Annotated in this window: 51 protein-coding genes, 1 pseudogene and 1 riboswitch; of the genes and pseudogenes, 27 read left to right on the forward strand and 25 right to left on the reverse strand. The window is 49.5% G+C overall.

The window, feature by feature from the left end; translation table 11 throughout:
- Positions 1-260 precede the first annotated feature (260 nt).
- The gene (locus EKM87_RS06490) at positions 261-455 is read right to left on the reverse strand and encodes an LBP_cg2779 family protein (RefSeq protein WP_125683059.1); all 195 of its coding nucleotides are present in this window, start codon (positions 453-455) and stop codon (positions 261-263) included.
- 287 nt (positions 456-742) lie between these two features.
- On the opposite strand from EKM87_RS06490, the gene EKM87_RS12390 reads away from it, so the two are divergent.
- Positions 743-913 carry a hypothetical protein gene (locus EKM87_RS12390; RefSeq protein ID WP_164506450.1) on the forward strand — a complete coding sequence of 57 codons (171 nt, stop codon included), beginning with the start codon at positions 743-745 and terminating at the stop codon, positions 911-913.
- A gap of 736 nt (positions 914-1,649) precedes the next feature.
- Here EKM87_RS12390 and EKM87_RS06495 read toward each other — a convergent pair.
- The 5 genes from EKM87_RS06495 to EKM87_RS06515 are packed head-to-tail and all read right to left on the reverse strand — an operon-like array spanning position 1,650 to position 5,417.
- On the reverse strand, positions 1,650-2,012 hold the full coding sequence (locus EKM87_RS06495) for a hypothetical protein (RefSeq protein WP_125683061.1): 363 nt from the start codon (positions 2,010-2,012) through the stop codon (positions 1,650-1,652).
- A gap of 53 nt (positions 2,013-2,065) precedes the next feature.
- A complete protein-coding gene (gene tenA, locus EKM87_RS06500; RefSeq protein WP_125683063.1) occupies positions 2,066-2,746 on the reverse strand; it encodes a thiaminase II in 681 nt (226 codons plus the stop codon).
- Positions 2,747-2,770: 24 nt separating this feature from the next.
- Entirely contained in the window at positions 2,771-3,424 is a 654-nt protein-coding gene (locus EKM87_RS06505; protein WP_125683065.1) for an energy-coupling factor transporter transmembrane component T family protein, read from the reverse strand.
- Complete coding sequence (locus EKM87_RS06510; RefSeq protein ID WP_125683067.1) at positions 3,421-4,833, reverse strand: ABC transporter ATP-binding protein; 1,413 nt, start codon at positions 4,831-4,833, stop codon at positions 3,421-3,423. Before EKM87_RS06510 ends, EKM87_RS06505 begins: the two co-directional genes overlap by 4 nt.
- 20 nt (positions 4,834-4,853) lie before the next feature.
- Positions 4,854-5,417 carry an ECF transporter S component gene (locus tag EKM87_RS06515; RefSeq protein WP_125683069.1) on the reverse strand — a complete coding sequence of 188 codons (564 nt, stop codon included), beginning with the start codon at positions 5,415-5,417 and terminating at the stop codon, positions 4,854-4,856.
- Between the two features lie 85 nt (positions 5,418-5,502).
- Positions 5,503-5,594, reverse strand: a riboswitch (TPP riboswitch).
- 222 nt (positions 5,595-5,816) lie between these two features.
- Between EKM87_RS06515 and EKM87_RS06520 the strand changes: the two genes are divergently transcribed.
- Positions 5,817-6,986: a D-alanyl-D-alanine carboxypeptidase family protein gene (locus EKM87_RS06520; RefSeq protein WP_125683071.1), complete on the forward strand. Its 1,170-nt coding sequence runs from the start codon at positions 5,817-5,819 to the stop codon at positions 6,984-6,986.
- Positions 6,987-7,315: 329 nt separating this feature from the next.
- Positions 7,316-8,485 (forward strand): serine hydrolase, encoded by a 1,170-nt coding sequence (locus EKM87_RS06525; RefSeq protein WP_125683073.1) that lies wholly within the window; start codon positions 7,316-7,318, stop codon positions 8,483-8,485.
- Between the two features lie 705 nt (positions 8,486-9,190).
- On the opposite strand, the gene EKM87_RS06530 is transcribed toward EKM87_RS06525, so the two are convergent.
- Genes EKM87_RS06530 through EKM87_RS06540 form a run of 3 tightly spaced genes read right to left on the reverse strand, consistent with a single transcriptional unit; the run spans position 9,191 to position 10,947 of the window.
- Complete coding sequence (locus tag EKM87_RS06530) at positions 9,191-9,862, reverse strand: chloramphenicol acetyltransferase (RefSeq protein ID WP_125683075.1); 672 nt, start codon at positions 9,860-9,862, stop codon at positions 9,191-9,193.
- A gap of 9 nt (positions 9,863-9,871) precedes the next feature.
- Positions 9,872-10,201, reverse strand: coding sequence for a GIY-YIG nuclease family protein (locus EKM87_RS06535; protein WP_125683077.1), 330 nt, complete (start codon positions 10,199-10,201; stop codon positions 9,872-9,874).
- A 2-nt stretch (positions 10,202-10,203) separates the two neighbouring features.
- Complete coding sequence (locus EKM87_RS06540; protein ID WP_125683079.1) at positions 10,204-10,947, reverse strand: DUF2087 domain-containing protein; 744 nt, start codon at positions 10,945-10,947, stop codon at positions 10,204-10,206.
- A 223-nt stretch (positions 10,948-11,170) separates the two neighbouring features.
- On the opposite strand from EKM87_RS06540, the gene EKM87_RS06545 reads away from it, so the two are divergent.
- From EKM87_RS06545 to EKM87_RS06565, 5 genes are all read left to right on the forward strand, one after another.
- The gene (locus tag EKM87_RS06545) at positions 11,171-11,980 is read left to right on the forward strand and encodes an HAD-IIB family hydrolase (RefSeq protein ID WP_125683081.1); all 810 of its coding nucleotides are present in this window, start codon (positions 11,171-11,173) and stop codon (positions 11,978-11,980) included.
- Positions 11,981-12,065: 85 nt separating this feature from the next.
- The gene (locus tag EKM87_RS06550) at positions 12,066-13,352 is read left to right on the forward strand and encodes a PTS transporter subunit EIIC (RefSeq protein ID WP_125683083.1); all 1,287 of its coding nucleotides are present in this window, start codon (positions 12,066-12,068) and stop codon (positions 13,350-13,352) included.
- 1 nt (position 13,353) lies between these two features.
- A complete protein-coding gene (locus tag EKM87_RS06555; RefSeq protein WP_125683085.1) occupies positions 13,354-14,166 on the forward strand; it encodes an alpha/beta hydrolase in 813 nt (270 codons plus the stop codon).
- A gap of 61 nt (positions 14,167-14,227) precedes the next feature.
- A complete protein-coding gene (locus tag EKM87_RS06560; protein WP_125683087.1) occupies positions 14,228-15,043 on the forward strand; it encodes a Cof-type HAD-IIB family hydrolase in 816 nt (271 codons plus the stop codon).
- A gap of 77 nt (positions 15,044-15,120) precedes the next feature.
- Positions 15,121-15,768, forward strand: coding sequence for a hypothetical protein (locus EKM87_RS06565; RefSeq protein ID WP_125683089.1), 648 nt, complete (start codon positions 15,121-15,123; stop codon positions 15,766-15,768).
- 424 nt (positions 15,769-16,192) lie between these two features.
- On the opposite strand, the gene EKM87_RS06570 is transcribed toward EKM87_RS06565, so the two are convergent.
- Positions 16,193-17,149 (reverse strand): nucleoside hydrolase, encoded by a 957-nt coding sequence (locus tag EKM87_RS06570; protein ID WP_125683091.1) that lies wholly within the window; start codon positions 17,147-17,149, stop codon positions 16,193-16,195.
- A gap of 166 nt (positions 17,150-17,315) precedes the next feature.
- On the opposite strand from EKM87_RS06570, the gene EKM87_RS06575 reads away from it, so the two are divergent.
- A complete protein-coding gene (locus EKM87_RS06575; RefSeq protein ID WP_125683093.1) occupies positions 17,316-18,359 on the forward strand; it encodes a PrsW family intramembrane metalloprotease in 1,044 nt (347 codons plus the stop codon).
- Here the strand turns inward: EKM87_RS06575 and EKM87_RS06580 are convergent.
- Complete coding sequence (locus tag EKM87_RS06580; protein ID WP_125683097.1) at positions 18,344-19,102, reverse strand: alpha/beta hydrolase; 759 nt, start codon at positions 19,100-19,102, stop codon at positions 18,344-18,346. The genes EKM87_RS06575 and EKM87_RS06580 overlap by 16 nt on opposite strands.
- A 52-nt stretch (positions 19,103-19,154) precedes the next feature.
- Between EKM87_RS06580 and EKM87_RS06585 the strand changes: the two genes are divergently transcribed.
- Entirely contained in the window at positions 19,155-20,150 is a 996-nt protein-coding gene (locus EKM87_RS06585) for an NAD(P)/FAD-dependent oxidoreductase (RefSeq protein WP_125683099.1), read from the forward strand.
- 84 nt (positions 20,151-20,234) lie between these two features.
- On the opposite strand, the gene EKM87_RS06590 is transcribed toward EKM87_RS06585, so the two are convergent.
- Positions 20,235-22,325, reverse strand: coding sequence for an LTA synthase family protein (locus EKM87_RS06590; protein WP_125683208.1), 2,091 nt, complete (start codon positions 22,323-22,325; stop codon positions 20,235-20,237).
- Between the two features lie 274 nt (positions 22,326-22,599).
- Between EKM87_RS06590 and EKM87_RS06595 the strand changes: the two genes are divergently transcribed.
- Complete coding sequence (locus EKM87_RS06595) at positions 22,600-23,265, forward strand: histidine phosphatase family protein (protein WP_125683101.1); 666 nt, start codon at positions 22,600-22,602, stop codon at positions 23,263-23,265.
- Positions 23,266-23,281: 16 nt separating this feature from the next.
- Positions 23,282-23,716 (forward strand): GNAT family N-acetyltransferase, encoded by a 435-nt coding sequence (locus EKM87_RS06600; RefSeq protein WP_125683210.1) that lies wholly within the window; start codon positions 23,282-23,284, stop codon positions 23,714-23,716.
- 841 nt (positions 23,717-24,557) lie between these two features.
- Here EKM87_RS06600 and EKM87_RS06605 read toward each other — a convergent pair.
- The gene (locus tag EKM87_RS06605; RefSeq protein ID WP_125683103.1) at positions 24,558-25,049 is read right to left on the reverse strand and encodes a C40 family peptidase; all 492 of its coding nucleotides are present in this window, start codon (positions 25,047-25,049) and stop codon (positions 24,558-24,560) included.
- Positions 25,050-25,250: 201 nt separating this feature from the next.
- On the opposite strand from EKM87_RS06605, the gene EKM87_RS06610 reads away from it, so the two are divergent.
- From EKM87_RS06610 to EKM87_RS06620, 3 genes are all read left to right on the forward strand, one after another.
- Positions 25,251-25,727: a MerR family transcriptional regulator gene (locus EKM87_RS06610; RefSeq protein WP_125683105.1), complete on the forward strand. Its 477-nt coding sequence runs from the start codon at positions 25,251-25,253 to the stop codon at positions 25,725-25,727.
- A 179-nt stretch (positions 25,728-25,906) separates the two neighbouring features.
- Entirely contained in the window at positions 25,907-26,443 is a 537-nt protein-coding gene (locus EKM87_RS06615; protein WP_125683107.1) for a PadR family transcriptional regulator, read from the forward strand.
- Positions 26,444-26,445: 2 nt separating this feature from the next.
- Positions 26,446-27,891: an MFS transporter gene (locus EKM87_RS06620; RefSeq protein ID WP_125683109.1), complete on the forward strand. Its 1,446-nt coding sequence runs from the start codon at positions 26,446-26,448 to the stop codon at positions 27,889-27,891.
- A 119-nt stretch (positions 27,892-28,010) separates the two neighbouring features.
- Here the strand turns inward: EKM87_RS06620 and EKM87_RS06625 are convergent, their stop codons facing one another.
- Positions 28,011-30,764, reverse strand: coding sequence for an MMPL family transporter (locus EKM87_RS06625; RefSeq protein ID WP_125683111.1), 2,754 nt, complete (start codon positions 30,762-30,764; stop codon positions 28,011-28,013).
- A gap of 200 nt (positions 30,765-30,964) precedes the next feature.
- On the opposite strand from EKM87_RS06625, the gene EKM87_RS06630 reads away from it, so the two are divergent.
- Entirely contained in the window at positions 30,965-31,207 is a 243-nt protein-coding gene (locus EKM87_RS06630) for a hypothetical protein (protein WP_125683113.1), read from the forward strand.
- Positions 31,208-31,349: 142 nt separating this feature from the next.
- Entirely contained in the window at positions 31,350-32,327 is a 978-nt protein-coding gene (locus EKM87_RS06635) for a linear amide C-N hydrolase (RefSeq protein WP_125683115.1), read from the forward strand.
- On the opposite strand, the gene EKM87_RS06640 is transcribed toward EKM87_RS06635, so the two are convergent.
- Positions 32,320-33,312 (reverse strand): YdcF family protein, encoded by a 993-nt coding sequence (locus EKM87_RS06640; RefSeq protein WP_125683117.1) that lies wholly within the window; start codon positions 33,310-33,312, stop codon positions 32,320-32,322. The two genes, EKM87_RS06635 and EKM87_RS06640, sit on opposite strands and share 8 nt — an antisense overlap.
- 265 nt (positions 33,313-33,577) lie before the next feature.
- Here EKM87_RS06640 and EKM87_RS06645 point away from each other — a divergent pair, with 265 nt between their 5' ends.
- Entirely contained in the window at positions 33,578-34,102 is a 525-nt protein-coding gene (locus EKM87_RS06645) for a glycoside hydrolase family 73 protein (protein WP_225428409.1), read from the forward strand.
- 382 nt (positions 34,103-34,484) lie between these two features.
- Here EKM87_RS06645 and EKM87_RS06650 read toward each other — a convergent pair whose 3' ends face one another.
- Entirely contained in the window at positions 34,485-35,798 is a 1,314-nt protein-coding gene (locus EKM87_RS06650) for a serine hydrolase (RefSeq protein ID WP_125683121.1), read from the reverse strand.
- Positions 35,799-36,012: 214 nt separating this feature from the next.
- On the opposite strand from EKM87_RS06650, the gene EKM87_RS06655 reads away from it, so the two are divergent.
- The 3 genes and pseudogenes from EKM87_RS06655 (at position 36,013) to EKM87_RS06665 (ending at position 38,629) form a co-directional block, all read left to right on the forward strand.
- Positions 36,013-36,831 carry a TerC family protein gene (locus tag EKM87_RS06655; RefSeq protein WP_125683123.1) on the forward strand — a complete coding sequence of 273 codons (819 nt, stop codon included), beginning with the start codon at positions 36,013-36,015 and terminating at the stop codon, positions 36,829-36,831.
- 98 nt (positions 36,832-36,929) lie between these two features.
- Entirely contained in the window at positions 36,930-37,553 is a 624-nt protein-coding gene (locus EKM87_RS06660; protein ID WP_125683125.1) for a MucBP domain-containing protein, read from the forward strand.
- A 202-nt stretch (positions 37,554-37,755) separates the two neighbouring features.
- Positions 37,756-38,629: pseudogene (locus EKM87_RS06665) on the forward strand (NAD(P)-dependent oxidoreductase).
- 110 nt (positions 38,630-38,739) lie between these two features.
- Here EKM87_RS06665 and EKM87_RS06670 read toward each other — a convergent pair.
- The 4 genes from EKM87_RS06670 to trpX are packed head-to-tail and all read right to left on the reverse strand — an operon-like array spanning position 38,740 to position 41,832.
- Positions 38,740-39,171: a GNAT family N-acetyltransferase gene (locus EKM87_RS06670; RefSeq protein ID WP_125683127.1), complete on the reverse strand. Its 432-nt coding sequence runs from the start codon at positions 39,169-39,171 to the stop codon at positions 38,740-38,742.
- 9 nt (positions 39,172-39,180) lie between these two features.
- Entirely contained in the window at positions 39,181-39,951 is a 771-nt protein-coding gene (locus EKM87_RS06675; protein ID WP_125683129.1) for an ABC transporter ATP-binding protein, read from the reverse strand.
- Positions 39,944-40,843, reverse strand: a complete 900-nt coding sequence (locus EKM87_RS06680; RefSeq protein WP_125683131.1) for an ABC transporter permease — start codon at positions 40,841-40,843, stop codon at positions 39,944-39,946. The genes EKM87_RS06675 and EKM87_RS06680 overlap by 8 nt, the downstream gene beginning before the upstream one ends.
- Complete coding sequence (gene trpX, locus EKM87_RS06685) at positions 40,840-41,832, reverse strand: tryptophan ABC transporter substrate-binding protein (RefSeq protein ID WP_125683133.1); 993 nt, start codon at positions 41,830-41,832, stop codon at positions 40,840-40,842. The genes EKM87_RS06680 and trpX overlap by 4 nt, the downstream gene beginning before the upstream one ends.
- Positions 41,833-42,846: 1,014 nt before the next feature.
- Here trpX and EKM87_RS06690 point away from each other — a divergent pair.
- The 4 genes from EKM87_RS06690 (at position 42,847) to EKM87_RS06705 (ending at position 46,851) form a co-directional block, all read left to right on the forward strand.
- Positions 42,847-43,740 (forward strand): DegV family protein, encoded by an 894-nt coding sequence (locus tag EKM87_RS06690; protein ID WP_125683135.1) that lies wholly within the window; start codon positions 42,847-42,849, stop codon positions 43,738-43,740.
- Between the two features lie 455 nt (positions 43,741-44,195).
- On the forward strand, positions 44,196-45,164 hold the full coding sequence (locus tag EKM87_RS06695) for an ABC transporter substrate-binding protein (RefSeq protein ID WP_125683137.1): 969 nt from the start codon (positions 44,196-44,198) through the stop codon (positions 45,162-45,164).
- A 15-nt stretch (positions 45,165-45,179) separates the two neighbouring features.
- Complete coding sequence (locus EKM87_RS06700; protein WP_125683139.1) at positions 45,180-46,151, forward strand: ABC transporter permease; 972 nt, start codon at positions 45,180-45,182, stop codon at positions 46,149-46,151.
- Positions 46,078-46,851, forward strand: coding sequence for an ABC transporter ATP-binding protein (locus EKM87_RS06705; protein WP_125683141.1), 774 nt, complete (start codon positions 46,078-46,080; stop codon positions 46,849-46,851). The genes EKM87_RS06700 and EKM87_RS06705 overlap by 74 nt, the downstream gene beginning before the upstream one ends.
- Positions 46,852-47,554: 703 nt before the next feature.
- Here the strand turns inward: EKM87_RS06705 and EKM87_RS06710 are convergent.
- Positions 47,555-48,247 (reverse strand): CPBP family intramembrane glutamic endopeptidase, encoded by a 693-nt coding sequence (locus EKM87_RS06710; protein ID WP_225426665.1) that lies wholly within the window; start codon positions 48,245-48,247, stop codon positions 47,555-47,557.
- Between the two features lie 25 nt (positions 48,248-48,272).
- Positions 48,273-48,656: a VOC family protein gene (locus EKM87_RS06715; RefSeq protein WP_125683143.1), complete on the reverse strand. Its 384-nt coding sequence runs from the start codon at positions 48,654-48,656 to the stop codon at positions 48,273-48,275.
- A gap of 184 nt (positions 48,657-48,840) precedes the next feature.
- Between EKM87_RS06715 and EKM87_RS06720 the strand changes: the two genes are divergently transcribed.
- Positions 48,841-50,397 (forward strand): ABC-F family ATP-binding cassette domain-containing protein, encoded by a 1,557-nt coding sequence (locus EKM87_RS06720; RefSeq protein ID WP_125683214.1) that lies wholly within the window; start codon positions 48,841-48,843, stop codon positions 50,395-50,397.
- Positions 50,398-50,500: 103 nt separating this feature from the next.
- Entirely contained in the window at positions 50,501-51,091 is a 591-nt protein-coding gene (locus EKM87_RS06725; RefSeq protein ID WP_125683145.1) for a L,D-transpeptidase, read from the forward strand.
- A 740-nt stretch (positions 51,092-51,831) separates the two neighbouring features.
- On the opposite strand, the gene EKM87_RS06730 is transcribed toward EKM87_RS06725, so the two are convergent.
- The 3 genes from EKM87_RS06730 to EKM87_RS06740 form a co-directional block, all read right to left on the reverse strand.
- Positions 51,832-52,743, reverse strand: a complete 912-nt coding sequence (locus tag EKM87_RS06730; RefSeq protein WP_125683147.1) for a proline-specific peptidase family protein — start codon at positions 52,741-52,743, stop codon at positions 51,832-51,834.
- A 723-nt stretch (positions 52,744-53,466) separates the two neighbouring features.
- Positions 53,467-55,899, reverse strand: coding sequence for a Xaa-Pro dipeptidyl-peptidase (locus EKM87_RS06735; protein ID WP_125683149.1), 2,433 nt, complete (start codon positions 55,897-55,899; stop codon positions 53,467-53,469).
- A 37-nt stretch (positions 55,900-55,936) separates the two neighbouring features.
- Positions 55,937-57,334, reverse strand: coding sequence for an APC family permease (locus tag EKM87_RS06740; RefSeq protein WP_125683151.1), 1,398 nt, complete (start codon positions 57,332-57,334; stop codon positions 55,937-55,939).
- Positions 57,335-57,350 lie beyond the last annotated feature (16 nt).

Genomic DNA, 57,350 nt, shown 5'->3' on the forward strand with positions numbered 1-57,350 from the left:
TTCCTCAGTGAGATACTGTTTAGTGTACACAAAATTTCGAAACATTTTTATTTACAGAGCTTGACTAAACGTAGGAAAAGGGTTTGAGACAAAAATCTCAGACCCTTTTTGCGCTCCGAACGTAGATAGTCGAAACGTGTGACAACAGGCAGTCAACTCCGCTTAACCCCGATAGACAAACAATCCAAGACCGGGATTATTTGTCTATCGACGTTAATGCTCATTGACTAACCGCCCTTTGTCTCACTCTTTTTTGGTAATTAACGTGGTTTTGCTGTGATGAAACTCTTTAGCGATTTTTGTTCATCACTAGTGGGTTGCAGTTCGCCGGATTTGATTGCGTGGAACTTCTCAACAGAAATTCGTGACCCAAAGGCCATCTCGCCGTCCGTTTTATCGTATTTCTTTTGGTAGGCAATGATTGCTTCGGCCAGATCGTTCAATTCTTGACTCATAGAATCCCTCCAAATGATAATCGTAATGACTGCACACATTCATTATACTAAAGTTTTCAAAAAGCGGCGAAATAAGTCCCAGTTTCTGGAAGTTTTTTTGTAATTCACTTGATGAACTGTCCAAAGTTGCGTAAACTAATACACAATATGATAATTGGTGAAGTAGCGCTTAAAGGAGCCTTCATCGAATTGTTAACAGAACTTTGTCAACCTGTCATGGGTTTGTGACATTGAGTCGTTAAGCTAGTTGATAGATTTAAACAGATAACAACTGGCGAGGTGACGGAATGAATCTAAAACGCGTGATTTCAGGTTTAATCCTGGCAGTGGTGCTCTTAGCAATCACCATCGGTCTATCTTGGGCCACAATGGGGAAGCGAACGGTTACGCAGGTAAACGGGCATTCCGCCATTGAACAGCCAGTGCGGCCACGCATTCCTAAAGTGGTTAGCGATTAATGCGGTAGGATACCGCCCCGGGGCCGGAATTATTCCGGCTGTTTCATCTTAATCTATGGTAATCATAATGATTACATGACTACAGTCACTTGTAGTTTATCAAGCAGGGAACCAGGTCAACCTTCGGGTTGGCCTGGTTCTTTTTTAAAGAGATTTTTGGTGAAACAAATTGGTATTTCTAAATTAGTCGCACTCCGGAGGCCAGAGATGTCCCCTGCTGTGGGGACGCTTCAGCCAAAGGGCGACGAAGGCCCTGTGTCTTCAAAGTCGCCCGTGCTGTAAGCTGGAAAACCACCAGCAAACACCACTTTCACGGCTGACTACATCTCTGGCCTCCTCCGGGTATGACTGTAGTTGTAACCATGATTATCATCAAAAGGGGGATAGCGGAGCCACTCATGACGGTTTATCTGATAGCGGACAGCTTTGACAGTGAAAATGCTGTGTAAGCCGAGAGGTCGCCAGATATGGGCTCAGGCGCGTCGTTCTGCTTAGTCAGTAGGTGTTTTGCCTACTGGCTTAGCGGAAGACCAAGCTTGAAGACTCGGGTCTTTCGAGGCTTCAAGTTGCGTCCGCCCCGTTCCAGCCCATATCTGGCGGCCGGTAAGGCGGAAGAGACACACTAAGTTGCATTTAAAATCTGTCGACCATCAGGTGAAAACAAAAAAGGACCGAGACGTTTGTCTCAATCCTAGTGATGATTTGTGGCAATCGGATTATACAGTCAGTTACCAATCTAAAAATGAAACCACTCGCTTTGCTGTCGGCGAACGTCGTTGCGGATACCAAAAAAGTAAATCAAGAACGCTGCCACGGCAATTGCCAGGATAATTGTCCAGAGCCAGCTGTGAGTGTGGATAAACGTGAAGTCAGCAAAACCAAGGGTACTGAGGGTAATTAAGATTAGGTTGAAGGGTAGGTGTGGACTGTGGATGAAGGCGACCGCGATTCCTAAAACCACGGCCCCTCCAAACATATCATCGCCACTAACGCGACTACCGGGATTATCGAATAAGGCGTATAACTCAATCAATAGGCCTAGCACCAATGCTAGGTAGCCAAAAAATTGCAGGAACGTTAACTCTCGTACGCGTTTCATAGACGACACCTCTTTCTCTGTTGCGGTGTCTACATTATAGCCTATGAAGACGTTTATGAAAATGGGGCGGCTTGCGATGGCGTCGTTAGTGACCAATCTTCATGATCTAACGCCATTTGCCAGAATTGGAGTTCGTACCAACTACTCTTGGTGAAAATATTGAGCAATTGATCCGTGTTAGTTGGCGTGGCGACCGCATTGGCCAGGGCCAACTGGTCAGTCATTGAATTGGTGTAGTCGTCAGCATTGTAGGTATCAATCCAAGCCTGAAAAATTGGAACGGGCGAACCGGTTCCAGCAAGGCTGGCGCCAATCTCTGCGTAGAGCCAGTAGCAGGGGAGTAAACCCGCCACGGCACCCGCAGTCCCGGCGGTTGCTAACGCGCGGTAGAGATGGCTGGTGTACGCATAGCTGGTTGGTGCGACCGGAGTGGCGGCAATGTCTGCCGTGGTGATGTTTAACCGGTCAAAGAAGGTTTGGCGAATGGCGATTTCTCCCTGACGGAGGTGTTCTGCGCCTGCCCGCAGTTGTTGGGCAACCTGGGTGTCTGAGCTTTGGTCAGCGGCGAGGTCGTGAATCTTACCGAATTCGTGGAGGTAGTAGTGGTCTTGAATAAGATAGTAACGGAAGGTGTCCATTGGCAGAGTTCCAGCCTGTAGCTGTTGGATGAAGGGGTGGCGTTTGGATGCGGCCCAACTGGCCAATGTTTGTTCATGTGCTTGATCAGTAAACATCAAAAAACTCCTTTGTTAAGTTGGTTAAGGTAGTCCCCAGAAAAGGCCAAGTTGGACGGCTACCAAGCTCATACCGCAGACCCACCAGTTCCACTTGGGTAAGGGGACGGTAACGGCATGAGTTCGCGGAGCGCCTTCAACAAAGCCGTGAGAGGCCATGGCTGATGCAAGTTGGTCGGACCAGTTCATAGCCACCAGGATAACTTTAAAGTATAGCTGGGGCGACCACACGTGGAGGACTTGCCCCCGCATCAACGCTGCCGCACGGATAGTGGCCACTTCCGTCCGAATTTTAGGCAGCAGATTGAAGGCCGCCAAAAAACCGTAGGCAAATTTGCTGGGAAGTTTGGCGTTTTGTTCTAGTGAACGCGTTAGCATTAAGGGTTCCGTTGTTTGGGTGAAGACGCCACCCATATAGACGTAGACAAACATCCGGGTGAAAATCACAATGAGAAAATGGCTGCTAGCCGACCCCTGAAGGCTTAGCGACCAGACTAAGGCCGTTGCAAAAAACAGGGGGACTAAGGTTAGCCATAGCAGGCGCTTTAGCTTAACTCGGTAGGCAATCATCAGGATAAAGCAAACCACCAATAGGGCGACGTTGACGGTCCAAACCTGGGTGAAGGAAATTTCTAGCGCGATGATCAAGACCAGTGCTAATTTTAATGTCGGGTTCATTCAGTCGCCCCCTCATAAAGTAAATGGTGATCCATCAGTCGTAGGTGATGGGTCACGAGGCCGTCCAAACCACTTAGCTGGTGGCTGATCAGAATCAGGGTGAGGCCCAGGTCTTGTTGGACCGATGTCAGGATTTGCATCGTCGTTTGAATAGAAGCTAAATCTAGGCCCTTGAGGGGTTCGTCTAACAATAGAACTTGCGGCGCCATGATCAACATGCAGAGTAACTGGGCCTTCTTTTGTTGACCACTACTCAGCGAATAGATGACTTGGTCTCGGTGCTGTGTCAGGCCTAACTGGTCTAAGAGCTGCGTTACGCGCTCTGGTGTGAAGTACGCGTGATTGCCGTTCTTTTGTGAGAGTGTCAGCTCTTCATCCAAGGTCACATTGAGAAATTGGGCCATGGATGATTGAAACATGAGTCCCACTTGGCGAGCGTATGATTTGCGCGCAATTTTTTGAATGTCGCGTCCCTGGTAGGTCAGCGTTCCTTGGTAGTGGCCCAAGCGAACTAGCGCCCGAAAGAGGGTTGACTTACCACTCCCATTTGGTCCGGTGATCAGCGTGGTTTGCCCCGCAAAGAAAGCGAGGTCTTGGGGATGAATGAGTTCTCGGTCGCCACTGAAGAGTCCCAGTTGTGTACCTTGAAGGCACGCGGTTTCGGTAGCTTGCGGTGCGGTCACCCGTGTTAGTCGGAGGCGGTCCGGTGTGAACGCTGCGAATCGTTCTTGTGTTTCTTCCGCTGAGAGTAAGGCGAGGTGACCGCTATCTAAAACGGCCAGGTGGTCGACCCAGGGGGCATAACCACTCAGGTCGTGGTCTGCCAGAATGACGGTTTTATGTTGTTGGGTGCAGAGCGTCATCAATTTTTGCAGAAGCGTCAGCCGAGTGGGTGGGTCGATACTGGCAAAGGGTTCATCCAGCAAAATCACGTCACTGTTCATGGCAACGATGATTGCTAGGGCGACCTTCTGCTGTTCGCCTCCAGAAAGTTGCATCAGGATTCGGTGTTTCAGCTGAGCGATGCCCACAAAATTGAGGGCATCATCAATGGCGGCGGGGATGTCAGTGGCCGTCATTCGCTGATTTTCTAAGGCAAACCGGAGCTCATTTTCCACGGTATCCATCGTGAACTGCGTGCTGGGTTCTTGAAACATCATTGCCACGGTATTGGCGTGCTTGGCTGCAGGAATCTCAGCTAGAGGGTGACCGTCAAACCGGATGGCCCCGGGAGTTGGTAACGGTGTTAGGCCCGCAATTAAATTTAAAAGAGTTGACTTGCCACCACCCGAGACCCCAGTCAGCAGTGAGAATTTTCCTGCTGGAAAGGTAACGGCCAGATTATCCAATACTGGATGTGTCCGCTTGGGATAGGTAAAAGTCAGTGAATCAATCGTGACAGTAGCCAAACAAATTCCTCCAATAACAATTAGTGCGCGGCACTAGGTAAAACGTGGGCACGAACTAACAGGTTTGCAATCAACTTGGTGAGGACGCCACCAAAGAAGAAAATCGAGAGTAGCCGGACAACGAAGAGAAGGGCCATGAAGCCTAGATGATAGGATGCGTAGCCGTTCTTGATCATGTCCCAGCCAAAGGTGACGATGGCGGTTGTGAGTGAACTGAGAGCAAGCGTGAACCAGCCGTAATGTTTGTAACCAGTGAGGGCAAAGCCTAGTTCGGAACCAATTCCCTGGAGAGCACCGGAGATTAACGTGCTAGCTCCCCAGATGCCGCCGAAAAACATTTCGACGACGGCCCCCAGAAATTCCCCTAACGTGGCTGACCCGGGGATTCGGATGATAAATCCAGCCAGTGGACCGGCCATGACCCAGATGCCAAGGAGTAGTTCATTGGCTAAGGGTTGTAATCCGGCAGGAGCTAAGGCTGCCGCCAGAACGGTATAGAGTGGGCCGGTGACGAAGAAGATGGTCCCCATAAAGATTGCTAAGATAGTGACGAAAATAATGTCGCGAACGTGCCAGCCTTTCATGATATGTAGCCTCCTAAAAAGTGTACGCCGGAGTACCTTTAGCTAAAAAAATCCCCACTAAAACTCGTTAGTGGGGGTCATTGAATAGCTTTATGGTACGCGTTCCCTTCGCTGGTACTAACCAGATCAGGTTCAATGGGTTTGTTCTCAGCCGCGATGGCACCCCAGTCGTATTTGAATGACTTAAGCGTAACCAATTTATCTGTGAATTGCAACCATTCGTCGTAACAACCTGGTCTAGGCCATTAGTGGTTCAAAGCTAAAAAGGTTCTTTACAAGAACATTACGGGCTAAACAAGGCGGTTACAAAGCGGTAGCGCCCCTGTTCCTTCACCTAAAATAGTGCTAATGTAATAGTTAGTTGCATTAATTATTTAAAGAACGGAAAGGACCAATGACATGACAAGTTTACATATTCGGCGGGGCATGGTTGTGCTCCTGGCCGCCGTCACAGTTGGCGGAGTCGTCAGTCAGGAAGTACCTGCTGACGCTGCCAGTTACAAGACGGTTTCGACCAAAAATATTAAGAAGACGGCTTACCATAAGAAGAGTAGTAAGGGGGCCATCTTTAACAAGAAGCACACCAAGAAGGTCAGCAACCTGAAGGCGCATCCCAACACGACTTGGTACGCCACCAAGCAAGCAACGTTGAAGCATGGCAAGACCAAGGGAATTTACCTGTACGTGAACAACAGTAAGAAGAGCGTCAAAGGTTGGGTTTGGCATAGCTATTTGAAGAAGGGGAAGGCCCCATTTGTCTTAAATAAGGCGAAGGCTGCGGTGGCTATGGATGCCAAGACAGGGAAAGTTGTTTGGTCCAAGCATGCCAATACGGCTCGGCCAATTGCGTCGGTTTCCAAAATTATGACCTTGTACCTGACCTTGAAGAAGGTTGATGGCAAGAGCAGCAATTGGAACAAGAAGATTAAGATCAAGAGTAAGGGCCTGGTTCGGATGAGTCGGACCTCTGCCTACGGTGGCTTTCACTTTAAGCTGAATCACAGCTACACGGTCAAGCAACTCTACGACGCAGCCTTTCTAGATTCTTCGAATAACTCCGCGATTGCTTTAGGCCAATGGGTGGCCGGTAGTAACGGCAAGTTCATTAAGAAGATGAACACTCAGGCTAAAGCTTGGAAGCTGGGTCACGCTCATTTTGTGTCCGCCTCCGGCTTGGAAAATAGTGATCTTCGTCAGTTTGGGTATAAGTATGGTTCCGCCAACGCCAACAAGGTCTCTGCTAAGGATGTTGCCTTGATGGCCCGCCACTTGATGACGGATTTCCCTCGCGTTTTGAAGGACGGCAAGGTTGGTTCTAAGCGGGTCAATGGTCAACTCTGCTATAACTACAACAACATGTTGAAGGGTCGGAAGTACTACCAAGCTTCGCTGAAAGTTGATGGCCTGAAGACCGGGTACACGCCGTTGGCAGGTTACTGCTTTGTTGGGACTGGTCAGAAATCTGGTAAGCACCGGGTCATTACGGTGGTCTTACATGATGAAAACGAGTTCTCTGAAACACGTTCACTGATGAATCACGTGTACGGTTTCAGTAGCATGGCTAACTAAACGGCAAGTAAGCCAGTTGTTTAGCACCTGTTTCAACTGAATCGATTTATAAATGGAATAAGGCTTTGAAATTTGGCATACAAGTTAAAAACGCATCAATCACGGTGGTGGTTGGTGCGTTTTTTTGATTGAATTAACTGACGATTAAGTGGGCAATTTGAGTTGCTAAGCGAATTAATTAGTTCAGCCCCTGACCGGTGGATTACGAAAAAGTTACGACCCCAACAAGCAGATTACAAAATGGCTCAAGCGCTTGTTCGGCGAACCTTCCGCGTGATAAGCTGACCCTTGGATAATTGACACGATTATAATCGGAAAGAGGAATAGTTATGGGAATATCTAAGTTTAAAGGGGCCATTTTGGCTGTGTTGTTCACGGTGACCCTGGGTGGGGCCGTAGCCACGGGGACAACGGCGCATGCCGCTACATATACCACGGTTTCCACGACCAACGTGACGAAAGCCGCTTATCACAAGAAGAGTACTGCGGGGGCCATTTATAATAAGGCACACAACCGCCGAATCGCCACGATGAAGGGCTATCCGAACACGACTTGGTACGTGACGCAACACGCGACACTGAAGCACGCGAACTCCAAGGGGATTTACTACTACGTTCAAAACAAGGCTGGCTCCGTTAAGGGTTGGATCTGGCACGGTTACCTGACCAAGGGGAAAGCGCCCTTTGGTTTGAAGTACGCTAAGAATGCCATCGCCATGGACTATACGACCGGGAAGGCGGTTTGGTCAAAGAGTGCGAACACCGCGCGGCCAATTGCTTCCGTCTCAAAGTTAATGACGCTGTACTTAGTTCTGCAAAAAGTCGATGGTAGTTCCAGCAAGTGGAATGAAGTTGTGGACACTAGTAGTAAGGGCCTGATCTCCATGGGTCAAAGTTCATCATGTGGGGGCTTTCTATTCAAGACCGGTCATAAGTACACGGTTAAGGACCTTTATGACGCAGCGTTGTTAGATTCCTCAAACAATGCCGCTATCGCCCTGGGCCAATGGGTGGCTGGTTCTAACGCGAAGTTCATTCAACAAATGAACGCCCAAGCTAAGACTTGGAATTTGGATAAGGCCAGCTTTGTCTCCGCCTCGGGTCTGGAAAACAGTGATTTAAAGGTCTTTGGCTACGCGTATGGTAGTGCGAACGCCAACATGGTTTCGGCCAAGGACGTGGCCTTGATTGCGCGCCACTTGATTCAGGATTATCCACGAATTTTGACCGACGGTTCCGTTGGGTCCAAAACGGTGGACGGTCAATTGACCTACAACTACAACAACCTGTTAAAGGGGCGGAAGTACTACCAAGCTGCCCTCAAGGTTGATGGCTTGAAAACCGGATACACGCCATTAGCTGGTTACTGTTTCGTTGGGACTGGTCAAAAGGCCGGTAAGCACCGGGTCATCACGGTCGTTCTGCACGATGAGAACGAGTTCACGGAGACTCGCTCATTGATGAATCAGGCGTACAGTTACAGCAGCATGTCAGACTAACCGTCTTTTGGCACACGTTTCGACTATATACTAAAGGTTGAAAGCACTGAAACACCCACTATGCCTGATACAACAAGGATTGGGTATTGGTGTTTAGTCAGACATACTGGAAAATTTCCGCCTTACCGTTCGCCAAATTTGGACTGGAACGCGGTGGGGAGGACGGGACAAGCCAAAGGGCGGTCTTGCCCCTCGCTTGAAGCCGCAAAGCACGTCTTCAAGTCGCCATTTTTAAGAAAATCACTTAAAAATCCCACGGTTGAGTCCAAATTTGACTCACTCTCGGCTACCTAGTGGTGCGCCAATAATATTACGTAAGTGCTGTCATCCAAGTATTTAAACTAGCTTAGTTTCCAAGCACCCGTTTAACCGGAGGGGGTCAGAGGTGGAGCTTGCTGTGTCGACGGTGTTAGCCGATTTTCGGCTTACAGCGTGGGACGTGTTTGGAGACTGGTGGTTTTTCCAGGCTTCAAACCGAGCCGCAGGACCGCTTTTCAGGCCGGAGGAGTTCCCCACAGCAGGCGGAATCTCTGACAGCCGCAGGTGGCCGGGTGAGACTAATTTTAAGTCTATAACGCCTTGCTATTCTTGGATTGATAACGGTTTTCGAACTTTAAATCTTTAGCTATATATTTTCAGAACGCAAAGAGGAGTTGAGACAAAAGTCTCAACTCCTCTTTTATGTTCTAGTTAAGTTTGAAGTAATTAGTCAGTCGTTAACCAAGCCTCAGGTTGCGCCATGGCAGCCCGTAAATCTTGATAGAACTGGCTGACATGATAGCCATCGGCAACGGCATGGTGAATGGTAAATGAGAGCGGCATGGTGGTCTTGCCGTCTTGAGTCGTGTATTGCCCAGCCTGGATGACCGGGAAATACGTATTGAGTGGCGTGAATGGTAGCGGCGTGTAACTGGTGAAATCCAGCCAGGGGATACTACCAATCATGTAGAGGTTAGCGCTTTGTGGTGCCTTTGGCATGGGTGTGTGTTGGGACCCAAAATGCTTAAGATCCTGCAAGTAGTCTTGATAGAATTGGGAAAAGTCTGGGCTGTATGCCGTCCAGAGGTTAGAAATACTGTGGTCATCTTCATGCAGGACACTGTATGAGGGATGGACGACGTCGAATTCAACCAGTTGATCGTCGACCATGCCCAAGCGAAATTCTGGATGGCGCGTCAGCACCTGGCTAACTAGGAAAAGGTAGGCGGCGTTGAACTTGACTTCGTGACGGTGAGTCCAGTCTAACGTTGCTGTGATATCAATCGTGGCGTTGACGGTGAAACCGGTAGGCATCATCTTGGTAAAGTAATAGAAATACTCGCGGCGCGGCCAAGTTGCTTGGTCGATTGGGTGGTAGTTGGTATTAATGATTGTCATGAAAACTCCTTATTTTTGGTTATAGGCGGGCTGACATTTAGCGAGCCAAGTTTGTTTGAGGTCCTTGAGTGTTTGTCTGAGATTCGTCACCTCGGTGGTTTCCTCTTCCCACAGGACTTCGTAGGTGAAGGCGGACTCGCCAAAGGTGTTCCAATCAGCTTGCAGCGGACTGGTCCGATAGAAATTTTTATTGAGGTTGAGGCGATAATACCCCCAACGATTGTGCGTGTTGGCCACGGTATCAATGAAGGTTTTGCCGTTCTTGGTGTTTTTGATTTGAATGACGCCGTACTTGGTCGGGGTCGCCTTGTACTGACGAATGCGTTCTTTTTTATCCATGATTACTCCTTAAAAGTGAGGCGCCAATAGTCCTGACCATCCGGCGTTCGCGCCAAAAATCCGTAGTCAATGAGGTAGCGGCGTAAGCGGACATAGTCGTCAAAAATTGGGACTAACCGGTCGTTTATGGCGTGCTCAGTAAAATGTTGGGTCGTGGGAATCTCTAAGCTCACCCGCTTTAAAATCGCCAGGATGGCTTTTTGCTGTTTGGGCCAGCGCTTGAGTCGTAACTGATCACCAGGCTCGAAATACTTTTGGAGGAGTTGGTGATAGTCACGCTGTGTAATGGCGATGGGGCCGTTAGCTTGAGTCGCCGGTGGCAGTGCGATGGGGGTATCTCGTTCAGGGTTATTGAAGACTTGATTATAAATAGCGAGGTAGAGCTTGGCCTGCTTGGCCTTTTCGCGGAACGTAAATTTTTGGTGACGAATGGTGGCGGCTGCCACATGGTTGTCCTGAGCAATCGTGGCGTCCTTGACACCTTGGCTAAATGCAACGAGTAAATCGCGTTGTTTGTTGGTCAACGTGTTGTATTTAGACGATGACTGAATGAGTTGGGTGATGGCGTCTGGATGGGCTGATTGAATATGGCGATTGACCATTTCAGCAGCCGGGTAAAAGGCATCGTGTAGTTGGAAGACCTGATCTTGTTGAAAGTCTTGACCACAATAATTGCAAATATAAGCGGTAGCAGTGGTGTGCCACCCCTGTTCAATTTCAGATAATGTTAATGTTGCGAGATCCATAAGTATCCCTCCAATAGCCATAATCATACAAATGTTTACTGAATCTGTCAACACAATCTATAAAAGTGGTCAAAATAATTGTGATTTCTATGGAAATCATGCTGCCGTTGCCTGTCCCAAGGAGTTAGGTTAGTATGATTTTATTTGTAAGCGGCCTGCCTTGCTTGGCTTCGATGGGCCAGGTATGATTGGGTCATGTTATTTTGACGGAGGGGTTGAGTAGATGCTACCAAGACTGATTGCCACGGATTTAGATGGGACGTTTTTAGATGCAAATGGGGCGTATGATTGTCAGCAATTCGATGCCATATTGGGTGAAATGACCGCTCGTGGCAGCCGATTTGTTGTGACGACTGGTGACCCTTTGGACCATGTTCAAGAACTCTTTGCCCCGCTGCGAAACCGGGCACAGTTAACCTACGTGGTTGAGGATGGCGCGTTGATTACAACCGCCAAGGGCAATCAGCTCCAAATGACGACCTTACCCCAGTTACATTGGCAGACGGCGGTTTCTTGGTTGGAAACGGCACCGATTATGGCGGGCTGCTTCATCATTGCTTGTGGTGCGGAGCAGGCTTACACAACGTTGCCTGCCGACAGCCAACGGTTTGCAGAGTCCCGTGAATTTTATCCCAGTCTGACCTCAGTGGCAGATTTTACTATGGTGACAGCAGCCATTCTAAAACTCGATATTACCTGGCTCAAAACTGACGTCGTGGCTCAGGTTACGGCTTTCAATGCGCGCTTTGCTGGCGAATTAGTTGGGGTTAGCAGTGGCTTAGGGGGGATGAACGTTGCACGCCCCAATGTAAGTAAAGCTGCCGGTCTGGATTTTCTTGGTCGGCGGTGGGGCATTACCCCAGCTGAAATGGCGGCATTTGGAGATTCTGGAAATGATCTGACCATGTTGCAACTAGTGGGTCAGGGATTAGCAGTGGCTAACGCTGCACCGGAGTTGGCAACGCAACCCCATTTGAAAGAAACGAACGAGCAGGGCGCGGTCATGGCACAGATTGCTGAATGGCTAGTTTGAGTGGCTAGTTTCCGTATCAAATACAAGTTGGCGCCCTAAGCCACGGGTAAGGGGTACACTCGCTGGGAGTAGGGGGCGAGTACTGATGACGGATAGAACAGCACGATTGGGGATGTGGCTGGTCAATGGTGAGGTGCGTTTTTACCGAAACCGCCAGATCAGTGCCATTCGCCAGGCATTGCGGTTGATATTTCCGATTATTTTATTGGGAAGTTTGGCGGATTTCTTGGAACAGTCATGGTTACGAACGGATGGCTATTACTATCAAACACTGCACGTGGCGCGCTGGCTCTTTCAAGTAAAAATTCTGCGACAGTATTTGCGATTGATCAGCGCAGGTACCCTGGGATTGGCCGGAATCCTAATGGCATTTGCGGTAAGTTTTTACCTTGTGGTACCAGTGACTCGGCACACGACGGATCGGTTGATGGCCGGAACGATTGCCGTGATTAGCTTGAAGTTTTTTAATGTGACCCGGTCCTCAGTCCTAGGTGGTCATGCTATCAAATGGGTGGCGACTGATCTGGGAATTCAGGGAATCCTGGTCGGTATTTTGGTGGGGGTGTTAGTCGGAAACGGTTACCGCTGGGCACTCAGCCGTCGCTCCCCCGATTTGGAACAAATTCCGAGTACACTGGTCATCACCTGCACTTGGTTGGGAGTAATGGCGGCTTTAGGTTTGCTCTGGGTCAGCACTCAGACGGTTAGTCTCAATTCGGCTTTTGCCAGCATCATCCGTTGGCCGTTTCGGTTGCCCCATTTCATCTTTGGCCTGCTGGGATACTGCGTTTTGAATGGTGCCTTTGAGTGGTTGGGGGTTCTGGGGCCGCTGTCAGCCAGCAGCGGGCAATCAATTGAATCCGCCCAGAATTTAGCAGCCGTGTTGGCACACCATGGCTGGCAGTTGCCGCACCCGCTGACGCTGCATACAGTCGTCGGTGTTTACGCCAACCTTGGAGGAACGGGAATGATGCTTTCACTCCTGCTGGCTCTATTTTTGAGCCGGCCCACGGCGTGGCAACAACGAATCGGTTGGCTGAGTTTGGTGCCCACCTTGGGAAATTTCAATGCCCCAATGATGGTTGGCTTACCTGTCATTTTAAGCCCCTTGCTAGGCATTCCATTCATTCTGGCTCCAAGTGCTTGCATTACACTCAGCTGGCTCTGTATCCGGCTTAAATGGGTTCCTGCGGTGGCATATCCACTGCTGACCGGGACGCCGGGACCGTTGCAGGCCTATCTGGGAACTGGCGGCAATTGGACCGCACTAGCTTTATCGTTGGCTGACTTAATCTTAAGTACGGCAATCTACTATCCCTTTGTTAAATTGGTGCAGGCGGCTCACCGACAATTAGACGGGGAGGTGGCTTAAGATGCATCGCACAAATTTGCACCGACTATGGGCGGTCCTATTGTTGTTGGCAGTGCTGTGCTTACCAGGATTTTGGTGGCAGCCACATCAGGAGAAAATCGTGCGGGCTAACTATCAAAGCCTAATGGCACCGGTGTTCTTCGTCCCTGGTTCAAGCGCGACACAGAACCGGTTCAACGCGTTAGTTAAAGAGTTGAACCGAGAATCACCAACGGCTCATAGTTTGTTACGAGTTGAGGTCATGACTAATGGTCGCTTAGAATACAGTGGAAATTTGAAGCAGGGTGACGAGCGGCCATTCATTGTGGTGGGATTTCAAAATCATCAGGATGGTCCGGCCAACGTTCGCAAACAGGCGGTCTGGTTCGCGACGGCCTTTCAGGCTTTAGAAAGGACGTATCATTTCACCCATTTTTCGGCTATGGGTCACTCCAATGGTGGTCTGGTTCTGACATTGTTTATGGAACATGACCTGGCAAAGACTAGCACTAAAATTGATCGGTTAATGACCATTGCTACACCATTTAATTTGGAAGAGCAGGATGCGGCGGTCGACACTGACCTGTTCAAGGAGCTGAGCGGAGACCGCACCAACTTACCACGCAATGCCACGGTCTACTCCATTGCTGGAAGCAAAACGTTTGCTAGCGATGGGATCGTTCCGTTCGACAGTGTGAATCGCGGAAAATATATATTTCAAAATCAGGTGAAACATTTTACGCAAATTACGGTGACTGGAGCAAACGCTAATCATGCCAATCTGCCGGAAAATCAGCAGATTGTCGCACTTATTCGTCAGGACCTTTTATCCTAATTGCGGTTTATTTCACAACCCATTACGTGTAAACTGGAAGGTAAATGGAGGCCAAAGACGAATGATTAAAATGATTGCGCTCGACCTAGACGAGACGTTACTGAATACAGATAAAACAATCAGCGAAGAAAACGTGACAACGTTGCGTAAGCTGCATACGGCAGGTATCAAGGTGGTTCTCTGCACTGGCCGACCAATCAATGCAATCTGGGGTTACCTGGAACAATTGGGTTTGACCACGGAAGAGGACTTTACGATTACGTTTAACGGGGCGCTGGTTATTCAAAATACGACCAAAGATGAACTGGCACAGAGTGGGCTAAGTCGGACTGACTTTGAACCGCTCCACGTTTTTGCCCAAGAGAATGAGTATCCCCTGGATATCTTGGACTTTGAACAGGTCTATCCGGTAGCTGACTTGAAACCTTCCATCTATCAAAAGATGTTGAAGGCACCGATGACGTTTACGCCCACAAAATTTGACGATTTACCCGATCATTTATTTAGTAAGGCGGTTATGGCCACAGACCCTGAAACCTTGGACCACGTCGTTGCCACCATTGGTGAGGACCTGCGTCAGGAATACCACGTAGTCCGGTCCCAGCCAAAAATTCTAGAATTTTTGGCAGCTGGCATGGATAAGGCCGTTGGTTTGGGCCAATTGTTAACTCACTTTGGTTGGGACTTCGACGACCTGATGGCGTTTGGTGATGCTGAAAATGACTTGGGCATGATTAAGGCGGCCGGGGATGGTGTCGCGATGTTAAACGGTCAACCTGAGGTCAAATCTGCTGCAAACCACATCACACCAAAATCAAATAATGAGGCAGGAATTGCGGCTTACCTACAGGAGAAGTTCCCGGAATTATTAGGTTAAGTGAAACGCTTGCAATTTAGCTAATGAAGTGGCACTATAAATGATGTATAGGATGAATATTAAGGAGGACAAAGGTTATGAAACGTTTTATGGCTAAGCTAGGGTTAGTGGCAGTGGCGCTGGGTACCCTCGGTGGGGTAGTTGCACCAACCGTTGCTAGTGCTAAAACCAAGCCAACTTTCACAAATACCGACTTGAAACGTTACTATAAGAACGCTACGTCCAAGACGGCGTTTTACTTCAAGACCTACAAGTCTGGCAAAAAGACCGGTGAAATGTTGATTTTTGGTGACTTTAACGGTAAGAACGCGAACGTGAAATACGGTGTGCCAACTTCCGTAAAGTTCAGTAAGAACCGGCAGACGATGACCACTAAGTACAAATTGATTGAATTCAAGACTACTAAGGGTAAGACCACGACCTCACTGGCTAAAAAGACGTACACTTTTAAGCTGACTAAGAAGAGTTCAACGAAGTTCTCTGCTAAGTTGACAGGGACTAAGTTTAACCGGCGTTTAGGAACGTCCGGGAAGACGTACAGCTACACGAAGACTAAGACTAGTCCAGCTAAGAGCTATGCCAACAAGTACGTGAAGCCAGCAATGAAGAAGGTTTACGCCGAAGCATTCGATTCCTTACCAGCTGCTGATAAACAGGCTGCGGTAACGAAGTACACGAATAACGCTGTGAACACCATGATCAAGAACTTTAACTACAAGAGCTAATTAGACGAATCTGTCGGGTGACTGAAATTATTTCAGTCACTTTTTTTATGCGTGAAAGGTGGTTGCTGTGATTGAACTAATGCCTATGAGAGTTAAGTAGCCAGGTAGGTCCCAGGTAGGTCGCCAGCAAATTTTGTTCAGATTGGTGTAGCCGGAGGTTGTCAGGGTGGGGGCCAGCTATGTCGGTGTTACTGGCCTGGGCGAGCCTAGGTCAGTAACAGGGGACGAGCTTGAAGACCCACATGGTTTTTGGTGGGGCTTCAAGTCGAGCCGGAAGCCCGAACTTTGGCTGGAGGCGGCCCCACAGCAGGCCCCCACCCTGACAACCGGAGGCGGCATTAGAATCGGCATTAGAACCAGACAACAAAAAAAGTCCCGGACAAATATCCAGGACTCTCAGTGAAATAAGTATTTGTGATAAAGCTTAGTTTTGCTTGAACAGGTTCGTCAGGTATTCCATGAAGGTCTTCAGGTAACGATCCTTGTCAACCATGACAGAAACCTTAACGTTAGTAGGTTCGTTTAACCGGTTGTCATCACCGATAGTCCGACCGTAAGTTTCTTTGTTGTAGTTAACCACCATGTTTAAGTCGATCGTGGTAACGAAGCTAGGATCCAACGCAACTCCAACAGCCAGTGGGTCATGCAAAGCACAACCACCCAGGTTGTCGTTAACGTCAACGTAGGCTTGGATGTAGTAGTCCACGATGTCAGCGAACTTTTCACCGGCAACGGTACCCAAGTCACGCCATTGTTGCGTTTCCTTCTTAGTCAACAGGGTCCGCAGGGTAACATCCAGACCAACCATCGTTGAGTGCAATGGGCTAGTCAAAACGGCGTTAGCAGCTTCGGCATCTTGGTTGATGTTGGCTTCGGCATAAGCAGTAACGTTACCAGGAACGGTCAAAGCACCACCCATGAAGGTGACGTTGCCAATTTCCGTAGCAATTTCTGGGGCCTTCTTGATGGCAGCAGCCAAGTTGGTCATTGGACCAGTAGGAACTAACGTCAAGTCTTTACCGTACTTGTGAACGGCATCAATCAAGAAGTCCACACCGGATTCCTTTTCAATCGACCGTTGTGGGTCTGGTAAGTCGACTTGGCCAATTCCGTTTTCACCGTGAATGTCTGCACTAACTTGCATCCGATCAAAGTGATCACTGGTTGAGGAATGACTTTCACCCAGATATACAGGGATGTCAGTGTGTCCAAGCAGTTCCAAAATCTTCAAAGAGTTTTGGCCACCGGCTTCGACGAGCACGTTCCCGTAAGAACCGATAATCCCAATCAAGTCTACATCGGGAGCACCCAATGCGTAAGCAATTGCGAGTGAATCATCGATACCAGTATCTAAGTCTAAAATCATTTTACGTTTTGCCATGATATAATTGTCTCCCCTTTGATCCTATATTAGCTAAAAAGCCTACTCTAAGTGTAATGTAACTGGTTACATTTATCAAGCTCACGAAGTCACCAAGTTGAAGCAAATGGCCGTTCACGGTAAGATAGATATCAGGTTAGATTTACTATTGAGGGGGGATTCGGTCATGGCCGATAAACAGTCTGTAAAACCGGTAAAGCGGCATTTTGAATACCACAATCATTTGCTGGATGATGCAACGAAGGAAATGAATGAGTGGACCGGAGAGAATAAGGTTGTTGAAATCCACCTATTTCAAATGTTCTCAGAAGTTTTTAAGCATCACGATTTAGACGATTCGGAAGCCTTGTTTATTGTTGGCACCAAAGAAACGACACCGTCTTTAGAGGCCGTGTCGGTGGCACCAGTCAAACCATGGTTATTCTCACGAGTTTTCGCCTTACTCGGGGCCAGTTTCGTGTTGCTAGCACTGTTGTTTCTGGTTTTCCGCAGTAATAACGCTGTGCCGGGGATGATTTTCATTGGCTCACTGACGGTGCCATTTTCCTTATTGATCATGTTTTTTGAAATCAATGTCTTTCGGAATATCTCAGTTTATCAATTGATGACCGTCTTTTTAGTTGGCGGGATTCTGTCGCTGATTGCGACCATGATTCTGTATTCCCTGATTCCGTCGGGAAACGGCACGTCCTGGGAGTCCGCATTGATTGTTGGTTTTATTGAAGAGACGGCGAAGATGCTGGTCATTGCTTACTTTATTAATCAATTTAGACTGAATTATATCTTTAACGGTCTGCTGATAGGGGCGGCCATTGGTGCCGGGTTTGCGGTCTTTGAAACGGCGGGGTATACCGGACAATATGGGCTGGTTACGCTATTGATGCGCAGTTGGCAAGCAATTGGGACGCATACGATTTGGTCCGCCATCATGGGGGCGGCCATTATTTTAGCCAAAGAACGTCACCAACCAATTACTGGGAGCAACATGGTGGCACCGAAGTTTCTACGCTTTTATCTGTTGGCGATTTCTCTCCATGCATTGTGGGATTGGAACGCGCCCTTTGCCCTGTTAGATATTCTGTATCTGCAACAGTGGGTCTTGATTGCAATTGGTTGGGTCGCTATCTTTGTCCTGATCAATGCGGGCTTACGTGAGGCGCGAACCTTACAGGGCCAACGAATCCTTAAGAATACTCAGCTTGGTGGATAGAGAAAGGTGATCATCTTGCGGTCCAGCGCCGGATTTTCATGTAACAGGGAATGTTGCATTTGCCAAATGGGACCGTGGAGTTGCTCGTAACGGTAGCTCCCCACGTGGCCCTGAACCAACCTGGCCAGTGGGGTGACTGTGTTGTCGGGGACTTCACTGTCGTTATCTGTGTGACCAATATTGCCTGCTAAATTGAGGATGTGTAACTGAGGCTCAGCTGTTCTGAGCCCCGTTCTTTCTGGAAAATCTGCACCAATACAGATCCAACGCTCGACCGTGACGGGTGCTTGAGGTTGACGATTCAGATAGTCGTAAGCAATCGTTCCGCCGGAGGAGTGGCCCACAAAGTTAACGTGGGTCACGCCATACCGTTGATGCAACTGCTGCAAGACCGTTCGTAACTGGCGAGATTGTTTTTGTGGATGCGTGTTGTCCTTGAAAATGACGGGAACGAGCGGATTGTTGGTGGCGACCGGCGCGTGCTGTTGCCAGGAGACGTGACCGGTGTAACTGACCCAAGCGGTTAGGCTAAAGGTGGCGAGCCCCGGGTGATTTAGGCTAACGACCATGCTGCGTAGGGAGAGCCAAGCACCACTATTTCCCGGTAAAAAGAGTGTGGCCGTACGGGTCTGCGGGACCCGCGTGGTGGCCAATGCGGACCAGCGACTGTTCCACCAACCAATTAGACCAGTTAAAACAATCAAGGTTGTGACGATAACGGTCAAGCCACGTCGATGTTTCATGAAGATCACCTCCTTGGTACGATGAGAGATTAAGAGAACGGAGACCAATTAAATGACAGAATCTTATGACATTACCATTATTGGTGGGGGTCCCGCCGGCATGTTTGCCGCCTTTTACGCTGGGATGCACAACGCCAAGACACAGGTGATCGAGAGCCTAGCCGAATTAGGTGGCCAGGTGAATGCGTTGTATCCTGAGAAAACGATCTTAGACGTTGCGGGGTTACCCGCCATCAAGGGACGAGAGCTGATTGACGGCCAACGGCAACAATTACAGCAATTTCCGTTAACCATTAAGACGGGGCAGGCGGTGACCAACGTTACCCAGAATGAAAATGGGTTTACGGTAACCACGGCGCAGGAGACGACCCAGACCCGGGCCGTCATTGTGGCGGTCGGTAACGGGGCTTTTACCCCGCGTAAACTGAATGTTGAAAATGCCGAGCAATTTGTTAATCATCAGCTATTCTACAGCGCCCGGGATCTTGAAACATTTCGCAATCAGGACGTTATGGTGGCGGGGGGTGGTGATGCGGCCATTGATCAAGCCTTGATGTTGACCCCCGTGGCGAAGTCCGTGACGTTGTTGCATCGCCGCAGCCAGTTCCGGGGTCTGGCCCATATGGTGGATCTGCTTGAGCAATCACCTGTGAACGTGGTGACGCCCTTCCTGATCAGTGGTTTGGTGGAAACGGCCAATGGCGCCTTAGATGTGACGTTAAAAACCGTGGGTGACTCAGGAAAATTAACGCATCAGACGGTGGACAAATTGGTGGTCAGTTATGGCTTTACGGCGGACCACCAGGCACTAGATGCTTGGGATATCGACTTGGCGGAGGACCACCGGTTGATTGCGGTGGACTCAACCATGGCCACCAGCGTTGCGGGAATCTACGCCATTGGAGACGGTGTCACGTATCGGGGGAAGCAACCGCTGATTGCGACTGGTTACGGTGAAGCACCAGTGGCGGTTCAAGCTATTATGACCAACTTTTTCCCTGACCGCCGGGGTCCCGTTCACAGTACATCGTTGACCCCTAAACAATAAACGTGTTCATTCTAAACGACAAAGAAGCTGTTCGCACGATCATGAGATCGAACGGACAGCTTCTTTTCGTTGGTCAACTGGCGGTTATTTGCCGCTGGTATCATCTTGGTTGGTAATCTTGATCCGGTTAGAGTCGGTGGACTTGTGATTGATTTCCGGTGCATCCGTCTTGTAGAGCGGTTGCGTGGACTTGTCACCATTTCTGGAGAAGAGGCTCGTGGACTTTAAGCCCAGTTTCTTTTCCAGCTTTTCCGCTTTTTGTAGACCATCGGAATAGTTATAGTCCTGAGGATCAACCGTCTTGAAGCCCTTAGGATGGTAGAAGCGTAAGAGGTTCTTCTGGTTAAGGGAGTCGGAATAGTTCAGCCCGTTGTTCACGTGTTTCTGAATGGCTTCCAGCTTTTCCTGTTGCTTACCAGTTGGATGAATCTCTTGTTGGGTCTTGTTGCTATAAATGGTTCCATCGATCGACGTGTAGTCAGCACTGACCCAATCGCGGTTGCGGAAGGCGACGACCGGATAGTGGCTAGGGGAGAGTAGGTCGGTCCCAAATTGCAGGTACTTCTTACTATTGATTCCCATCAGGTGCAATAAGGTTGGCAAGACGTCAACTTCGCCACCATAGGTGTGTTCGATCTTCCCCTTCTTGTAGCCAGGCATATTGAACATCATAGGCACACGTTGGAGTTGGGCGTTGTCGTAGTCGGTCCAGTTGTCTGGATCGACACCAAGGAGTTTAGCGAGGCTCTTGTTAGATGAGTTGGAAATACCATAGTGGTCCCCGTAAATCATAACTAGCGAGTTTTTGTCCAGGCCAGACTTATGCAGGTAACTGTAGAATTCCTTGATGGATTGGTCGAGGTAGTGGGCCGTCTTGAAGTAGTTATCAACGGTCTTATCGCCAGTGTTCGGTGTCTTGAACGTTGAATCTTCCTTGTCCAAGGTGAACGGGAAGTGGTTCGTGACGGTCAGGTACTTCACGTAAAATGGCTGTTGCAGGTGTTGGAGGTATTTGACGGAGTCGTTGAATAGTAACTTATCCTTCAACCCATAACCCAACGATTTATCGCCGGAAGTGTCGTAGTAACTGGCATCGAAGAAGTACTGGTAGCCCAAGTTCTTATACGTGTTATTCCGGTTCCAGAAGCTCCCCACGTTTCCGTGGAAGACGGCCGTGGTGTAGCCCGACTGGTCAAAGATGGCCGGTGCCGCTTGGAAAGAATTGTCGCTTCCTAGCTGGGTGAACAGCGATCCTTGCGGGAGGCCGTAAGTTCCGGTCTCCAACATCGTTTCCGCGTCGGAGGTCTTACCTTGGCCGACTTCATGGAAGAAGTTGTCAAAGCTGTAGGTTGCCTTACTCTTATAGAGCTTGTTGAGGAACGGCGTCACTTCCTGACCGTTGACCTTTTTGTTAATCAAAAATTGTTGGAAACTCTCCAAGTGAATGACGATGACGTTTTTCTTCTTCGCCACACCATACAGGCTCTTGTCGGGCGCCGCGTAGTTCTTGTGGACGTACTTAAGAATTCCAGTCAGCTCGGATTTCTTCGCGTGGGAGCGTAATTCACTGGTATGACCGGACTTGATACCGTCGTAAACGGTGAAGGCGTCCAGACCTAAGTATTTAACGACGTAGGTTCTGTCGAACGTCCGGGTCAGTAGTTGTGGCCGGTCCATTTCGCCTAAGGTTAGGTTGACGCCAAAGAGGAGCAGGGCAACGGAAGTTACGGCAAAACCGACCCGCTTGTTTAGTGGTCGAGGGTCAATGTAGATGCGACGGGTGGCCAGTAACAAGAGCACCACCACGAGGTCTAACCAGTACAGAATATCGTGTGGGGAGGTCAGGGCTAAGGAACTTCCCGACAGGCCTTGATCGACCTTGGAGTACCCCAGCATGGTGCTCACCGTCATGAAGTCGGTAAATTCCCGGAAATAGATGACGTTGATGTAGAGCAGCAGGGTATTCAGAATGTCGATTAAAAATAAAAAGGGGTAGAAGAATCGTGCCCGTTTAAAGTACAGCGCCAACCCAAAGATGAGTAGGGTGGTTGCAATGGGGTTGATCAGTAAAATTAGAAATTGAAACGGATCGCTCAGATTTAAGTTGAAGTCGACGAAGTAGGCGACTAGGGTCTTCGCCCAAAACAGGACGACCATCAGGGTAACAAATCCCATGCGGGTCCCTGTTCTGGCCCATATTTTTTTGAAACGTTCCACGTAATTTCGCTCCTTCGTTTACGGATAAGTAGTCCTATTTTACCATAATTGTAGGTGTCATAGGTTGCACCCGTTTTTGACACATTTTCACCATCGTAGCAAATTGCGGTGGGCCTTGACGGTTTCGGGTGGAAGTTTAGGAAAATTTTAAGTGGCTTGCGAAATTGTAACCGCTATCGCAGAATAATTTGGTACACTAGAGGTAATTCAGACGGAAAGGTGTGGAAACGTTATGAACAAGCAAATCACGCTTTATTTGGTTCGGCACGGCCAAACCTATTTCAACATCTATAACAAATTACAGGGTTGGAGCAACTCTCCATTGACGGACGCGGGCATCGCGGACGCCAAAGGGGCCGGTGAACGGCTCAAGGACGTCCAGTTCGCCGCAGCTTACTGTAGCGACACCACGCGGGCTGAACAAACGGCCCGGACCATCTTAGCGGCGAACCTGTCGCAACCATCCGCTAATCTAACGTCTTCCCATTTCTTCAGAGAAGAGTTTTACGGGTATTACGAGGGAACTGACATGGCTCAGGCGTGGTACGTTGCTGGGGCACCGCATGGCGTGCCATCGTTCAAGGCGATTGAAGAAAAGTATTCGATCGGTAAGGCGAAGGACTTCTTGAAGGAAGCCGACCCCTTCCGTCAGGCTGAAAACAATGAGGAGTACTGGGCGCGGGTCGACCAAGGGTTTAGTATGATTCGGCAGAACCCCGTTCTGAAGGACGGCGATAATGTCTTGGTAATTAGTCACGGCAACACGTTGCTCAGTCTGATGGAACGCTATGGGCAGGGAAAGTATGACCTGAGTGTTCGGCCAGCTAACGGGAGTGTTACCAAACTCTCCTTAACGCCCGATGAAATTAAAGTTTTGAGTTATAATCAAAAAAATTAGGAGCGAGGACGATTTGATGGAATGTAGAATGGCTTGGGGTAAAATGAACCCCGTCTATGATGATGCCTTAGGTATCCGTAAGGACGTTTTTATTGAAGAACAGGGGATTGACCCCCGCGATGAGTTAGACGGCGCTGACGAGGATAAGATGCACTACGTGGGCTACGTGGATGATAAGCCTGTCACGACGGCTAGAATTGACATGCTGGCTGGGAATCGTGTCAAAATTCAGCGAGTGGCTACGGTGGCTGACGAACGCCAACACGGGTATGCTGGGGAACTCATTAAGCAGATTATCAGCGACGCTAAGAAGTCTGACGTTAGTCGAATTGAGCTGGATGCGCAATTAACCGCGCTAGATTTCTATCAACAGCTGGGATTTGAACCAGTGAGCGAGCCATTCGAAGAGGCTGTTATTCAACACCGGACGGTTCAGTATCAAGTTAAATAGGTTTTTGTAAATTGATGAAGGGTGCGTGATCAGATTGATTGCGCATCCTTTTTATTGTTGTGATGTAGCTGCCGCCTCCGGCAGCCAGGACTGGGGCTCAGCCGTGGGGACCGGATAAAGCCATAGAGCGGTCTTTATCCTCGGTTTTAAGCCTCGGAAAACCCACCGAGTCTTCAAACGCGTCCCACGCTGTAAGTCCGCAAAAAACGCGAACTAACACCGTCGACACCGCTGAACCCCAGTCCTGACTACCTCCGGCTACAATGGTGTGTCAATCTTGTGTGTTTAACTAGCAGTCAGTTTAGTGTTACTGACGTTGGGCTAACGTCCTAGGTATTGATATTGATGATAGTCCGGCCAGTCAGTCTGTTACCGTGGTTAAATTGGTATCAAAAGGTTCACTTAATTAAGCAAGAGGTAGTAATTATGTTTAAGTGCTATGGCAGCCATGTTAGCATGGTCGCGTGAACATACGTCAAACGCCAGGCATCATATTTTTTGTTTACATTTTAGACAGTCTAAGCCGGAGGTGGACAGGGTGGGCCAGCCGTGAAAATAGCGTTAGCTAGCGTTCCTTGCTAGGTTAGGCTATGGGCGACTTTGAAGACACGGGTTTATCGTGGCTTCAAATCGAGCGAGAAGCCTGGTCTTTGGCTGAAGCGTCCCCACAGCAGGCCCACCCTGTCTGCCGGAGAGCGTCGATAGCGAACTGATTTTGAATGAAAATAAATGATACAAAAAAATCGCGTTGCCATAAGCCAAGTGCTTATGCGCAACACGATAATATTTTTAACGTTCAGTTGATTTCATGAGGTATTTGTTTACTGAACTGTAAAACAGATTAGTCGGCGTCAGTAGCAGCTGGCGTGTTAACCCGTGCGTAACCAACAGCGTGCCACCATGGGGCATGAACGGCTTCGCGAACGACACCGCGGTTTTGAGCATCGATCATCTTACCCTTACCAATGTACATACCAACGTGGGAGATAGAGTACGTGCTACCACCGAAGAAGACCAAGTCACCCTTTTTGATGTTCTTGTAAGTGACGTGCTTCAAGGAGTTGTATTGTGCTTGAGCAGTCCGTGGCAACGTAACCTTGGCACCCTTTTTGTAGATGTAACCAGTAAAACCTGAGCAATCAAATGATGAAGGACCAGTGGCACCGTAAACGTAACGAGCACCTAAGTGAGACTTAGCAACCTTGTAGACTGAGCTGAAGCTCGTAGTAGTCTTGGTAGCTGCGGAAGCGGAAGTCGTGGTACCGGCGTTAAATGCAAAGAAACCTGCGAAAACTAATGCTGCTGTTGCAATTGTTTTAATAACTTTCTTCATTGTTATAAACACCCCTCATGAAATTTACATCTATAAGAGTACCAATGTAATGTGACAATCATGTAACAGCGCAATTGCAAAGCCGTTAAATGTCTTAAACAAAACGTTACTTTTCGCAATAAACTTGCAATTTAAGCGGTTTACTTGGTAAAATCTAACATAATTGGTAAGCAAGTTTACAAGCATGAGGAGGAGAACGCCGTGGCCAAATTTACGGAGGAAGTACGGGAATTCTTTGATATTCGTCGGTTGGTTTTTCGAATTGGGGAACTGGCTGCGATGACCGATGTGTCGGCTAGACAGCTGCGTTACTGGGAAAAGAAGGGGCTCATTGCGTCCGAAGAACGAGAAGATGGCCAACAGGCTCGGGTCTACACCTTTAAAACCTTCGTTCGGGTTTCAATGATTAAGTACTACTTGGATACCGGTTATACGCTCGCCGCAGCTGGGAAATTGGCCGCTGAACGGCAAGATCGGGTGCAATACATTCATCGCTTTATTACAAGGGGCATGCGGGGAATGGCCCAGGTGGATGGCCAAATGGCGATTAATCTTGGCCCGTTCGATGAGACACAAACGTTGATGGCACTGATTCCGGAGGCGGATACTGACGCCGTTCGTTACAAATTACTATCAAATGAAGAGGCTCAACGGGTCACACAAAACACACCGGCATAAATCGTAAAATTACAGCGTAAGTTACTTATGTTACAAATGAAATATTTCTTCATTAGGTTCTGGGATAAATGTCTTAGAACCTTTTTTTATTGCCACGTTTAGTTAACTGAATTTCCACCAAATTTCCTTGGCATATATCTGGCCGATATACTATACTTTAGGTCGAGGAGTTGAAGAGCATGTATGATTTGTTCGTTTTGGGTCAGTTAATGGATCAAGACATGACGGGCTATCAGCTACGAAAGGCGTTAAAAGCAGTCGTTGGTACTGAACAAACGATGAGCTATGGGGTGCTGTATCCGTTGCTGGAACGTTTAGCCACGGCGGGGTCTTTGCAGCTGACTACTGAACAGACGGTTGCCCGAACCAAAAAATGGGCAGCTATTACGGAAACCGGCCGACGTTCCTTTCATCAGCTGGTTCTGACGCCAGTCGTCATTAATAAGCAGGCTCAGTTGATGTTTCAAATAAAATGCAGTTGTTTACACCTATTAAAGACTGCGGAAAAGGTGACCATTCTCCAGGATTTTCAAGCGTTTACGCGGGAACAATTAGCACAGCTGCGTGAGATTCAAGCATATTTCAAGGATCGACCACGGATGCAACCCAATGATGTGGTCGATGAATTACAGATCAATCAGTTACAACAATTAAGAGCACAGGCGCAGGCGGATTGGATAACCACCCGGCTAGCGTCTTTGGCTGAGGGAGAGTAAGCATGGCAGGGAAGAACTTTACGAATGATCCACAAATCCAACAACATCGTTGGTGGATTTTGGTGGCAGTATGTTTGTTTATTTTTATGTCGACGTTGGATGGTAGTATCGTTAACATTGCCTTACCCGTAATGAGCAAGGACATGGCGATTCCCATGAACCAAGCAGAGTGGGTGGTTTCCATCTACTTAATTATTATTTGTGCGTTATTGCTATTATTTGGGAAGTTGGGGGATACTCGCGGAAAAATCCGTATCTTTAAGCTGGGGTCTGTCCTCTTTACCGTGGGGTCATTGCTCTGTGGATTCAGTGTTAGCTTGCCGTTCCTATTGGGCGGTCGCGTAGTTCAAGCCGTGGGTGCGGCAATGACCATGGCGACCAGTAACGGCATTATTACAGAAGTTTTTCCTTTTAGCGAACGCGGACGAGCTTTGGGGATGATTGGGTCCTTTGTTGCTTTGGGGAGTATTGCTGGTCCAGGAATTGGCGGAATCATCCTGGCCCACCTCAGTTGGGGATATATTTTTTGGATTAACGTGCCTGTCGGAATCCTGGCTCTTTTGCTGGGACAACGAATTTTGCCCCGTGATTTGATTGTGACCAAAGAGGCCATCGATATTCCTGGTGCAAGTTTGTTTGCCGTATTGATGGTGAGCCTGTTTGCCGGCGTCTTTATTGGCCAGGAGGTTGGATTTGGGCGACCACTGATTCTCGGTCTATTTGCCATTGCGGTGCTCTCTTTGATTTTCTTCGTTCGCGTTGAGTTGCGCGTGGCTGATCCAATCTTGGCATTGCATTTATTTCAGAATAAAGAGTTTTCTATCAGTATTCTATGTGCCTTCCTGATTTTTGTGGCGAACTTTTTCTTCAACGTCATTGCACCGTTCTACCTAGAAAATGCTCGGGGAATGGCCGCTAATTACGCTGGGTATGCGTTGATGACCTTTCCCATTGTCCAAGTGGTTGTGGCACCAATTGCCGGTAGTGTTTCGGATAAGATTGGGCCTGAACGATTGACGTTTGTCGGACTGATGCTCATTTCAATCAGTCAAGTTGGGTACATGTTAGCCAATCTCGTGACGCCGTTGTGGGTCTTCATGTTCTTCATTGGGTTAGTTGGCTTGGGTAACGGGATCTTCATGTCACCAAATAATACGATTGTCATGAGTTCGGTGCCGGTTCAAAATTTAGGGGTTGCTGGGAGTATCAATGCTCTAGCCCGAGAACTGGGCATGGTTATTGGTATTTCCATCGCCACGACGGTCCTCTTCTCGGCGATGGGGCACTATGCAGGCCATCACGTGACCGCCTATTTACCTAGCCATCCTGAGATCTTTATCGCTGGTATGCGGGTAGCGTTCATGGTTTCTCTGGCCATTTGCCTGGTCGCCACGGTTATTACGGGCTGGCGAATGTTTAGCCACCGGTCGGGCAAACTGGCTGAGTAAGCAATTACCTGTTGTCAAAGACACAATCGCAGCCGGGAAAATCAGGTTAGTTAGACGATTAGCACACGTCAAAAAAGGCTCACCACAATTTTGTGGTGAGCCTTTTAGGTTACATAAGCTTATTTAGCATCTTTGTCTTTCTTAGTAGGCCGGTCAGCGCGTCGTTGTCGACGGAACTGATGCGGCTTTTGGGCGGGAATGATAACTGACAGTTTCCCGAACGAGGAGGCCATCAGTGGCAGTGCCAAGTTGAAAATGATTGCCGTGAAGATGGTAATCAGGGTAACCGCCGTTAACGTTTGTGATTCAGCGGCTAAGAGGCCGAGCACCCCGGCAATGATGATGAACAGGGAGTGCCGCATCGTTTGGCCAACTTCATGAATACCAGGAAGTAACCAATCGAGTAACGGTGCATCGTTCAACCGGTAACTCAACGCTAACTGGGTCAGTTCGACGACTGCGAGAACCGTCAGTGGGACAAATGCCAGCAGTGGAACCTGCCAGTTGAAGTCGCCATCGCCGGTCAACCACTTCATGATGAGGTGGGTCAGTTGGTAACTAGCCAACGTTGATGCCAGGAACGTTAAGAACCAGTAGCTGGCTTGCAAGAGCGAACGACTGAAGATGATCAGCAGGAGTAACGTAATGCCGAAGACTAACAGGAGCACTCTTGGTAGGTCGTGTTGGTATTGATTCTGGATGGTGGCCATCGTGACTGGTTGACCAGTGAAGGTCAACGTTGAGCCTGCCAGGACGGTCCCGCGTAATTGACTAGTAGCTACCTGACGCAGTTGGTCCAAGGTTTCGGCCGTGTTTTTAGCGTTAGGTTCTTGTTTCAACGTAATCGTCAGGTACGTGGACTTCACATTTTGGTTCGTGAAGTTGGCCATGGATTGTTGGAAATCACCACTTGCCAGTTGGGTTGGCGTGAGGTAGAGGGCCTTAGCAGCTTCAGACGTTTGCAAGCCACCCAGGTAGGTGTACATCTTGTTCAACGTCTTTTGCATGCTAACAACTTGCTTCCGAGAACTCTTCAGGCTATCGTTAACGGCCTTCAGGGTGTCGGCGTAATTACTCAAGTTGGAATGGGCGGTCGTTGCATCAGTATTTGACGTGTTAACACCCGTAGACAGGGTAGTCAACGTACTCAATGCTGAGTTTAACTCAGTGTTGACGGCGTTCAATTGGGCAATGTAGCTGGTAACCTTCTTGGAGGCACTGCTACTGCCGGAAGCACTTGAACGGGATAAAGCACTTTGTAAGGATGTTTGTAACGTGCTGCTGTCGCTGACCAAGCCATTGGTTTTGGTGGTCAGTGATTGAAGTCGTTTAACTTCCTTATTTAAGTCCTTTTGACGTAGGTTGGAGCTGTCAGACTTCAGATCGTTACGAACGGTCCCAAGTTGTCCAACAACACCAGTCAAGTCTTCGTTCAACGTGCTCAACTGATTGGAAACGTAGTACTGGGTGATTGGTTGACCACCAGGTTGTGTGACCGACGTAACGGAAGCAACTCCAGGTTGAGCCCGTAACTTCTTGGTTAAATTATCTAATTGGAACAGTTGATTTTGATTGTCCAAGCGCTTGTTGGTTTGCAGGTAGAGGGTCACAGGAGTGGCCTTTCCTTGACCAAAGTGTGCGCTTAATACCCGAGCACCCTGCACGGCTTGATTATTCGGAATATCTTGCGAGTTGCTGTAGCTTAATTGATTACGGTAACCATAGGCAAATGGACCGGCAAGGTAGAGGACAGCCAGAACGGCAATCCATGGTTGCCAGAGACCAAAGCGGGCAAGACTATGCCAAAGCTTGTGATCCTTGAGAGCTGGCCGCGTTTTCTTTGGCCAGAACAGGCTGCTACCCAGCATCCCGGTAAAGACGGGAATCAGAGTGACACTGGCAATCCCGGTAATGGCAAAACCAATCCCGAGTAAGCCAAAGGCCCGAATGGTTGAGAAGTCGAAGAGCATTAAGCTTCCAAATGCTAAGGTTAATGTCAGGGTGCTGATCAGGATCCGGTAACCCAGGTTTTGCACAACTTCTGTCGTAGCAATCTGACTGGCTTCACCATCATCAACGCGGTTCCGTAGTTCACGGAAGAACCAGAAGCTCGTCAGAAGGGTGAAGAGGCTGATACCCATCAACAGGAAGATCGGCGTAAATTCAGAGTACGCGAAGTTCCAGTGGTAGGCCAGGTTAGTTGCCAAGCTCAGTGTGGAGATATAACTGATTAAAATGGCTAGGAACGTGATGATAGGGGCAATGATTGAGGCGAATAAAATCCCCATGGCAACTAAGGCAATCAGTAACGTCATCAGGATAACAATTAAAGTGTACGATGCAATGTGTTCATTGGCTGCGTCACTAACGATTTCAGGACTCGTTACGTAGGTGTTCAAGCCAATGGTCGAAATCTGACTGGAAAGTTGATCGGTGATTTGCCGAACAGTTCCTTGATTATGACTGACCTCTAGCTGAACAACTTCGGTCGACTGGTCCTTAGAGAAAAGTTGCGGTCTAGCGGTTGGTGTATTCGTCATCGTGGTAACTTTCTTGACGCCGTAATACGTCGAACGCTTTTGCAATTCCGTTACAGACTTGTCAATTGCACTAAGTTGCTTAGTGGTTAACTTGCCGTCCGGGTTATTGTAGACCGCATTCACGGTGTAGGTCCCGTTTAAATTACGCCCCCAAGTGTTCTTGATCTGGGTCGCTTTTACGGGTTGACTCGTATTTGCCAATTGTGGCTGGCCATCATACTGAATGATGGTGCTGACGTTTGGTAGGGTAATAATGGCCGCAAAGACCACGATCAACCAGAATACGAGTGCAAAAATTCGGTTGTGGTGAAGCTTTCTTATCCGTTCTTGCATATGTAGTCTGAGTCCTCTCTATGTAATCAATTTCCCGCCGTGCAAGCAGGGTGTAGTCCATGTTTAATTTTACCATAATAGGAAAAATTGGGGCTGTTTTCAGGTGGATTTAAGAAAAGTTAAGAAACTCTTTAGTTGACTTAAAATTCTTAACCGGTAAAGTAGGGAATCGCGAATTCAATTAGAAAGAAGCGAACACCATGTCAAAACACCATCAATCTTATCAAAGTCCCTTCGCAGCAATGTTGACGGAACAACGTTTTCCCTTTGCCAGTCAATTGGCAGCTAAGGCCCACCTTGACCCCAGCCAAGTTATGTTCGCTTACTTACAGATCACAGCAAACGTGCCCACGACGTTAGCAGCCGTTCCCCGCCAAAAAGAAATCGACCGACGGTTCCAGCAATTTTTGACGGACGCTGCTAAGCCAGTGACTGATGATTAACAAGAGGCGAAATGGTTGAAGCAACGCGCGGTTTCGCGTAAACTGGATTAACCATTAAAAAGTTACTTAACAAACTAGACCAGCTGATTAAAAAATTGTGAGCTTATCGAGGTTCGGGTAGCCATGAAGGAGGAAGATACCTGTGTGTACCAGCATTTTACAGATTGCGAAGGACGGCAGCCACATTTTAGCGCGAACCATGGACTGGCACGCGCTATACGTGCAACCGCTCTTTGTTCCACGGGATTATCAGTGGGAGAGCGTGTACGATAATCATGTGCACACCAACAAATATGCCATGATTGGCGGTGGTGGCGCCCATCATCATGAAATTGATGTTTCTGATGGCGTCAACGAAATGGGGCTGAGCGTACAAAAGTTAACGTTTGCGAACGGCTCCAACTTAGTTGACGAACCCACTTACGGCCAAGTCCACCTGGCACCTTACGAATTTTCCTTCTACTTGTTGGGCCACTACGCTTCCGTTGCTGACATCGAGGAACACATCGATGAAATTCAGTTGATGAGCGGCAAGTATGCCGTCAATGAGATCGGTGATTCCGAGCTCCATTTTGCTGTAGTCGATCGGACAGGTCGAACCGTGGTCATTGAACCGACCCATTTTCCCATGCGTGTTCGGGAGAATCCGTTGGGCGTGGTGACCAACAGCAAGGACTTTGAGTTACAGCTGGAACGGCTGGGTCAGTACGTCAACTACACCGATGACTTTGAAGCGGGGACGTTACCGCTAAACGCGACACGGGTCTCCACCGGTCGTTTTTCCGGCAAGCCAGTTCCTAGCGGTTCCTTTACCCCGGGCGGCCGCTTTGTCCGGGCAGCATACTATAAAGAACGCGCCGACCTGCCAGTCGATGAGCCAGCAGCCATCGTCAGCGCGTGGCACCTCTTGAATAGTGTCACGGTACCGAAGAGTCATCAATACCGGCCAACTTATTCTGTTTATCGGGCGGCGACTTGCTGTGAGTCATTGACGTATTATTTTCAACCGTACAACCGACTCGGTTTAGTCCAGTTGAAATTAACCCCAGAGATGTTGACTTGGACGGAACCAAAGTTCTACGAAGTTGCCAACCAACTGACGGTCACACCACTTAACTGATCAGTAAGAGCCATAGCACGTTGGCGGTCAAGAAACCAATCAACACGCCCCGGTGTAAACGGGGATGTAACATAATGATGGCTAAAAATTCACGGGCCCAGGCCCCTGGTAAGTAAGACCAGCGCACGTGGGCTGGGTAGCCACCGATTCGAAGGCCAAGTTCACTAGCCAAATGTTCAGCGCGGAATAAGTGATAGTTACTGGTGACAATAATGACTTTCCCACCGCCATCGGGTAATTGGGACCACAGCCGCTGACTGTATAAAATATTAAACAAGGTGTTCGTGGCTTGGTTTTCTTCAATAATGTCCTTGGCATCCCAGCCATGGGCGACCAGATAAGCCGCCATTGCCGTCGATTCAGGACACGTTTCATCAGGACCCTGTCCACCAGAAACAATAATGGTGGGCTTTTTTATTTGCCGTTGGGCAAACGCTAGTGCTGTATCCAAGCGACTGCCGAGCACGCGGCCAATCTGGTCACCGTGTTGGAGGCCAGCTCCTAAGACGAGGAGGGTATCCGCCCGTTTAGCGCGCCACCAATCAGCACGCAAGGCGCCAAAGAGACTGGCAGCAAAAAGGATTCCCAGGTAGGTACTGAAGGCGGGGATGAAGGTTAACCACGGCCAAAATGAGGTGCCAAAATGGCCACTGTTTAGGCCGTACACCCACCCCACGGCAAGAATCACCCATAGCCAAACGCCAGCAATTAGACCGTACGTGAGGCGTTCCTGTTTCCGAACGACCAGGTGCGGGGCGTTTAAAATCAGAAGGAGGGTGAAGATGCCCAAGCCACCGACCAGTGCGATTAATACCCAACCGACGTGCGCCAACACCTGTGCCCAGAGGTGCTTAGAAAAGCTGGCGACGATGATAATCAGGGCGCAGCTGACAGTGGTGACCACCGCACTGGTTAAGCCGCGGGGCTGCCAAAAGGTAAAGAGCGCAGTGAGACAGATTAGAAAAACGATGGTGCTAAGAACCATTTTGGCACCCCCTTAAAGGTTAAGATTTATTGACACTTTCAGATTTTGTTATTTCTGGTGAAAATCTTGTTATAATGAGAAATACTGGCCTGTGTTCGCTGAATGCAGTGCACACACAATTAAGTCTATTATAACGGAAATCGGAGGGACCAGGGTGGCCAAACGGCGAAGAAAACCTAGGAATGCAAGAAAACGACGACCAAATTCTGCTAGAGCGACCTGGATTTTTGTCCTGGTCCTGCTGGTCTTGGGTGGTGGCATGTTGATGAAAGATCACATTCAAGCAGCAGTACAGCCACAACCAACCGCCCATCAAGTGACGGTTAAGTCGGTTTCTGGTGAGACGCCGGCGCAACAAGCGTTTATTCAGAAGGTCGCTACGCCAGCCGTAAAGGTTTACCGCAAAAACGGCCAGGTCCTGCCCAGCATCGTGATTGCCCAGAGTATTCTGGAATCGAGTTGGGGGACGTCTAAAATCTTTCAACAGGCGAATAACCCCTTTGGTATCAAGGGAAGTTATCACGGTAAGACCGGTTCGTTTGTGACGCACGAGTACGTGAATGGGGAACGTATCAAGATTCACGCTAACTTCCGAATTTATCCCAGTTTAACGGTTGCCATCCAGGATCACGACAATGTCTTAAAGAGCCGCTACCTACCGCAACCAGCGAAGAATTATCAAGAAGCTTCGCAGAAATTGCAGGCGGGCGGGTACGCCACTGATCCCAATTACGCGCAAAAGCTTAACAGCTTGATTGTCAGCTATAAATTAAATCAATTTGATAAATGATGTGGCGTCGTTTGCCGCTTAACTAAGAAGGACCTGAGATACGTACGTATCCCAGGTCCTTCTTAACTTTAGTATGGGTTGTCGCTCTCCGGAGGCCAGTGATGTAGCCGGCTTCGATTGCGTTCGACACGATAGCCGTTGAAAATTTTACATGCACTGTTTTGTTTACAAGCAATTTGATGGTAGCGAAATACTGTGTAAGCCGAGAGGTCGCCAGATATGGGCTCAGGCGCGTCGTTCTTCTTAATCAGTAGGTGGTTTTCCTACTGGCTTAGAAGAAGACCAAGCTTGGAGACTCGGTACTTTCGAGGCTTCAAGTTGCGTCCGCACCGTTCCAGCCCATACCTGGCGACCGGTAAGGCGAGGGAGGACACACAGTTTCTTAATTTTCGTTGTAGTACCGGGCCAAATCATAGAGAGTGGTGGCTAACGTGTTGATTGACTTAGTCGGTCCCTGGTTGGCAAAGAGAATCACACCAGATTTGTTGCCTTCCGAACCGTAGAGAATCGTGTTGTAGCCGGAGCCACTGAGGGCACCCCGAACACGCTTGATACCACCGCTATAGTGGTACAAACCGCCGGCGTAACTTAATTTGTAATTGTCCGAGAGGGCGTAATATTGGCTCTTGGTTAAGATTTTGCCATTACGGAGACCTTTTTGAATCTTGTAGTAATCTTCTGTCGTGGAGTAATAGTTACCCGCACCCAACAGGGAGGACATGAGTTTTTGTGAGACACCGTTGGCAACGTTGCTTTGACCATTGGTGTAGCTGTATCCGCTGGCAACAACGCTCGCACTAGGCAAGTTATCCCAGGCAAAGGTGTGTTTGAGCTTTAAGGGTTGAATAATCCGATTTTGAACTAATGTATCGTAGTTCTGACCGGTGACCTTGGAAGCCACGCCAGCTAACAGGGTGTAGTTGGCATTGGTGTAGTTAAAGCCCTGGGTACCAGTCACTTTGAGCTGCCCCAACGTATAGTTGATCTCTGAAGCTTGGGTCGTGAGTAGCGAACCAGGTGTCGTTTCGTCCATGTCGATGCCGGAACGGTGATTTAAAAGTTGACGTAATGTGATACTGCCGCTGCTTCGAACGCTGGGGTAGTATTTACTGAGCTTGTCATTGAGGGAAAGCTTACCACTAGCCGCCAATTGTTCGATGATGGCCCCCGTCATGACTTTCTGAAGGGAGGCAATTGGGAACAAGGTATTGGCGTTATTGGCGAGCTTACTAGTGGCGTCGGCATAACCGACGCTGACGTGACTGGCTCCACTCGAGTAGTTGTTAAAGAGCATCGCGCGTCCTTGAACATGGTAATTCTTCAGTAAAGCCGCGGCGTTTTGCGAACGACTGTACTTTTGGAGGGCCTTTTGATTGACCCAACCAATCGTTTTGCCATACCAGGCAAATTTAACGTAAGTACTCCCATCGGATAGCTTGGCGGTCTGCGTCACCTTAACGAACCGGTGTTGCCAGTTCTTACCACTAGCGTCGCGGGTCTTCGCGGACCGTTGCGTGTAGTAAGGTGCGTAGTAGTAGATGCCGTCATTCCGGCTACCTTGATTGACGAACCGGGCGTTATAACTGGTCTTGGTCGTCGCTGTAATCTGTAAGTAGCTCTTTGCAAATGCTGATTGGGCGGGTAAGCAGCCAGCGACCAGCAAGATTGTCCCGATAAGTAATACAAGCTTTTTCAAAGTAATCATCCATTTCCCCTTAGTAATACCTCTCATCTTACCGCGATTTGTTTGCGGTTGGGTAACAGATACGTAGCGGTTCGGTAACATTTTGAACGTTTTAAGGCATGTATGAGTAAATTCAACTAACTAATGGGGCAAGTTAATTCGCTAATGATTGACTTAATGTGTCGCATGTTAATCGAGAGTGTGGTAAACTAATGCAAAATAATTTATGCAGTTTAAGGAGCTGACGCAAGCGTTGCTACATTTTCTTGGCCAGTTGTATGGGCCATTCTTTGATATTCGTAATTGGGAAACAGTGATTACTTCGGGAAACGACTGGCTCATCATCTTTTCATTGGTGTTGATCGAGTGTTTGTTGTCCGTGGATAATGCTGTCGTCCTTGCCGCGCAGACGCAGTCGTTGCCTACCAAAAAAGAACAGGAAGAATCCTTGTTCTACGGGATTTGGGGGGCTTATATTTTCCGGTTCATCATCATCGGACTGGGAACTTACCTGATTAATTTCTGGGAAATCAAGGTCATTGGGGCCTTGTACCTGGTCTTCCTAGTCTTCCAGTACTTCACCAAGACGCGAGTGAAACATACGCGTAAATTAGTGAAGGATAAAAAACGTCGATTACTTCCACTATTTTGGTCGGTGGTCTTACAGATTGAAATGATGGATATTATTTTTTCCGTCGATTCCGTCTTGGCCTCACTGGCCATCTCAAATAATCCGGTCATTGTCTTAATTGGGGGATTGATTGGTATTCTAGCTATGCGGGGTGTGGCTGAGGTCATCATGAAGTTGATGCGCCGGATTCCAGAGCTGGAACCCATGGCCTACATTTTAATTGGTATCATTGCTGTGAAGCTATTTGTGTCTATTCCAGCAATCGATATTGAGATTCCCGCCACGCTATTTGGTATCATCGTCTTGGGAGCCATCGTGTTGACGCTATTGATCCACGTGATTCGTAAGCGGCGGCAACCGCAGACACAGACCAGTAAGCCCACTAAGAAGACGTCCAATTCAACTGAATCGTAAGTAATTGAGGTGGCCTTGCGGGGCTGCTTTTTTTTTCACGGATAAGTGGATTCAGGGGTATACTATAGAAAAATTAATAAAACGGGAGTTGGTGGACTATGAGTAAGAAATGGCGTAGTTGGTGGTTATTGTTGGGCGTGGTGGTTCTCGGAATTACTGGGTTCACGGTGACGGGACAGGCGGCAACCACGGGGAAAGTTGTCGTGACCTATAAAGTCGCTGATGGGACGGTATTGGCACGGAAGACGTTGAAGGGTAAGGTCGGTCACCAGTATAAAACCTCCAAGAAAAATCGGTGGGTGAATCCCCAAATGTACGCGTGGAATCAAAAACAGCCGCGGCATTATCGGGTGAAGTTTACCAAGAAGACAATTCGGGTAACGTATAAATATCTGACACCAACAGCCTTCTTCCGGCTCTGGGGTGGGGATGGCACACAGATGACCAATATTCAGATGGATGGCAATCATTTGATTTTTGACGTCTCAACTAGTCTGAAGGGTGCCCATTTCTTGCGGGCAACGAACTTCACTAAGGGGAAAGTCACGGTGAACAACAAGGTCCGACTGACCCGGGGGAAGGTCTTCAAAGGAAAAATCAGTGGGACGACGTTTAAGTCGTTAGTGATTACCAGAAAACGGGTCCAGGCGACATTCTGGGCATATAATAAGCTGTATACGTATAAATTTACTGCGAAGACGCTTAAATTTGTTCACCCGTAGTCGAAAAATCAGCGGTTAGGTTGGATTTTGCAGATAGCACACTAATCGGTGATAGTTAGCCAAGTTAAACAACTTAGCCAATGAATAGACGGTATATTCAACTAAATGCAGGCTGGCACTAATCCTAGCTTTAGGAGCGTCCCCACTGATTTTGACGGCTAGCATGTTATGATGAGGCTAATAAAAACGGGAGGTAACGTTTATGCAAATTGGATTTATTGGGACTGGCGTCATGGGAACTGGGATTGTGAAGAATCTCTTGCAGGCTGGTCGGTCAGTCAGTAGTCGTCTTCAACAGAACCAAGGCGCACGCCCAAGCCGTTTTGGATGCCGGGGCAACCTGGGCTGATACGCCGCAAGCGGTCGCTAGCCAATCTGATATCGTCATGACGACCATGGTGGGTTATCCCAGTGATGTGGAGGCCGTTTATACCGGTGATCACGGGATCTTTGCTGGGATTCAAGCTGGCAGTGTGGTGGTCGATATGACGACGAGTACGCCAGCTTTGGCGGTCAAATTAACCGAAATTGCCCACGACCACGATGTTCAAGCGCTGGATGCCCCCGTTTCTGGTGGCGACGTCGGGGCTAAGAACGCGACGTTAACGGTCATGGTCGGGGGCGACCAAGCTGCTTATGACCGGGTCTTGCCAGTCTTTGAACAGTTAGGGCAACGCGTGAGTTATTTTGGCGGCGCAGGTAAGGGGCAGCATACCAAGATGGCCAATCAAATCATGATTGCTGGGACGATGACGGGGCTGACGGAAATGTTGGTCTATGCCAAGGCAGCCGGCTTGAATCTACCACAGGTGCTCGCGACCTTGAGCAGTGGTGGCGCCGACAACTGGAGCATGGACAATTACGTTCCCCGAATTCTGAAGGGGGATTACACCCCCGGTTTCTTTGCCAAGCATTTCCTCAAGGACTTGCGGATTGCCTTGCAGGAAGCTGATCGGATGGCCCTCGATTTGCCCGCTACCAAGCAAGCCAAGTTGCTCTATGAGGCTATGGTAGAAGACTTTGACCTAGGCGACGATGGGACACAAGGCCTGATTAAAACTTACGAACAGAAATAATGACACCAGCGTAATCGTAATTATAAGTCAGAAAAAGGGACCGGAAAATTAACTTTCCGGTCCCTTTGCTATTGGTCAAAATTTAACTCAGCCTGCCCACTTTGACCGAGTTAAAAAGTCTTTTTAAGAGTTATCACTGGTGCGCCATCTTCATCGAAGGGGTCACCAACTACCTGATAGCCACAGCGTTCGTAGAAGCTTTTGGCTGTTAGTTCGCCGTCAATCAAGCCGGAGAGAAAGCCGTGTTGCTTTGCCCAAGCTTCACCAGCTTGAAGGACTTGCCGGCCAATGCCTTGACCGCGAAGTTGCTGGCTGGTGCAGACTCGGCCGAAACGCATCTCCGTGGCTGACTGGGGTTCTAAGCGCAACGTGCCAACTGGCAGTTCTGGCCGTTGGTACGCCACGACGTACAAGCGTTCAGGCGTGTCGCGGTCATCGAACTCAACGTCGCGGGGAATCCCCCGTTCAGTGACGAAGCTGGCCTGGCGTAGGGCCAAGGCGGCTGCCCGATTGAAGGGAGCGTTTGAAATTACGATTTCCATGACGAGCTCCTATTCGATCTCAGCGAAGAAGCTGTAGAGCTGTTCGCTAGTCAGTGCTTGTTTCTTGTCGCCCGCCACGTCGTAAGTGACCTTGCCGTGGTGCAAGACAATCAGCCGGTTGCCGTAGGTCAGGGCGTCTTCCATGTGATGGGTGATCATTAAACAGGTCAGATTATCTTGGGAGACCCGTTCGTTGGTTAGGTGCATCAAATCTTGCCCCGTCCGTGGGTCAAGCGCCGCCGTATGTTCGTCCAATAATAGAATTTCTGGACGTTTGAGGGTGGCCATCAGGAAGCTTAATGCTTGGCGTTGACCACCAGAGAGGTTACCGGTGGCCGTCGTCAACCGTTCATCGAGGCCGTTGTGCATGGTGGCCGTCAGTTCCTTGTAGTGGGCCATGTGCCGGTTTAAATTGCGGGGCATGAGGCCGCGCCGCTGTCCTCGGCGTTCAGCGAGTAACAGATTTTCAGCAACGTTCATCCGCGGCGCGGTCCCCAGTTTGGGGTCTTGGAAGACACGGCCGAGAAAGCTGGTCCGTTTTTCCACGGAGTCGTGGGAGATGTCCTTACCGTTGAGAAGAATCTGACCGCTATCGATACTGAGGTCGCCCCCAATAGCGTTAAACAAGGTTGATTTCCCCGCCCCGTTGGAACCCAGCACGGTGATGAAATCGCCGGCGTTAATGGTGAGGTTGAGGTGGTCCAGAATGGTAATTTCTTCTGGTGTGTTGCGGTTAACCTTTAAGACCACGTTTTTAAGTTCGAGTAATGGTTTAGTCATTGGTATCCAACCCCCGTTTCAAAATATGCTTGAAGTTGAAAATGTTCTTGAAGACTGGCAACATCATGCAGATGGCCAGAATGATGGAGGAAATCAGGTTGAGGTCGTTGGCGCTGAACCCCAGCTTGAGGACCAACAGGAGGACGAACCGGTAGAGAATACTCCCCAGGGTGACCGCGACCAGCCGTTGGTTCAGGGTCAAATCACCGAAGGCTACTTCACCAATGATGATGGAGGCCAGGGCGATAACGATGATCCCGATACCCATGTTGACGTCAGAGTAGCCGTTGTTTTGGGCAACCAGGGCGCCCCCGAAGGCAATTAGCCCGTTGGAGACCATCAGTCCCATGATTTTCATGTTGTCGGTGTTGATTCCAAGTGACCGCGCCATCGTTTGGTTATCGCCAGTGGCGATGAAACCTTGGCCGAGTTCCGTTTGCAGGAAGTAGATGACCAGGGTCGTGATGACAATCATGACGGCCGCGCCTAACACAACGCTATCGAAGTATTGGGGCAGGGAAGCCAGGAAGTGATTTTTAAACAACGTAGATTTCCCTAATAAAGAAACGTTGGCACGACCCATGATCCGTAAGTTAACCGAATAGCAGGCGGTCATGACTAGGATGCCGGCTAATAAAATGGGAATGTGGCCCTTGGTGTAGAGCAGACCGGTGATGAGCCCAGCAATGGCACCAATGGCGAACGCCAATAGTGTGGCGAGTAGCGGGTTCATCCCGTTACTGATGGCGGCGACAGCCGTGGCCGCTCCCAAGGGGAACGTTCCTTCAACGGTCATGTCGGCAAAATCTAGAATTCTAAAGGTTAGGAATAACCCAACCCCGAGGACGGCCCAGAGTAGGCCTTGCCCGATTGTGGATACTGCTAAACTCATTTGAAGACCTCCCCATGTTCTTTGGCTTCCTTAACAACTGATGCTGGTAGCGTGATGCCCAGCTTCTTGGCTTGCGACAAGTTAATGGTCATTTCACCCTTGCGTTCAAACTTGATTGGCGTGTCGGCGGGCTTCTTACCCTTTAAAATATCGGCAGTCATCTTACCCGTTTGAACACCGAGCTTGTACTGGTTGATACTCAGAGTTGCTAATCCGCCAGCCTTGACCATCGTATCGACGGCTGGGAAGACGGGGACTTTCTTGGCGTTGGCCGTGGAGACCAGCGTCTGCATAGCACTGGCCACGGTGTTGTCGGTTGGCACGTAAACGGCATCGACTTGGCTGACCATCTGTTGGGCGACTTGGTTTAAGTCGTTGGTGTTTGCGATGGAGTAGGCCTTCAGCGTCACGTGTTGTTGTTTACAAAGTGCTGCGAATTGGTGATACTGCGCGGTGGCTGAGTCATCAGATGATGTGTAGATGATACCCAACGTCTTCATATTTGGCATGATTTTTTGAATCAATTTTAATTGTGACTTGAGTGGTGCTTGGTCAGAAACCCCAGTGACGTTATTACCGGGATGTTCGTTGCTCTTGACTAGGTGCGCCCCCTCAGGGTCGGTGATGGCCCCGAGAACGACGGGGATGTTGGAACTGGCATTGGCCAGTGCTTGCGCGGATGGCGTGGCGATGCCAATCATGGCGTCGGCGTTCTCGTTGACGAAGCGCGCGCTCATCGTTTTCAGATTACTCTGATCATTTTGCGCGTTTTGAAAGTCGATTTTCACGTTCTTACCAACGTGGTAACCTTCTTCGGCTAACCCGTGAATGATTCCTTTATGGATGGCATCCAGGGCCGGGTGGGAGAGAAGTTGCAAGATGCCGACCGTTGGTACCTTAGCTTTCTGAGCAGTTTGGTGTTTCTCTTGAACAAAGGCGAAACCGAGAAAAACAAGTAAAATGGCAATGAGTCCGTATAATCGTTTCATTTTCTAATCAACCTCACTTATTTTGGAATTGGCAGTCGATACAAAAAGGGCACCCAGTCCGGCCGGGTGCCCAAAGAAAAAGGCCCGCAAAACCGGATAGTAAACATCCGTGCGGGCCATTGCATCAGAAAGTTAGCCGGCGCAGATGCGAGAATCGCTCTGGGAGCTCAAGTCGCATCAACACTGATGAGACTTGATTACCGGCTTTGCCAACGTCCATTAAGTTCAATCGCAGACATTTGCATATAACTTTCCTTCCTTCCGTTTTGATTAAATTTAGTGTACGGCATTGCTTAAAGACCGTCAACCTTAATTTTCACTTTTTTCTGAAAGTGGTGGTTGGTGGGGTGGCTGGGTTGCCACCTCCGGTGGCCGGGACTGGGGGCCGCTGTGGGGACCGGCGCAAGCCTGAGAGGCGGTCTTGCTCCTCGGTTAGAAGCCTCGGATAATGCCCCGAGTCTCCTAACCGTCCCACAGTGTAACCTGGCCCAAAACACCAGGTAACACTGTTGTCACTGCGGCCCCCAGTCCCAGCCACCTGCGGCTACTCTGAGCTGATGGCAATTATGTAGTTGGTGAAAATTGCGAGTAGTTGTGATGATTGTTCTATTACCATTAAGCAGCATTGGTGGATGGAGGCAATACTGACTACTCTTCAGAGATATCTGTGCTGGCTAATGTGCTGTTACCTGGTCACACTAAACAGCTCTGAAATTATTGTTGGTCGGCACCCAATTTTTGGTATACTGGACGATAACAGTTGATGGTTGAACACAAGTTAAGCCGGAGGCGGTCAGGTTGGGGTCAGCTGTGAAAATGGCGTTAGCTAGTGGGTTGCTAGCTTACGGCATGGGCGACTTTGAAGACAGGTGGGTTAACCTGGCTTCAAATCGAGCGAGAAGCCCGGTTCACAGGCTGAAGCGTCCCCACAGCAGGCCCCGACCTGACCGCCGGAGCGCGACCATTACAACTAATATACATAACTTAAATATCAGTACAGCAAGGAGGCTGCTCATGAAGATTGCAATCCTGACGGACACGTCGGCCGGTATTGCCTTTGATGAGGCTAAACAACGGCACATCCACCTGTTATCAGCACCAATCATGTTTGGTAACCGGCAGTATCACGAGTACGAAGACTTGAGTACCGCGGATTATTATCGGTTGATGCGGCTATCTAAGTCTAAAAAAATGGTGCCAACCGCACCGCAATTGTCCATGCAGACGATTCAAGCGGCTTGTGCTGAGTTAGCCCAAAACGGGGTGACTGACGTCATCATCATTGGGCCATCACTTGGTATCTCGGGCTTTGTGAATACGCTGGCCGCGTTCGTGGAAAACATTACTAGCGTCCACGTGCACCCCTGGGATTCACGCGGTATCTTAACAACCATGGGTGAACAGGTTCGCTTAGCCGCAGCTTTGGCCGACCGGGGGGCCACCATCGCTGAAATCTTTGAGCAGTTGACGAAGCTGCGGGCCACTACCCACAGTGCCTTTGTCATTGACTCTATTAAGCCACTGCTGCGGACCGGTGCGGTCAATCCCAGCCATAGTCCTGGTCCGGCGCCAATTTTACCCGGCAAACCGATTCTGGTCTTCGAATCAAACGGAAAAATGCGGGTCGCTGGGAGTGCTTTGCGGTTGAAAGGGGCTCTCAGCGATTTCTTAGATGACCTGGCAACCGACATTGCCGGGGTAGCTCCAGTCAAGGCAACGATTTTGAACGCCGACCAACCGGAGACCACTGCACAATGGGTGGCAACCGCCCAAGAACGCTTTCCTACCGTGACTTTTGAGACGGCTTTGATTGGCCCCAGCTTTGGCGTTCACGTCGGTGATGGTGCCATGGGACTCGCTTGGTGCCAAGATTATCGTAGTCTATTAGCTCCTGAAAATGAGAATTAAATTAAAATTAGGGTTGACAGGCCCATTTCAAAATGGTTAACTGGTAATTGTAAATTGATAAATGAAAGGGATTATGACTTATGAAATTAATCAGCCTAACTCATTTAAATAACCAGTTTGCCTTTAGCTTTTTCTTTAGATAGCGTTTGTATTCATTTCGTTGGATACGAACGCATCGCACAATTGCGTTTGTATCTATCGATTAGCTAAAGTTTTTCAGCATGACTTAGCGCCAGATAGATACGGGTTAATCTATCTGGAGAAATAATATCGGGCCCGATATACACCAGGTAGATTCTACTCAGAATCTATCTGGTGTTTTTTGTTTTTCCGGCAGCCCTGGACGCAGGGTCACCGCGCTGGATACTGGTTATAAATTTACCAATTAGTCTTAACTAAATAACGTTCCGTGACCGGGACGACAACGAAATCACATATTCTTGGAGGAATTGATTATGAAAAAATTACTTATGAGTGGCATTGCCTTATTAGGTTTAGGGTTAGTTTTAGCAGGGTGTTCCAGCAAGTCGACTGCCAGCAACGGTAACTTAAAAGTCGGCATGTTGCAGGTCGTGCAACACGGTTCACTCGACGAGGCCCGGCAAGGATTCAAAGCCGGTTTGAAGCAGGAATTGAAGGCTCATCACAAGTCGACGAAGGTGACCTACCACTACTTAAACGCACAGGGTGATCAAGCCAACCTGAATACCATGAGTCAGCAATTGGTTCAACAGAAGAATGATTTATTAGTTGGTATCGCCACGCCAGCCGCACAGGGCTTAGCCAAGAAGACGAAGACTACACCAACGTTGGTTACCGCCGTGACTGATTTGAAGTCAGCTGGCCTGGTCAAGTCCAGCAGCAAGCCGCAGACCAACGTCAGTGGCACGAGCGACATGACGCCGGTGGGCCTGCAACTCAAGTTACTGGCTAGCATGACCAAGGGCAACAAGCCATTGGGAGTGATGTACAACTCTTCAGAAGAAAATTCTGTCTTACAAGTGAAGATTGCCAAGGCGTACGCCAAGAAACATCATTTGAATTTGAAAATTGTCAGTGCTACTAGCACCAACGATGTTACGAGTGTGTTAGCTGGACTGACCGGCAAGGTATCCGGCCTGTACTTACCAACCGATAACTTGATGGCAAGTGCCATGAAGACCATTGGTCAAAAGGCGAAGGCTGCCAAGTTACCAGTTGTTACCGGTTCAATTGAAATGGCGCAAGATGGTGGGACTGCTACATACGGCATCAACTACTACGACTTGGGCAAGCAGACTGGGAAGATGGCCTACGACGTCTTAGTCAACAAAAAGAAGCCACAAAACATGGCCGTTCAAGAATCTAAGAAATTGCACTTATACATTAACCAGACCAACACCAAAGCAATTGGGTTGAAGCCTAGTCAAATTACGAAACCTTAGAAAGGGGTAACTTCTATGTTAATCACCAGTATCGGGCAGGGCCTCCTGTGGGCACCCCTAGTCATCGGCGTTTTCATCACGTTCCGCATCTTAGATATTCCCGATTTAACCACCGAGGGGAGTTTCCCGTTGGGGGCGGCTGTGACGGTCAGCGCCATGTTGAGTGGTCAGTCCGCAGTCACTGCCAGTTTACTGGGCTTCCTCGCTGGCTGTGTGGCTGGTTGGGTCACCGGTATCCTCGACACCAAGCTACACATGCCATCCTTACTTGCCGGCATCTTGACGATGACCGGACTGTATTCCGTCAACATGCACATCATGGGTAAGTCTAACGTGCCCTTGTTATCACAGAAAGTGTTGACCAACTACTTACCAGCGACGTGGTCGGTCGATTTGCAAACGATTGTCGTCGGCGCACTGGTCACGGGAGTCGTCGTGGCCGTCTTGATTTGGTTGTTCAAGACGCGGTTAGGGTTGTCCCTAATGGCCACTGGGAACAACGCGGCTATGAGTTCAGCCAACGGAATTTACACGGACCGGATGGTCATTATTGGCTACATGGTTTCCAACGGGTGCATCGCCTTATCCGGTGCCCTGATTGCGCAAAGCAACGGGTACGCTGATATTGGGATGGGAATTGGGACCATCGTGATTGGCCTGGCCTCAGTCTTGGTCGGTGAAATTTTCTTACGGGGCCGGCAGATTTGGTTACGCCTGTCTGCCATGGTCCTGGGAGCTATCATCTACCGCTACTTATTGACGGTGGCGATGGGGTTAGGTTTCCCAGTCGACGACCTCAAAATTCTTTCGGCGGGAATCTTAGTCATTGTTATTTGCCTGCCGATCATTCGTAACAAGTACCGGACGCGTCAACAACTTAAACGTTACCTCAAACAGTTAGGAGCCGATGAACATGAAGCAGAACCAATCAGCAGTCTTAAGCGTCAAGCATCTCCAGAAGGTCTTCTTTCCCGGGACACCAAATGAACGGCACGTGTTAAAGAACGTGAGCCTGACGATTGAGCCGGGAGATTTTGTTTCAGTTATCGGGAATAACGGGGCTGGGAAGTCAACGCTCCTGAACACGATTGCGGGGACGTTAACGGCAGACGCGGGGGACCTCACGTTGGCCGGACACAGCGTGACCAAAAAGTCCGTGGCATACCGGGCCAAATGGTTATCCCGCGTCTTCCAGGATCCTAAGATGGGGACGGCAGGTGAGCTGAGTGTGGCGCAGAATTTGACGCTGGCCCAGCGGCATACGCATAGTATGAGTCTTCATTTGTACCGCAACGCCCAGCAAGAGGCTGCGTACCAAGACTTGTTACGGCCCTTGCAAATGGGCTTGGAAGACCGACTGACGACGCAGGTGAAGTACTTATCTGGTGGGCAACGTCAGGCGCTATCCCTATTAATGGCGACATTGAGTCATCCGGAATTGCTACTGCTAGACGAACACACGGCGGCGTTAGATCCACAAACCAGTGCTAAGGTGATGGAACTGACGCAAAAGATTGTCGAAACGAATCATTTAACGACCATGATGATTACTCATAAAATGAGTGATGCACTGACCTATGGCAACCGACTCGTCATGGTACAAGACGGGCAGGTCAAGCTAGATGTCTGTGGTGCCGAGAAGCAAAATCTCCGGCAAGACGAACTGATGGCACTGTTTGCTGAATAATTAGTGGGTGGAGCCGCCTGCGGCCGCCAGGTGCCACGCTGTGGGGCCCGGCCGAAGCCAAAGAGCGGTCTTCGACCTCGCCTCGCAGCCTCGAAACCCGCGAGTCTGTGAGGTCGGCCCAGCTAGTAAGCCAGCCCAGAACGCTGACTAACTAGCTCGACACAGCGTGCCACCTGGCTGCCTCCGGCCTCAGTGTGACGATGGATTCGTCAGTGATGTTGATACGGTGAATTGGAGCTATTTGACGGTAGTGTATCAAATTATCTTGACGCGGTCAGCACATTAAAACGGTTCAGACTATCGGTGGGCGTGGCCTGAACCAATCCATCTGGTAATGTTTTCTGCATGGTTGGCTACTGTAGTCAATTGATCAAGATGTTGTCATCACCACTTATGTCTCCAGCAAATTGTCTTTGATTTACAGTTACAGTAAATCTTAGCCGGAGGTTGGCAGGGATGGTGGCAGCTGTGACGGTGATGTTGAAGCGGGTGGGATTCCCGCTTCTACATCACGGGACGAGCTTAAAGACCGCGCGTTCTTGGCGGGGGCTTTAAGTCGAGGAGCAAGACCGTCTTTCAGGCTTGCTCCGGTCCCCACAGCAGGCGCCATCCCTGCCAACCGGAGGCGGCAATTAGCATCAATCAAATACGCAAAAAAGGTGAGGACCGCCAAGTGGCGACCTCACCTTTCGTGTGTTTAGGGTTATATGAGCGACATTAAATTGTTCAGAAAATGCAGCGCCGTACTGTACCGAACATCTTTGAAATGCAGGTACGCGATCCCCAGGACCCACCCCAGGGCGGAGTACATCAGCAGCGTAAACGAGATGTTGTTCGCGTGCATAAATCCAAAGATGAGGCCCGAGACCAAGACGCCCAAGAAATTCATGAGCCTGGTGTTTTTACTGAAAAAGTAGTTCAGAAAAATTCCGCGGAAAATCATTTCTTCGACGAACGGGGCGAAGAGAATTGCGTAGGCCAGGTTCCAAAATGGAAATTGCATGACCTGCTGATTGATGGCGGTTTGGTTGGCAGGACTACTCAGAATGTGAAGGCTGGTCAGTACGATCCAAAGCCGTTGGATGGCCATCATCAGGACGAAGAAGCCCATGAGTTGCCAGAACCGCTGGCTCGTCAGTTTGGTTCGGCCAAAGCCACGGGGGTTATTAGCGCGCAGCTGTTTATTGTACCGCCAGGCTAGAAAAGCTAGCAACAGCGCCGAATAGATCAGCATGGCACCGACCAACCGGTTGGCCAGGTTGGGTTGGCTGGCGTGGGTGGTAGCCAGGTCGAGAATCAAGCTGTCGACCAGGTAAATAAAGATGAAGCCAATCCAACGCAGACTGCGTAAGAGCCAGTCACCCAGATCCCGCCCCATTTTCGTTAACGTATTCATCTAACTGAGGGGCCTCCTTATCAGGTTATTTATCGTATTTGCCGATTTCAATTAAGTTTTCGTCCGGATCGCGAACGTAGATAGAGGTCATGTTGCCGAGGGCCCCTTGCTTAGGTAGTGGACCGTCGATGATTTCCACCGCGTAGTTGGTCAGGTGAGACAAAATGTTGGCCAACGGGTCCGTGGCGATGATGGCAAAGTCTGCGCCACCAACCGTGGGGTGCTTAGCAACTGGCAAGTGGGGTTCGTCGCTCTGTTGGAAATTGAGTTTTTGTTTGCCAATTTTGACCCCACGGCGACCGTCATCAAACTCAATGATGGGGAGGTCGAATACCTCGTGGTACCAACGCACAGAGCGTTCGATGTCACTAACGGTGAGGGTGAGGTGATCAATGTTACGAATATTCATAGATAGTCAGTCCTTAGGCAATAAATTTCACCCATTATAGCATAGATTCCAGCCGGTCCCTAAACCATCAAGTTGACGTAACCGGGCTTTTCGTGGTAAATTACTACCAATATATGTTATGAATAAAGGCCTTGACCGTGTCAGGGCTTTTTTCTGCGTGAGAGAAGAAGGGAAGGGACTAAACGTGCCATTATTAGAAGTCGACGACTTAAGCATGAGTTTCGCCGACAAGAAGCTCTACGAAAACGCCAGTTTCACCTTAAACAAGGGTGAACACATGGGTGTTGTGGGGCAAAACGGTGTGGGAAAATCCACATTGATCAAGATTATTACGGGTCAGGAGCTCCCATTGACTGGCTCAGTGAAATGGCAAAAGAAGACCCACATTGGGTACTTGGACCAATACGCTGACATTCCTGAAGGCATGCAGCTGATTGATTTCCTCCATACAGCCTACGCTGACCTGTACGAAATGAACGACCGGATGACGGCCATGTACACGGAATATGCGGAAACTATGGAAGACAAGTTACTGGAGCGGGCCGGCCGGATTCAAGAACAGCTGGACGCCCGGAACTTCTACGATATTGAAACAGAAATTGAACGGGTCATCTCCGGACTAGGATTGGATGACATTGGCCGGGACCACGAAGTCGCTAAGATGTCTGGTGGGCAACGGTCCAAGATTATCTTGGCTAAGCTGTTATTGGAAAATCCAGACGTCATTCTTTTGGACGAACCGACTAACTACCTCGACGTTGCGCACATTGCCTGGTTGGAAGACTACCTCAATAACTTTGACGGGGCAGCGTTGATCATCTCCCATGATTATGATTTCCTACAAAACGTGACGAACTGTATCATCAACGTGGCGTTTGGGGCAATCACGAAATACCGGGGGAACTTCAAGCAGGCCATGCGGCAACGGGGCGAACGTGAAAAGGCCCAACAACGTGAGTTTGACAAGCAACAGGTCGTGATCGAAAAGGCCGAACGCTTTATTCGGAAGAACAAGGCCGGGTCGAAGTCGACCATGGCTAAGTCTCGAGAAAAGATGCTGAACCGGATCGACCGGGTCGATCCACCTTCGACGAACGTGCAAGCCCATTTCGATTTCCCTTACCAGGAAACGGGCTCGCAAAACGCGTTGGTGGTTGACCAACTTTCTGTTGGATACGAGCGGCCACTGTTGAAGCCCGTGACATTCTCCGTGACGACTAACCAAAAGGTTGGCCTGACCGGGTTCAACGGGGTTGGTAAATCAACGTTGATCAAGTCCATTCTGGGGCTCATCAAGGCTAAGGGGGGGGAAGCGCATTTCTCACCTTCCGCCAAGATCAGTTACTTCAGCCAGGACTTAGTTTGGGATAACAATCAACAGACCCCCTTACAAATTATCCAAGCCAAGTACGAAAAGTTGCCTCAAAAGGCAATTCGGACTAAGCTATCTAAGTGTGGGTTGGATTCGGCCAACGCCATGAAACCAATCGGGGAACTTTCCGGTGGGGAACAGACTAAGGTCAAGCTGGCTATGATGGAATTCGAGCCCGCTAACTTCCTGATCATGGACGAACCGACGAACCATTTGGACGATGAAACCAAGCAGGCGCTGAAGCAGGCTATCTTGAACTTTAACGGTAATGCTATCATCGTCAGCCATGAGGCCAGTTTCTACACCGGCTTAGTTGATAAGATTTTAAACGTTGAAAAGCTCAGTTTAAAAAATTCCGCTGAAAATTAGGTTGCAGGCTTATTACGTTTTCGTAAAAGGCGTTCCCTTTTTCAGAAAAATCCGTTACAGTTAACTGTGGTTAAGAAAATCGAAGGATAAAGGACGGAAAATCATGAGACGATTTAGGCAGCTCCTCGTCATTGTCGTGTTAGTGATTGCGGCGGGTGTCGGCATCAGTCGCATCTTCCACAAGGCTACTAACACTGCCACGGTTCGCACCACGCAGACCGCGGCCAAACAGCCTAGCGCAGAAGCAAAAACAATTAACTGGCGTGAACCGTCAGAAGATAAGGCTTATCCCAATCTGAAACAGCATCCGAATGCCTGGCTAGATGTTGATACCGGCCGGCAACGGGTATACGTTAAGGATGGCAGTCAGGTGCTCTACACCATGTACTGTTCGACAGGAACCGGTAAGAAGAATGGCACGCCGCATGGAACCTTTGCAATTCAGGAGGAACGGGGCAAGTTCTTCTACAACCAGTCTTCCGGGGAAGGCGCCAAGTATTGGGTCTCCTGGAAGGACCACGGTATCTACCTGTTCCACACGGTACCAACGGACGCAAACGGAAATTATATTAAGAGTGAAGCTGAAGAATTAGGTAAGTCGGCTGCCTCACACGGGTGTGTGCGGTTGTCGGTTGCCGATGCGAAGTGGGTCTACAACAACGTTCCTACCGGGATGAAAGTTGTGGTGCACTAGTCAACAACGACTGAAAGTCTGGACATTTTGTCCAGACTTTTTTGTTTTGTGGATGATTTACGACGCCCCCGCTCGTCCGGACTGGGGCCGGCTGTGGGGACCGGAGCAAGCCTGTGGGGCGGTCTTGCTCCTCGACTAGAAGCCTCAGAAGTTCACTGAGTCTCCTAGCTCGTCCCGTGGTGTAGAACCGGGAATCCCGCCCGCTTCAACGCCACCCGTCACGGCTGGCCCCAGTCCGGGCGACTGGCGGCCTATATTGATTTCAGGGCTTACGAATGAGTAAGGACAGGTGGTATGGTTATTCTAATTTTCTACGACCGCTGAGCTCAATATGCGTGAAGTTGAGCGGCCAAAGTCGTCGTGTTTAGCCTTTGGTGTAGTTATTAGTATTGATTAAGCTAAACACATATTAGCGCTATAAACTTGGAAGGGAGTTCATAGCGCTTTTTTTTTCAGGTCTTAGAAACTTTAAGTGAGGGTGCCAGATTAGCAGACCCAGGTAGCCGGAAGAAGTCAGGGGTGACGTCCGCGGTGATGGTGAAATAAGCTGACTGGTCAGCTTATTTCACGGGACGAGCTTTGAGACGCTGGGTTAAGGCGGCTCAAAGTCGAGCCGGAGGACCGCTTCACAGGCCGCAGGCGGTCCCCACGGCGGACGTCGCCCCTGACTTCTGGAGGCGGCCAGAGAAACCAAAAAAGGCTCGAGACCAAAACAGTCTCGAACCTTCAATACAAAGAAATTAAGCGTTAAAATTATCAGATTCAACGTCGCGGATGAACGTTGCCAAATGGTCATAGTAAACCGGTGCGTTGTCGATCATGTGATGGTGACCACCCTCAGGCGTCGTTACGAAACGTGAGTGGGGGATGAGTTCAGCCATCTTCTTACCAGTAGCGATTGGCATGGTTTCGTGTTCACCAAAGGTCAACAGGGTAGGAACCTTGATTTCCTTCAAGTGTTCACGGAAGTTCCATTCCTTCAGCTTACCCTTGATCACGAATTCGTTGTCACCCTGGAAGGCACCGTAAACGTCGGTAGCCATCGTGCTGATCAAATGGGAAATCGCAGCGGGCTTCTTCCGGTCCACGTAGCCATCGTTTAAGATGTCCACGTAACTCTGATACTTAGGGTCGTCGTAGTTGCCGTCAGCTTCGATCTGCTTCATGTAAGCAACTTGGTCGGCAGACAGGACGGTTTCCCGAATATGGTTGATGCTTTCAACGTATTCGTCGATGTTATCAACCATGGATGAAATGATAGCACCCTTTAAATGTTGACCATACTTGGCAGCGTACATTTGAACTAAAGCGCCACCCCATGATTGGCCAATCAGGTAAAATTTGTCGATACCTAATTTTTGACGAACTTCTTCAACTTCGTCTAAGAAGTAGTCGTAAGTCAGGTACTTCTTAGCGGTCTCAGGGTCGCTGAAGTCAGGTTGGTCTGAGTACCATGAGCCAAGTTGGTCGTACATGTGGACCTGAACGTTGAGGCCCTGTTTAGCTAATTGTTTCGCGGTATCTTCCCAGTATTCGTGGTTACCACCAGGGCCACCGTGTAGTGCCAGCAGGTGAATGTCACCAGTGCCTTGGGTGTTGGTCCAGAGATGGTAGCCGTTGTCTAACGTAATAATCGTGGTGCCTTGTTTCATGGAAGATCCCCCGTTTCTAATTAAGTTATTATTATTCTATCACTGTTGTCTCAAAATCGAAACCGACTTCTCTTTAATGACTAAAGGTTGAAAGTACTGCAACACCTACTATGTCTGATACAACAAGGTTTGGATATTAGGGTTTAGTCAGACTTAGTGGGGAATTGCCGCCTTACCGTTCGCCAAATTTGGACTGGAACGCGATGGGAAGGACGGGACAAGCCAAAGAGCGGTCTTGCCCCTCACTTGAAGCCGCAAACCCGTCTTCAAGTCGCCATTTTCAAGAAAATCACTTAAAAATCCCACGGCTGAGTCCAAATTTGGCTCACTCTCGGCTACCCAGTGGCGTGCCAATAATATTGAGTAAGTGCTGTCATTTAAGTTAGTTTATTTTCCAAGAACCCGTTTAACCGGAGGAGGTCAGAGGTGGAGCCAGCTGTGTCAACGCTGTAAGCCGATTCTCGGCTTACAGCGTGGGACGTGTTTGAAGACTGATGGTTTTCCAGGCTTCAAACCGAGCCGAAGGACCGCTTTTCAGTCCGCAGGCGTTCCCCGCAGCAGGCGGAATCTCTGATCGCCGCAGGTGGCTGGATGAGACTAATTTTAAGTCTGTAACGTCTGACTATTCTTGACTTGATAACGGTTTTTGAACTTTCAACTTTTAGTTAATGAATAGCGGACCCGAGATTTCTCTCAGGCCCGCTATTCATGATTAAGAGCTAATTATTCAGCCAAGTACGGCAATTCTAGTGTTGCGTGTTCCAAGTTGATAGAGTACTGCAGGTCCTGGTTTCCTCGCACGGTCATGCCAAAGTCCGTGGCGTAGATGACCAATCCCAGCTGGTGGCCCGCCAACAAACGGTAGTGGGTTGGTTGCAGGGTCACCCGTAAGCGATAGAACTGGTTGGGTTTCAGTTCATCGATTTGGTAGGTATTGGTTCGGTTCTGCAGGTTGCGGTGGCCCTTGGTAATCATCTTCCAGGGTGTCGTCTTGGTCGTTTGAAATTCTCGCAGGCTGTCTTCACGCCAGTGGAACCCTTCGTCCAACGATACGCGGAGTGGGGTGGGTGAAACACCTAACCGCTTAGCCTCGCCATAATCGACTAACTGGAAGCTCAGGAGGCCAACGGGTTGGTTAACAGCAACTTCTAAGGTAATGACTGGTTTTCCATCGAGGACTTGGTCTTTGGTCAGGACGGCTGACTTGAATCGTAACCGATGGCCCTTCAGTGGGGAGTCATCGTTTAACAAGTCTCGTTGCCAACTGGCAACGTCGTGCGTGTACGCCTGGTACTGGGCCTCGGGCAGTTGGTCGTTAAAGCTGACCGCTGCCTTGAGCGGGGCGGTGGTCGTGGCGACCAATTCCTCCGGATGCAGGTTCAACGTGGTGACGGGGTTAGTTGGCGCGTCCCAGTCCGCGTAGCTGTGCCAAGTTTCGGGTTGGACGTTGTCTTGAATGATGACGTTTGGCAACAACGTTTCGGCCTGATTGTCGACGTCCAGCAGCTCGTGGGTCAGCCAGAGGTTGACGATGTCGGTGTAGTCGATCGAGCGAAAGGCGTTGATATAAATGTGTTGGCCTTGATGAAGAATCAGCTTCTTGGCAACGGGCAGATCACGGACAGCGTTCCACAAGTTGTTCACGTTGCGTGGTTTCACGTTCCAGTCGTTCAGACCGTGGACCAACAACAGGTCCGCCTTGATATTTTTCGCGTTCTTCAGGTAGTTACGGGCGTCCCAGAAGCGGTTGTAGCTCCCAGTCGTCCGGTCTTGACCGCTGGTAATGGCAGCTAAGTCAGCCTGCCACTTGGCTTGAATGCGGTGGTAGTCGCCGGCTTGTAGTTGCCGGCTAAACGTTTCCTCAGCAAGTACGTCCGCGTCCTCGCCGGGGAAACCGCCGGGGGCAACGACCAGACCGCCATCACGGTAGTAGTCGTACCAATTGGAAATGGCAGCTTCACTGATGACCGTCTTCAGGCCGGCTACCCCGGTCGTTGCGGCAGCAGTGGCCAGCGTTCCCAGATAGGAACGACCAGTCATGGCGATGGCGTGATTGCTCCACCAAGCGGGGATGGCCTGGGTGGCTTCTCTGCTAGTGAAGGCAGTTCGGTTACCCGCTAGCCATTCGATGATGGCAATGGTGGACGTGGTTTCCTCGGGGTCCCCAGTGGTGCGGACGCCGTCAGAATCCAGCGTACCAATTCCAGCAGCGTAGACGACGGCAAACCCGCGAGCCAAGAAGTAGTCATTTAACGTGTAGGAGCTTTCCCGGGCAAAACTTTCCGTGGCCGTGGTGGTCGAAGCCGTCACGGGGCGGGGAGCGGGAATTGGCGTCGTAGCTGGTTCAGCCAGCACGTCCTCACGTGTCAGCTGGTTCGGTTCTTGCGGTGTCAGGGGCACGTTGACGTCGTGCATCATCTGGTCACCAGCCTCGTCGTTCGTCCCTTGATTGTAAGGACTAGCGGTGTAGAGGACGGGGACCTTTAACCCAGTGGCAGTTTCCGCTGGCCGCAAGATTTCGGCCTTTAGCAGGTCCCGTTGACCGTCGTGGTCCGTGTCCTGGGGACTTTCAACGTACACGACTTCGCGAATCAGCTGGGTCGTATCAAAGACGGCCTGGGCTTTACCGTTAAAAATCAGTGGCTTGGTGACGGTGGCATCGTGGAGGAATGGGGCAAAGTAGCCGTGAGTTGTCAGGTGGTCCAAGAAGGACTGGCCGTTCTTAGTGTGGGTCGTCAGGAGCAGGTACCAGGCCTGTTTCAGCTCGGCTACCGTAAAATTAGTGGATTGGTGGTCACTGACGGGCAGCTGGATTTTCGCCATAGCGGCCAGCGGGTCAGCGAGGTCAAAGTCGTCATCGACAGCGAAGCCCAGTCGTTGCAGGGCTAAGTTGTAAAATACAGTGACGGGCACGTCGTCGTGCTGGCTCAAGAAATCAGCACCGTCCGTGTCAGGGGTGGCCATTAGGTTATGGAGCTGTTGGGCTACCCGTTGGTCGGTGGAAAATTCTGGCCAGCTACGATCATAGAAATCCCAGAGCAGTTGACTGGGGGTCGTGAGGGCCTGATTGGTGTTATCTAAAAAATGAATCGTGTGAAGTTCGTCGAGGGCCTGAGCGGGTGCTGTGGGCCGAATGGCAAATTGTTGGTTACGCATAAATTTCGCCTACCTTATCAATTTTGCAAAGTAACTATTAATCTTCTTGGTCATTGAGCCGACTGTGGCGTAAACCATAGCTGAAGTAAATGACGAGTCCTAAAGCAAACCAAATCGAGGAAGCAATCCAAGTTTCAGCGGGTAATTGAAGCATCATGCCGAAACACAGTAAGCCAGAAATGATTGGCAAGACGGGGTACCAGGGAACCTTGAAGCCGGAGTTTTGGGGCAGGTTGGGCAGGTGCCGCAACCGAATGATCCCAAAGGAAACGAAGAGAAAGGCCACCAGAGTCCCGATGTTGACCAGGTTGGTCAGTTGGGCCAGTGGCACGAAGCCGCCTAGCAAGGCGATAACGATGGTGATGACCGCCAGACTATTTTTGGGCGTCCCCGTTTGATCGTCGATCTTACCGAGAAACTTGGGCAGCAGGCCGTCCCGACCAATCGAGTAGATCAGGCGTGAAGAACTGTAGATCATCGTGACCATCATGGTGAACATCCCAGCGAGCGCACCCAATGAGATGATACCGGAGGTCCAGTTTTGATGAACTAAGGTCAGCGCAAATGCGACCGGATCGGCCACGTTCAGTTTGGTGTAGTGGACCATCCCAGTGAGGACCACGGCGACCAACATGTAGAGCACGGACGCTACGATGAGGGTGCCGATGATTCCAATGGGCATGTTCTTCTTAGGATTTTTCACTTCAGCAGCTGAGGCAGAAACCACGTCAAAGCCGAGGTAAGCAAAGAAGACGGTTGAAGCACCCCGTAGAATCCCCTTAGTCCCAAATGGGGCAAAGGGTTGCCAGTTGCTGGGCTTTACGTAGAAGACACCGACGATAACGAAGAGAATGATGATCGCAATCTTAACGAAGACAATCAGGTTGTTGATCCGCATGGATTCTCGCATCCCCCGGTTTAACAACCAGCTGATGAAGAGTACCACTAAGATGGCAACCACGTTCCCGTACGTCCCGTGTGCGGGATCGTAGGGGCCGGTGACGGCCGTGGGGAGGCTGAGGTGGAAACCGGCTAGAAACGAATTAAAATAGGCACCAAATGAATTGGCGACCGCTGCGACGGCGAGGACGTATTCTAGAATCAACGCCCAGCCGAGAATCCAGCCGATGATTTCGCCGAAGACCAGGTTCCCGTAGGAGTAGGCGGAACCGGCAACGGGGAGAACGGAGGCAAACTCGGCGTAGCACATGGCCGCGGTAGAACAGACGACGGCGGCCAGCAGGAACGACAGGACAATGCCGGGACCACTGTATTGGGCAGCAATTGTACCGGGGAGGATGAAAATCCCGGTCCCGATGACGGCCCCAATTCCGAGTGACATGAGATCCTTTGCTGACATGGTCTTGGCAAAGTGTTGGTCACTCTTTAAATAATTATCTAAGCGTTCGCGTCGAAAAATTCGCGAAATAGCCATTAAAAAGCCTCCTTAT

Source organism: Levilactobacillus yonginensis (assembly GCF_003946265.1).
Taxonomy (GTDB): Bacteria; Bacillota; Bacilli; order Lactobacillales; family Lactobacillaceae; genus Levilactobacillus; species Levilactobacillus yonginensis.

Excerpts from the sequence above, each read along its gene's own strand:
- EKM87_RS06490 (WP_125683059.1), bottom strand. The coding sequence starts at position 455 with ATGAGTCAAGAATTGAACGATCTGGCCGAAGCAATCATTGCCTACCAA.
- EKM87_RS12390 (WP_164506450.1), top strand. The coding sequence starts at position 743 with ATGAATCTAAAACGCGTGATTTCAGGTTTAATCCTGGCAGTGGTGCTC.
- EKM87_RS06495 (WP_125683061.1), bottom strand. The coding sequence starts at position 2,012 with ATGAAACGCGTACGAGAGTTAACGTTCCTGCAATTTTTTGGCTACCTA.
- tenA (WP_125683063.1), bottom strand. The coding sequence starts at position 2,746 with ATGTTTACTGATCAAGCACATGAACAAACATTGGCCAGTTGGGCCGCA.
- EKM87_RS06505 (WP_125683065.1), bottom strand. The coding sequence starts at position 3,424 with ATGAACCCGACATTAAAATTAGCACTGGTCTTGATCATCGCGCTAGAA.
- EKM87_RS06515 (WP_125683069.1), bottom strand. The coding sequence starts at position 5,417 with ATGAAAGGCTGGCACGTTCGCGACATTATTTTCGTCACTATCTTAGCA.
- EKM87_RS06520 (WP_125683071.1), top strand. The coding sequence starts at position 5,817 with ATGACAAGTTTACATATTCGGCGGGGCATGGTTGTGCTCCTGGCCGCC.
- EKM87_RS06525 (WP_125683073.1), top strand. The coding sequence starts at position 7,316 with ATGGGAATATCTAAGTTTAAAGGGGCCATTTTGGCTGTGTTGTTCACG.
- EKM87_RS06530 (WP_125683075.1), bottom strand. The coding sequence starts at position 9,862 with ATGACAATCATTAATACCAACTACCACCCAATCGACCAAGCAACTTGG.
- EKM87_RS06535 (WP_125683077.1), bottom strand. The coding sequence starts at position 10,201 with ATGGATAAAAAAGAACGCATTCGTCAGTACAAGGCGACCCCGACCAAG.
- EKM87_RS06540 (WP_125683079.1), bottom strand. The coding sequence starts at position 10,947 with ATGGATCTCGCAACATTAACATTATCTGAAATTGAACAGGGGTGGCAC.
- EKM87_RS06545 (WP_125683081.1), top strand. The coding sequence starts at position 11,171 with ATGCTACCAAGACTGATTGCCACGGATTTAGATGGGACGTTTTTAGAT.
- EKM87_RS06550 (WP_125683083.1), top strand. The coding sequence starts at position 12,066 with ATGACGGATAGAACAGCACGATTGGGGATGTGGCTGGTCAATGGTGAG.
- EKM87_RS06555 (WP_125683085.1), top strand. The coding sequence starts at position 13,354 with ATGCATCGCACAAATTTGCACCGACTATGGGCGGTCCTATTGTTGTTG.
- EKM87_RS06560 (WP_125683087.1), top strand. The coding sequence starts at position 14,228 with ATGATTAAAATGATTGCGCTCGACCTAGACGAGACGTTACTGAATACA.
- EKM87_RS06565 (WP_125683089.1), top strand. The coding sequence starts at position 15,121 with ATGAAACGTTTTATGGCTAAGCTAGGGTTAGTGGCAGTGGCGCTGGGT.
- EKM87_RS06570 (WP_125683091.1), bottom strand. The coding sequence starts at position 17,149 with ATGGCAAAACGTAAAATGATTTTAGACTTAGATACTGGTATCGATGAT.
- EKM87_RS06575 (WP_125683093.1), top strand. The coding sequence starts at position 17,316 with ATGGCCGATAAACAGTCTGTAAAACCGGTAAAGCGGCATTTTGAATAC.
- EKM87_RS06580 (WP_125683097.1), bottom strand. The coding sequence starts at position 19,102 with ATGAAACATCGACGTGGCTTGACCGTTATCGTCACAACCTTGATTGTT.
- EKM87_RS06585 (WP_125683099.1), top strand. The coding sequence starts at position 19,155 with ATGACAGAATCTTATGACATTACCATTATTGGTGGGGGTCCCGCCGGC.
- EKM87_RS06590 (WP_125683208.1), bottom strand. The coding sequence starts at position 22,325 with ATGGGATTTGTTACCCTGATGGTCGTCCTGTTTTGGGCGAAGACCCTA.
- EKM87_RS06595 (WP_125683101.1), top strand. The coding sequence starts at position 22,600 with ATGAACAAGCAAATCACGCTTTATTTGGTTCGGCACGGCCAAACCTAT.
- EKM87_RS06600 (WP_125683210.1), top strand. The coding sequence starts at position 23,282 with ATGGAATGTAGAATGGCTTGGGGTAAAATGAACCCCGTCTATGATGAT.
- EKM87_RS06605 (WP_125683103.1), bottom strand. The coding sequence starts at position 25,049 with ATGAAGAAAGTTATTAAAACAATTGCAACAGCAGCATTAGTTTTCGCA.
- EKM87_RS06615 (WP_125683107.1), top strand. The coding sequence starts at position 25,907 with ATGTATGATTTGTTCGTTTTGGGTCAGTTAATGGATCAAGACATGACG.
- EKM87_RS06620 (WP_125683109.1), top strand. The coding sequence starts at position 26,446 with ATGGCAGGGAAGAACTTTACGAATGATCCACAAATCCAACAACATCGT.
- EKM87_RS06625 (WP_125683111.1), bottom strand. The coding sequence starts at position 30,764 with ATGCAAGAACGGATAAGAAAGCTTCACCACAACCGAATTTTTGCACTC.
- EKM87_RS06630 (WP_125683113.1), top strand. The coding sequence starts at position 30,965 with ATGTCAAAACACCATCAATCTTATCAAAGTCCCTTCGCAGCAATGTTG.
- EKM87_RS06640 (WP_125683117.1), bottom strand. The coding sequence starts at position 33,312 with ATGGTTCTTAGCACCATCGTTTTTCTAATCTGTCTCACTGCGCTCTTT.
- EKM87_RS06645 (WP_225428409.1), top strand. The coding sequence starts at position 33,578 with ATGAAAGATCACATTCAAGCAGCAGTACAGCCACAACCAACCGCCCAT.
- EKM87_RS06655 (WP_125683123.1), top strand. The coding sequence starts at position 36,013 with ATGCAGTTTAAGGAGCTGACGCAAGCGTTGCTACATTTTCTTGGCCAG.
- EKM87_RS06660 (WP_125683125.1), top strand. The coding sequence starts at position 36,930 with ATGAGTAAGAAATGGCGTAGTTGGTGGTTATTGTTGGGCGTGGTGGTT.
- EKM87_RS06670 (WP_125683127.1), bottom strand. The coding sequence starts at position 39,171 with ATGGAAATCGTAATTTCAAACGCTCCCTTCAATCGGGCAGCCGCCTTG.
- EKM87_RS06675 (WP_125683129.1), bottom strand. The coding sequence starts at position 39,951 with ATGACTAAACCATTACTCGAACTTAAAAACGTGGTCTTAAAGGTTAAC.
- EKM87_RS06680 (WP_125683131.1), bottom strand. The coding sequence starts at position 40,843 with ATGAGTTTAGCAGTATCCACAATCGGGCAAGGCCTACTCTGGGCCGTC.
- trpX (WP_125683133.1), bottom strand. The coding sequence starts at position 41,832 with ATGAAACGATTATACGGACTCATTGCCATTTTACTTGTTTTTCTCGGT.
- EKM87_RS06690 (WP_125683135.1), top strand. The coding sequence starts at position 42,847 with ATGAAGATTGCAATCCTGACGGACACGTCGGCCGGTATTGCCTTTGAT.
- EKM87_RS06695 (WP_125683137.1), top strand. The coding sequence starts at position 44,196 with ATGAAAAAATTACTTATGAGTGGCATTGCCTTATTAGGTTTAGGGTTA.
- EKM87_RS06700 (WP_125683139.1), top strand. The coding sequence starts at position 45,180 with ATGTTAATCACCAGTATCGGGCAGGGCCTCCTGTGGGCACCCCTAGTC.
- EKM87_RS06705 (WP_125683141.1), top strand. The coding sequence starts at position 46,078 with ATGAAGCAGAACCAATCAGCAGTCTTAAGCGTCAAGCATCTCCAGAAG.
- EKM87_RS06710 (WP_225426665.1), bottom strand. The coding sequence starts at position 48,247 with ATGAATACGTTAACGAAAATGGGGCGGGATCTGGGTGACTGGCTCTTA.
- EKM87_RS06715 (WP_125683143.1), bottom strand. The coding sequence starts at position 48,656 with ATGAATATTCGTAACATTGATCACCTCACCCTCACCGTTAGTGACATC.
- EKM87_RS06725 (WP_125683145.1), top strand. The coding sequence starts at position 50,501 with ATGAGACGATTTAGGCAGCTCCTCGTCATTGTCGTGTTAGTGATTGCG.
- EKM87_RS06730 (WP_125683147.1), bottom strand. The coding sequence starts at position 52,743 with ATGAAACAAGGCACCACGATTATTACGTTAGACAACGGCTACCATCTC.
- EKM87_RS06735 (WP_125683149.1), bottom strand. The coding sequence starts at position 55,899 with ATGCGTAACCAACAATTTGCCATTCGGCCCACAGCACCCGCTCAGGCC.
- EKM87_RS06740 (WP_125683151.1), bottom strand. The coding sequence starts at position 57,334 with ATGGCTATTTCGCGAATTTTTCGACGCGAACGCTTAGATAATTATTTA.